Here is a 56015-nt window from a genome sequence, read left to right as displayed (position 1 = left end):
ATCCGTTCGTGCCCTTTGGCAATCGCGTCAGAGGCAACCGCTTCACCTTCAAGGGACAGGACTACAGCCTGCGCCCCAACAGGGAGTGGGATGCGCATTACCTGCATGGCGATGGCTGGCTGGCAGAATGGGACCTTCTTTCAAGGGATGGCAGCAACGCGCGCATCGCTTTTCGTCATCGAGCCGACGGTACGCCCTATAGTTATCAGGCAGAGCAGAGCTTCGCACTGACGCCAGACGGGCTGGAACTCACCATGCGGGTGGAAAATACCGGTGACGAAGCCTTGCCTTTCGGGCTTGGCTGGCATCCCTTCTTTCCGCTGAGCGAGCGCACGACGCTTCTGGCAAAGGCCGATCGCTTCTGGACCGATGCGGAGGGCTGGCTGCCGGGCGAGCCCGCCGAAATTCCCGCGGATCTCGATTTCTCGCGGGCAGCCGTGCTGCCGCAACGCTGGATCAACAATGGATTCGAGGGCTGGAACGGTACGGCACGCATCACCTGGCCCGAAACGAGCACAGTGCTCGACCTGACGGCCGACCCGATCTTCCGCCACGCCGTCCTCTTCCTGTCGGACGAGCGTTTCGACGCGGGATTTCGCAGGGACTATTTCTGCTTCGAGCCGATGTCACATCTTGCCAACGGGCACAATCTTCCTGGTCTCGGCGACCTCACCGTCCTGCGGCCAGGCGAAAGCCTCGCGGGCTCTATCCGCCTAAAGCCACAGGAAATCGGCTGATTATGACGCGCATAAGGAGGAAACAGACGATGCCAAACCGCCTTTCCGGAAAACGGGTTTTCATCACCGGCGCCGCCCAGGGGATCGGACAGGCGATCGCCGAGGCATTCGCGGCCGAGGATGCCCGCCTCTTCCTCGTCGATCGCGATGAAGAGCTGCTTAAAGAAACTGCCGCAGAACTGGCGGCAAGAGGCGCCGTGCTCGGCTATGAAGCTGCCGACATTGGCAATGCCGCCGCAATCAAGGCCGCCGTCGCCAAGGCAGACAAACAGATCGGCACCATCAATGCCCTCGTCAACAATGCCGGCGTCAATGTCTTTGCCGAACCATTGCAGACGACAGACGAAGAGTGGCAGCGATGCTTCGACATCAACCTCAAAGGCGCCTGGCACTGCTGCCGCTCAGTGCTGCCGCAGATGATCGCAGAAGGTGGTGGCGTGATCCTCAATATCGCCTCGACCCACGCCTTCACCATCATTCCGCACACCTTCCCCTACCCGCTCGCCAAACATGCGCTTCTCGGCATGACCAAGTCCCTCGGCATCGAATATGCGCCTCAAAACGTGCGTGTGAACGCGATCGCGCCCGGCTACGTCTCGACCCAGAAGGTCATCGATTACTGGAACGGCTTTGCCGATCCCGAAAAGGCAAAGGCTGAGACCATGAAACTGCATCCGGGCGGTCGCATCGCCACGCCGCAGGAGATTGCCATGGCGGCGATTTTCATGATCTCGGATGAGTGCACCTTCATGAACGCCACCTGCCTGACGATCGATGGCGGATTGAGCGTCATGCAGCACCAATAAGAGCGGCGCTTCTCCCTCTCTCCGTAGCCCAAGAGAGCAGGCGCTCACAGCCATTGTCTAGTTTTTGCGCAGCAGCATTACTTGACACAATTTTGGGCGATCCATAGAGTTTTATCCATCTGGTAAAAAGAGGGGAACTCATGAAAAATCAGATCATTATCTCTCGCCGCGCAGTGCTTGCCTCCGGCATGGCACTCGGTACAACCGCCTTTGCACCCAAGCTCTGGGCGCAGGAAAAACTGAAGGTTGCAGGCATTCACGCCTCGCCCGTGGAAAATGCCTGGAACTCCTGTCTGCACAAGGCCCTCCAGGACGCTGCTTCGGAAGGCGTGATTGAATACGTCTTTTCCGAAGGCGTTTCGGGCACCGACTATCCGCGTGCGATGCGCGAATATGCCGAACAGGGCTGCGCCCTCATCGTCGGCGAGGCCTATGCCGTCGAGCGCGAAGCCCGCCAGGTGGCCGCCGACTATCCGAAGACCGCCTTCATGCTGGGCTCCAGCGGCGAGCCGTCGGGCGGCAATTTCGGCGTCTTCGGCACCTGGAATCACGATGGCGCCTATCTCGCCGGAATGCTTGCCGGCAAGATGACGAAGTCGGGCATCGTCGGCTCGGTCGGTGCGCTTCCGATCCCGGAAGTCAACATGCTGATGAATGCCTTTGCTGCCGGCGTGAAGGAAGTTCGCCCGGATGCCAAGCACCTCGTCGCCTTCATCGGCACCTTCTTTGATCCGCCGAAGGCGCGCGAGGCCGGCCTTGCCCAGATCGATGCAGGCGCCGACATCCTCTTCGGCGAGCGTATCGGCACGGCCGACGCTGCCAAGGAGCGCGGCATCAAATCGGTCGGTTCGCTGATCGACTATACGCCGCGTTATCCCGACACCGTCTTTGCCAATGCCATCTGGGGTTTCCGGCCGATCCTGAACGCGGCGATCGCCGATGTGAAGGCCGGCAAGCCGACCGGCAACAACTACACCCGCTTCGGCCTCATGAAGGAAGGCGGCAGCGACATCGTCTACGTCAAGGGCGTTGCACCGGCAGAAGCCGAAGCGGCGATGGAAGCTAAGCGCGCCGCCATCAAGTCCGGTGCCTTCGAGGTTCCGATCATGCCCGAGGAGCCGAAGTAAACCGACATCTGCATGAACGGGATTGAGAAAAGCAAGAGTTCGATACCGGGCGGCGACGCGATCGCGCTCGCCGCCCGGATCGGGAGCGGTGCATTTGATTGCACCGAAGCGATGAAGGCTGCGATTTCCGCCGCAAGAGCAAACGATGCGCTGGGCGCGATCTGTCAACTCGACGAAGACCTGGGCCTGGCTGATGCCGCCGCACTTGATCGCGAATATCGAGGCGATCCCGCCATATTCTCCGTCCGGCCGTTTGCCGGCGTGCCGACGCTTGCCAAGGATCTCGGCGGCCCGTTCAAGGGTCTTCCGGTTCGCGGTGGCTCACGGCTCTTCGACGGCATGCTGGATGCGTCTGCCGATTCCGATCTCGCAGATCGTTTTCGTCAGGCCGGTTTCAGCCTCTTCGGTCTCACCACCAGCCCGGAAGTCGGCCTCTCCCTTGCAAGCGAACCCATGCGCGGGCCTGTCTGCCGCAATCCGCTCGATTTCGCCCGCACGGCGGGCGGTTCTTCCGGTGGTGCGGCCGCTGCCGTCGCGGCCGGCATCGTGGCGATTGCCCATGCAACGGATGCCGGAGGCTCCATTCGCGTGCCCGCCGCCTGTTGCGGCCTCGTTGGCCTGAAGCCCAGCCGCGGTGCCATTCCGGGCGGACCGGGCTTCGGCAATCATCTTGGCGGCATCGCCAGCGAACTGGCCGTCTGCCGCTCGGTCCGCGATGCCGGCGCAATATTCGACGCGCTTCATGGAAACCCTGCCGGCCCTTATGCGGCACCGGCTCTCGACGCGAGCGAAAAAACCCGTCTGCGTATCGGCCTGCTGACGGATACAGGCAGCGACTTTCCGACCGAGGCTGCACGACAGCAAGCGGTGGAGGCCGCGGCCCGCAGCCTCGAGGCAGATGGACATGAGATCGTCATCGTGGAGTGGCAGCGACTTCAAGCGAGCGTCATCGCGAGTGCCGGCATTTTCGCCGATATCGTCGCAATCAATCTGGCATGGCTCGTCGATAGCTTCCGTCTCGACCTCGCGAAGGCCGAACCTCTGACGGCAGCCTTTGCCTTGCGCGGAGCCAGAATTGCGCCGACCGCACTCTGGCAGAGCCTCAGCACCATGCCGCATGTCAGCCATGACCTCTGGCACCTGTTCGACGATATCGACTGCCTGCTGACACCGATGCTGGCGATAGCCCCTCTGCCGATCGGCTCCTTCCCGACCGATCATCAGGATACTGATCTGCATTTGAACCGCATGGCGCGCTTTGCGCCACTTGCCTGTCTTGCCAATATTTCCGGCTTTCCGGCGCTGACACTGCCTTTTGGAAGCGATGGCGAGGGAATGCCGCTGCCTGTGCAATTGCTGGCTCCGATGGGTCGCGAACCACTGCTGCTTGCCCTTGCCTGGCGGCTGGAAGCGGAGCAACGTTGGCTCCACCCCCATGCCATTGCCGGACTTACCTCATGACATCAGCTCCCGTGCTCCAGCTCGACGGTATCAACAAGCGTTTCGGCGTGATCCAGGCCAATGACGATATTTCGCTGAACCTCGCCAAGGGTGAAGTGCTGGCCCTGCTCGGCGAAAACGGCGCCGGCAAGACGACGCTGATGAGCATCCTCTTCGGCCATTATGTGCCGGATGCAGGCACGATCCATATCGAAGGCAGCGAATTGCCGGCCGGCCGGCCGCGCGCGGCGATCCGTGCCGGCATCGGCATGGTGCACCAGCATTTCTCCCTGGCGCCCAACCTCACCGTGCTCGAAAACGTCATGACGGGGACGGAAAAGCTCTGGTCCTTCAAATCGGAGAGAGCGGCCGGTCGCGCCAGGCTTCTTTCCATTGCCTCCCGCTTCGGCCTCAGCGTCAACCCCGATGCCCGGCTTGGCGACCTCTCGGTCGGCGAGCAGCAGCGTGTCGAAATCCTCAAGGCGCTTTATAACGATGCCCGAATTCTCATCCTCGACGAACCGACGGCGGTATTGACCAATATCGAGGCGGAGCGCCTTTTCCAGACGCTTCGGGAAATGGCCCGGCAGGGACTGTCGCTGATCTTCATTTCTCACAAGCTCGACGAGGTGATCGGTGCCGCCGACCGGGTCGTCGTGCTGCGCGGCGGAAAGGTGGTCGCCGAACGGCTGACCGGTCAGACCAGCAAGGCGGAGCTTGCCGAACTCATGGTTGGCCGCCGAGTGACGCGCCCGGTGCGCGAAACGTCTAAGCCCGGCGCGGTGGTTTTCGAGGCTGTCGGTGTCACCGTCTCTGACGGCGGCCAGAAGCGGCTGAGAGATATCAGTTTTCGGCTCCATGCTGGCGAGACACTCGGCATTATCGGCGTCTCCGGTAATGGCCAGACGACACTCAGCCATCTCGTCAGCGGACTGGCGGGCTGGAGCCGCGGCGATATCATGCTCTTCGGGCAGCCGGTCACCGACCTCAGTGTCGAAAGTCTGATCGACGCCGGCATCGGCCGCATTCCGGAGGATCGCAACAAGGAAGGGGCGATCGGCGAACTCGCGGTCTGGGAAAATGCCGTGCTGGAGCGCATCGCCTCGCCGCGTTTCTCTCGCCGTGGGCTGGTCGACCGCAAGGCCGGCATGGCCTTCGCCCAGGAGATCATCGCTGAGTTCGATATTCGCGGCGGCGGACCGGCGACGCGCACGCGGCTTCTGTCTGGCGGCAACATGCAAAAGCTGATCCTCGGCCGCAACCTGCATGGCAGGCCGAAGATCCTGATTGCTGCGCAGCCGACGCGCGGGCTAGACGAGGGTGCGGTTGCCGCCGTCCATGCCCGGATATTGCAGGCACGCAAGGAGGGCACGGCCGTACTTTTGATATCGGAGGATCTGGACGAGGTGATCGGCCTTGCCGATCGCATACAGGCGATCGTCAAGGGTCGCCTGTCGCCCCCAATTGACGCCCAAAGTGCCGATCCCCGGAAACTCGGCCTGATGATGTCAGGCGAATGGACGTATGAGGCCCAGCATGCGTCTTGAACGTCGCGATCACCGGCCGCTCTACCTGGTCGTGGCAGCGCCTGTCGGCGCCGTCATCGCCGCACTCGCTATTGCCGGCATACTGATTGCGCTTGCCGGCGCCCCTGTCTTCGAAGCCTATTGGCGCATTCTAACCGGCGCCTTTGGCACGCGGCTTTCGGTGACGGAGACGCTGACGCGGGCGACGCCGCTGATGCTGACCGGCCTTGCCGCAGCTGTCGCCTTCCGCGCCCGGCTCTGGAATATCGGCGCCGAGGGCCAGTTCTATATCGGCGCCATCACGGTTGCGGCACTCGGCTCCAATCTCCTTGCAGGCCTTCCGGCGACACTTCTCATTCCGGCTTTGCTGATTGCGGGGGCTGTCGCCGGCATGGTGCTGATTCTCGTGCCGCTCTGGCTGCGGCTGCGCTTTTCGGTTGATGAAGTGGTCACGAGCCTGCTGTTGAATTTCGTCGCCCTTCTCTTCGTCTCAATGCTGATCGATGGCGTCCTGAAGGATCCGCTCGCCTTCGGCTGGCCGCAGTCCATGCCGGTCAGCGATCACGCGCTGCTGCCGAAACTGGTGGCGCGTTCGCGGCTGCATGTCGGCTTCATCATCGCCATCGTCATTGCATTTGCCGTATATTTTCTCCAGTCGCGCACTGTCTTCGGTCTGCGTTCGCGCGCCGCCGGTCTCAATCCTTTCGGCGCCGTCTTTGCCGGCGTGCCGCTTGGCATCACGCTGGTGAAAGTTGCCTGCCTTTCCGGCGGTCTTGCTGGTCTGGCGGGTGCGATCGAGGTGATGGGCGTCAAGGGCTATGTGACGACCGATCTGTCGCCCGGTTTCGGTTATTCCGGCATCATCGTCGCGATGCTTGCTAACCTGCACCCAATCGGCGTGATTGCCGCAGCCCTCTTCACCGCCACGATGTTCGTCGGCGCCGACGGCATGAGCCGGGCGCTCGGCATACCGACCTATATTGCCGACGTGACGGTCGCCGTCTCACTGCTCACCATGCTGATCGCGCTGTTCTTCACCCAATACAGGATCCGCAGATGATGGCTCTGATCGACATTGTCTCCTCTGCAGGCCTCTGGGCCGCCGTGCTGCGCATCGCCACACCGCTGATCTTCGGCACGCTCGGCGCGCTGCTCTGTGAGCGCGCGGGGGTACTCAATCTCGGCATCGAAGGCATCATGACCTTCGGGGCGATGATCGGCTGGCTTGCGGTCTTTCACGGCGCCGATCTCTGGACCGGCCTCCTGGTCGCAGCCTTTGCCGGCGCGGTCTTCGGCCTGCTGCACGCCCTTTTGACCGTCACCCTTGGCCTGTCGCAGCACGTCACAGGTCTCGGCATCACGCTCTTTGCCTCCAGCCTCAGCTATTTCATCTTCCGCCTGGTCGTGCCGCTCGCCGGCACCCCGCCGACGATCGTGCCTTTCCAGCCGATCGATATTCCCGTCCTCTCCGGCCTGCCCTTCCTTGGCCCGGCCCTTTTTGCACAGACGGCGCCGACCTATCTGGCGCTCTTTCTGGCGCTGGCGATGGGCTATCTGATCTTCCGGACGCCACTGGGTCTGACGATCCGCATGACCGGCGAAAACCCGCATGCCGCCGAGGCGCAGGGTATAGACCCGATCCGGATCCGTTATGGTGCGATCATTGCGGGAAGCGCCTTGATGGCCGTCGGCGGCGCCTTCCTGACGCTGTCGGCCTTCAACAGCTTCTTTCCGACCATGGTCCAGGGGCGCGGCTGGATCTCCATTGCGCTCGTCGTCTTCGCCTCGTGGCGGCCCGGCCGGGCGCTGCTTGGCGCGCTGCTCTTCGCCTTCTTCGATGCCTTCCAGCTGAGGCTGCAGACGGTGCTCGGCGGTGTCGTGCCCTATCAGCTTTTCCTGATGACGCCCTATCTCCTGTCGATCGCAGCTCTTGCCGTTATGGCCCGACGCGCCCGCGTACCGCAGGCGCTGATGCAGCCCTATCGCCGCGGCGAGCGGTGATCCTATCCTTCAGAAACACAACAGACCGGTGCCGCCATGTTTGACCTGATCATCAGAAATGCAAATCTTCCCGACGGCCGCAACGGCATCGACATCGCCATAGAGAAGGGCAAAATCGTCGAGGTGGCGGCGAGAATCGAGGCCAGTGCCGGCGAGGAAATCGATGCGACCGGCCGGCTCGTCAGCCCACCCTTCGTCGATCCGCATTTCCACATGGACGCAACGCTCTCGCTCGGCCTGCCGCGCATGAACCGCTCCGGCACGCTTCTCGAAGGCATCGCGCTCTGGGGGGAACTGCGGCCGATCCTCACCCGCGAAGCGCTGGTGGAGCGGGCGCTTCGCTATTGCGATCTTGCCGTCTCGCAGGGGCTTCTTGCCATCCGCAGCCATGTCGATACCAGCGATCCGCGGCTGGTGACCGCCGAGGCGCTGATCGAGGTGCGTGAGAAGGTTGCCCCGTATATCGACCTGCAGCTCGTCGCCTTCCCGCAGGATGGTTACTATCGTTCGCCCGGCGGCGTCGACGCCCTGAACCGCGCGCTCGACATGGGTCTCGATATTGTCGGCGGCATTCCGCATTTCGAGCGCACCATGGCCGATGGCGCAGCCTCGGTCGCAGCACTCTGCCGCATCGCCGCCGATCGCGGCTTGCCGGTCGACATGCACTGCGACGAGACTGACGATCCAATGTCACGCCATATCGAGACGCTGGCGGCAGAGACGGTCCGCTTCGGGCTGCAGGGCCGGGTCGCCGGTTCGCACCTCACCTCCATGCATTCGATGGACAATTACTACGTCTCCAAGCTCATTGCGCTGATGGCTGAGGCTCGCATCAACGTCATACCCAATCCGCTCATCAACATCATGCTGCAGGGCCGGCACGACACCTATCCGAAGCGGCGCGGCATGACCCGGGTGCGCGAATTGATGGAGGCCGGCCTCAACGTTTCCTTCGGCCATGACTGCGTCATGGACCCCTGGTACTCGATGGGCTCCGGCGACATGTTGGAAGTCGGCCATATGGCGATCCACGTGGCGCAGATGGCCGGCGTCGAGGACAAGAAGAAGATCTTCAACGCGCTGACCGTCAACTCGGCAAAGACGATGGGCCTTGAAGGTTACGGCTTGGAAAAGGGCAAGAATGCCGACCTCGTCATCCTGCAGGCGCGCGATCCGCTAGAAGCGCTCAGGCTGAAGGCGAATCGGCTGACCGTCATTCGCCGCGGCAAGGTCATCGCGCGCAGCTCGCCTCGCCTGAGCGAACTCGAGATCGCGGGTAGACCGGCACGGTTGGACGCATCGGATTTCTATCCTCGCGCAGCGAGCTGACAACGGGTTTCTGCAGGAACGAAACGCTGCTGCCGATCGGCCATACTCCGATCCCCGAGCGCCTGCCCCCGTCCTGAAGACCGTCAACAGCGCCTCCCCTCGAGGCGCTGGCCCTGCCTTTGTCGGGGGCATCGCCTTCGGCCTGGGGACAGATGCGCGCTTCTTATTTGGCGCAAAAATTGCTTCTTATGAGCGATGGAGAACACCATATGCTCGACATTGACCCACAAATATTCTCGATAAGCCGGCCATCGCTTCAGCAATATAAAGCGTTCGTTCAGCGCGACCTCATCATAGAAACCTACCACAGCTCTGCTGGCGAAATGATCTCACAGGGCTCCCTTCACAGGATCTCGATCAACCGCACTGCGCACCGGAAATATGCACACCGATATGGTTCGGCAAATTTCAGATCTGTCGATAGACCGTCCTTCACCCTGGGCTTCCAGCCGGCTTCGATCAATTTCGAAGTCGAAGGCGACGCCGCAGATTACATATCGATTTTCCAGGCTCCGAAGCTCTACGAGAATCTGGGCTTGAGCGAGTTCGACCCTGACCGCCTCAACGACGATGCATTCAGTGCAGCATCGGACCCGACCACCTTGCAGGTGGCCCTTTCGCTCGCTGCAGCCGTCGAGCAAAGCGAATACGCTGAGCCTCTGTTGATGGAGCATCTTGGCATGGCCCTCGCCTGTTCGGTCGTCAGGCTCCTGGGAACAAGACCAGCCGTCGCCATACGGTCGATAACATCGGAAAAGCTGAGGCGGGTGACCGAGTATGTCGAGGATTATCTTGGTCGTGCCGACCTCAATGTCGATGAACTGGCCAGCGTCGCCCACATGAGCCACTTTCATTTCAGCCGCGCGTTCAAGAAGGCCGTCGGGAAGCCGCCGCACCAGTTCATACTCGATCGAAGAATTGAACGGGCTCGAATTTACCTGGCCGATGGCAGAAAAACACTTTCGCAGATTGCCTATGCCACCGGCTTCTCCAGCCAGGCACATTTCTCGAGCGTATTTCGCCGGATCGTCGGCGTCACTCCCACTGACTATCGCCGATCACTGCAATGATCGGCGCCGACGCGCGGAAAAGCAGATTTGCGAAAAAATAGCGCACGATTTTGAAATCGCACTTTGCGTTTGCGAGACACACTCTCGACAAAAGGGAGTATCGAATGGCTGCCTTCGCGCAAGTTAATCCAATCACCGATATTTGCTTTCTGGTCGAAGACATTGACCGGGCGGCAGCCTTCTACGTCGATAGCCTCGGCTTCAGGCCACGCCGGCGCGCTCCAGGCTTTGCCGATTTCAAGGGTGCGGGCGTTACGCTTGCCCTTTGGGAGATCGACCATATTGCCCAAAACACCGGCGTATCCGGCCTGAAGGCCCCGCCCGGAGTTCACAAGGCCTGCGCTGCGATCGAGCTTTCTTCTCCCGCCGCCGTTGACGCGGCCTACGCCGAGCTTGCAGCTGCCGGCGTCGCCTTCCAGGGGCCTCCCCAGGATTACAGCTGGAATGCGCGCTGCTGCTACTTCGCAGATCCTGATGACAATCTCTGGGAACTCTATGCCTGGGCCGAAGGTGGGCCTGTGGGCGATATCGACTAGTAAAGGTCTCTGCCGCCAATGCCCGAAAGGGCGTTAACAAAAAGGGGAATGGCAATGACGATGAACCGACGCAGATTTCTGGCCAACGGTGCGCTTATACTTTCTGCTCTATCCGGCGGGCTAAGTATCGTCGCGCCCAACAGGGCAAACGCCCAAAGCGCAAAAGTGGTCATCAAGTACGATTGGCTGATGAGCAACGGTCAGATCGGAGACATCGTCGCCGCCAAGAAGGGATTTTTCCAGGCTGAGGGGCTGGAGGTGGAGTTTTCTCCCGGAGGCCCCAATTCCGCAACCGTGCCTCCGGTCGTTACCGGGCAGGCCGGGCTCGGCCAATTCTCGGATTCGGCGCAGCTGCTGCTCGCACGCGCCTCAGGGGTGCCGATCAAGATCATCGCTTGCGGGTTTCGTATGGCACCGTTCGCGTTCTACTCGCTGCCGAAGGCACCAATCCGCACAGTCAAGGACATGGTCGGCAAACGCATCGGGATTCAGCCAACCGCCCGTTACGTTCTGGATGCAATCCTTCTCAAGAATGAGATCGATCCGTCGAGCCTTACCATAACAAATATCGGTTTCGACATGACGCCATTAACGACGGGCCAGGTCGATGCGGTGACAGGCTGGATTACCAACACCCAGGCTCTCTCCGTTATCGGGCCTGACCGGATCGATTTGATGATGAAGGATACGGGACTGCCGTCTTATGCCAATGTCTATTTCGCAACCGACGATGCGATCGGCAAACACGCCGACACGCTTGCCAAGGCAATGCGTGCCATAGCCAAGGGCTGGTCATGGACGCACGAGCATCCAGAAGATGCGGTGAAGCTCACGGTCGAAGCTTATCCCCAGCTCGATCTGGCGGTCGAGTTGAAAACGATACCGCAGATCATGTCACTGAGCTTCGATGAAACGACGGCAAAAGATGGATGGGGTACCTTCGATCCTCATGGCATCGCCGAGCAAATCTCGGTCTATGAGAAGGTCGGCCAGTTCAAGTCCGGCCCGCCAAAGCTCGATGACTGCTTTTCGATGGCGATCTTGGAGCTGACGGCAGGAGACCGTCCGAAGATCGGATGAACCCTGTGACAGACAAGATCGCAATCGAGGCGGCAAGCCTTGGGCTCGGTTATCCGGGGTCGACGCAGCCGGTTCTGGAGGGGGTCGATCTCAGCGTCGCCAAAGGTGAGTTTCTGACGATCCTCGGCCCGTCCGGATGCGGGAAGTCCACGCTCCTTCGCGCAATCGCCGATCTGCTGCCGCCGCTCAGCGGCCGGCTTTCCGTGCTTGGGAAGCCGGCAGCGGAGGCGAGAAGGCAGCGCGAGGTCGGATTTGTATTCCAGGAGGCGACCCTGCTTCCCTGGCGCACCGTGCGGGAAAATGTCTGCCTGCCATTGCAAGTTGGAAAGAGCCGCGTCGCCAAATCGGTTCAGTCAAGGGCCGACCATTGGCTGGAGCTGGTTGGCCTTGCCGATCTGTCGGATCGCTACCCAAACCAGCTTTCGGGCGGACAGCGCCAGCGCGTTTCGATTGCACGCGCCCTGCAATGCGAGCCGGACATCCTCCTGATGGACGAGCCCTTCGGCGCGCTCGACGAAATCACCCGCGACCGGCTCAATGATGAGCTTCTCGCCATTTGGCGCAGGACACATACAACGATCCTGTTCGTAACACACAGCATTACCGAGGCCATTTATCTCGGAGGGCGCGTACTGGTGCTTGCCGCAAATCCTGGCAGATGCCAAGCCCTCCTCGATCTTACGTCACTGAAGGACGCAAACGGCATCTGTCGCAGGGAAAGCGCGCAGGCACAGGAGACAGCAGCGCAACTGCGCCAGCTGCTGCGCGATGGTGGAGCGTAATCCTTTGAAGAGGGACCGACTTTCGCTATTGGAAGCAACTATTCTTCCAGTTGCCGGCGCGTCCTCATTGCTGATCGTCTGGCAATGGGTGCTACCGGCGCTCGGCGTCCCGGCTTATATCGTCCCCACGCCGCTTTCGGTCCTGCGGACATTCGCCAGTGAATGGCGCGACCTCGTTCAGAACGCGCTGCCTACCTGGTACGAGGCTCTTCTTGGCTTTTTTCTCGGCAATCTGACTGCGGTGATCCTTGCCATCGTTTTCGTCTACAGCCCACGTGTCCGGGCGGCATATTTTCCCGTCGTATTACTCTTCAATACCATTCCGGTTTTGGCGCTGGCGCCGATCATCATTCTCGTCTTCGGTCTTGGCGTTTTTCCCAAGGTGGTAATTGCTGCTCTGCTCTGTTTCTTCCCGACGCTCGTCAACATGGTGCGCGGTTTGACGTCGGCCACAAGCAATGAGCTGGAGCTCATGCATGTTCTGTCGGCAAGCGGATGGGAAACCTTTTGGCGTCTTCGAGCTCCGCGGTCGGTTCCGCTTCTGTTCGCCTCGTTGCGGATATCGGCAACGACCTCGGTGATCGGCGCGATCGTCGGGGAATGGATCGGATCAGACCGCGGACTTGGCGCCGTCATCATCCAGTCGACGTTCAACTATCGGGCAGAAAGGCTATTTGCGGCGGTGCTGCTTGCGTCGCTGTCTGGCATCATCTTCTTTGCGATCGTCGGCCGGATAGAGCGGATCTTCCACCGGCTGGCATCGCCTTGAATTGGGCAGTCCTGCGACACGCGTGAGAGCTCAACGCTCGCTCTTGACCTGGATCAGGTAGGGCGGCGTCAGGCCCGCGGGCATGGCCGGCAGGCGCTCGAGGATCTTCAGGTTAGGATCGAGCGCCCGCCGCAGGTGATTGGCAAGCACCACGCAAGCGCCCTCGATATCGTCGGCAAGCAGGGCGTCATAGACGCGCGAATGTTCCGATATCATCGCTGAAATTTCCTCTTCCGTACGGAAATTCGCGAAGGTTGAATGGGTGGCGATCAGCACCCGCTGGCTTCGGCGCACAGCCGCAAGAAGCACCGTATTGGGGCAGCCCGAGAGGGAATCAAGATGCAGGTCGGTTTCGACCCGCTCGAGCCTTTCCGGCGCTTGCGGATAGGGGCCGAGGGCAACAAGCCGTTGCCTGCGCTCCTCGAGGCTCTCTTTCTCGAGGAAGGGGTAGGCCTGGCGCAGGGCTTCCGGTTCCAGCAAGCGGCGCATGTCGTAGTGATGGCGAAAGACCTTGGCGCTGAGCGGCCCGGCATACCACCTGTTATTGCTGTCCTGCTCGATGACGCCGCTGCGCTCGAGCTGCGTCAGCACTTCATGGGCGATGGTGCGGCTGACATCGTAATGCTGGGCAAGGGCCGTCTCGTTCAAGAGGAAGCGGCCGTAGGCCAGACAGACGGCAACGGCATGTTCGACCTCCGGGTAGATCTGCTCCCTTCGGTTGACGACCGGCACGGTCAGTGAATGCGGAAGGTCGAGGCCGGCGGCAAAAAGATCGCCGCGCAGCGGCTCGCCGCCCGGCACGATGTAACCGCGTCCCTCGAAAGTGTGGATGAGGCCGTCCCCCAAGAGGCGCCCCAACGCGATGCCAGCCGGAATGCGGCTGACATTGAAAGCGCGTGCGATATTCGCCTGGCCGAGAACGAGGCCCGGTGCCAGCGCACCCCGCTCCAGATGATCTCGAAGAACCTGATATATCGTCAGATAAATTGGCTCGGACCGCACAGCCGTGGCGGCAGCTTCAATCTCCGCCCCGTTCGCCATCGTCATATCTGTTCCAAAGGCTCTCTGCCCATTCCCCGATGCGCCCGATCAACTTGCGGGCAGTCTTGCCTGCGCGATCCATGATGAAGAAACCGTGGATGGTTCCCTGCCACTCCTCGTAACAGACGTCATTTCCGGCGGCAATTAAACGCTGTGCATAAGCACGGCCTTCGTCCCGCAGCGGATCATGGTCGGCGGTAATCAGCAGGGTCGGCGCCAAGTTCGAGAGGTCGGCGGCGAGCAGCGGCGAAACACGCGGGTCGGAAGGCTGCGTGCGTCCTGATAGGTAGTTTTCCGCAAACCAGATCATCGTCGACTGCTGCAGCGAAAAACCGCTCGAAAATTCGGCCCGGCTCGCCGTCGTGCCTGCGAGGTCGGTTGCCGGATAGACCAGAACCTGGCCGGCAAGCGGGATTTTGAGATCGCACGCCCGGATCGCCAGCGATGCGCAGATGCTGGCGCCGGCGCTGTCCCCTGCAAGGATCAGGCTCTCTGAATCAAGCCCGAGTGCCTCGCCTTTTGCTCGAAGCCACAGGAGTGCCACTTCGGCATCCTCCAATGCCCCCGGAAACGGCGCCTCCGGCGCCTTGCGATATTCGACCGAAAGCACGTTGGCCCGCGCCGCATTGCAAAGCGTGCGCACCGGCCCGTCATGGGTTTCGATACTGCCGACCATCCAGCCGCCGCCATGGAAGAAGAGGATGGTTCGCCTGGCGTCAACCCCGCGGTAAAGCCGTGCCTTCAGCTCTATTCCACCGTTTGGGATTTCGAGATTGTCGATACCCGCAACCTCGTCCTTTGCCCCCCAAAGAAGAGCCAGCCGAATCTCGGAATCGGCACGCGCTTCCTGGGGCGAAAGCGTTTCCAGAGCCGGCCCGCCCAATGCATCGACTTCCTCCAGCAGGGTTCGATATTCCGGCAGAAGCCTCGATCGATCGACCGTGGCCTGGTTTTCTTGCGGCTTCATCAACTCCTCCCGCCGATTGCCTGCCGAGATGGAACCGGAAGATGACAAAAAAGTCAAGAATCGAATATTGCATGCGATATTCGATCGTGTTAGCGATTGGGTATGGCAAGGCTGGAAGAGGACTGGCTTGCCCAAACGGGAGGATGTCATGACAATTCGCAGTTTCATTGCTGCAGGCCTTGCATGCTCTGTGGCACTCGCGCCGCTCAGCGCTTTCGCCTCGGACAACAAGATCGCCCTGGTTCCGGGCGGTCCCCACCCTTATTTTGCGCCCTGGGAACAGGCCGCCGCCGACGCCGCCAAGGATTTCGGCATGGCCGCGGTCGAATACAAAGTGCCGAGCGAATGGAAGCTGGAGGCCCAGACCGAGCTTCTGGAGAGCCTCGCAGCGCAAGGCACAAACGGCTTCGGCGTCTTTCCGGGGGACGCAGTCGGCGTCAACGCCATATTGTCAGAAATGAAGAGCAACAGCATTCCCTCGGTCGCGCTCGGCGGCTGCGCGCAGGATCCGACCGATGTCGGCCTTTGCCTGGCAACCGACGTGTCGCAATCGGCCTACCTTGGGACCAAGGCACTAATCGAGGCGATGGGCGGCAAGGGCACGATCGTCCATCTTGCCGGCCTGCTCGTCGATCCGAACACGACGCTGCGCGTCAAGGCGGTCGAAAAAGCCGTCGGCGAAACGAACGGCGCCGTCACCCTCTTGCAGACCGTCGGCGATACCGACAGCCAGGAACAGGGCGACCAGAAGATCAATGCCCTGCTTGCCGCGCAGAAAGACAAGATCAACGGCCTGATCGCGACCGGCTATATTTCCTCGGTCGTGGCTGCGACCGCGCTCAAGAACCTCGGCGACAAGAAGATCAAGCTCGTCGGCATAGATGACGACAAGATCATCCTCGATGGAATCCGCGACGGCTTCGTCGCCGGCACAATGGCGCAGAACCCCTATGGTCAGGCCTATATCGGCGCCTATGCGCTCGACCAGATGGCCGGCGGCTGCAGCGTCAAGGCCGATGCCCCGTGGATCGCCACGCCGCAGACGGCGCATTTCGTCGATTCCGGGACGCTGTTGATCTCTGCCAAGAACGTCGACAGCTACAAGGACGATCTGAAGGCGCTGACGAAAAAGCTGCAGACAAGCTTCAAGGACACTTACCTTTCCTGCAAGTAACAGGAGCGGCGCGGGGTTCGTTCCACCCGCGCCCAACCATTCCGATTCCACGAGACCGGTCGTCCGAGCGCATGGCACCCATCGACAATGATAGTCCCGTCCCCGATGCAGGCAGACACAGCCTGCTGGGACTGCTGACCAGAGGGCCGGCGCAGCTGGGTCTGCTGATCATCCTTCTGATCCTGTGGGTCGTTTTCACCAGCCTGGCGCCTGGCTTCCTGTCGCGCTTCAACCTGAATTCCATGGGCCGCTCGGTCGCGATCGACGTCGTCGTCGGCTTCGCCCAGATGGTGGTGCTGGCGACCGGCGGCATGAACCTTTCAGTCGGTGCGATCGGCGTCTGCTGCGTCATGATTGCCGGCCATCTCATGCAGGCGGCCGGCCTGCCTATCCCTGTCGCGATCCTGCTCACGCTCGCCTTCGGCGGTTTGCTCGGCGCGCTCAACGGGTTGGCGATCGTCAAGACCGGCGTCAACAGCTTCATCGTGACGCTTGCGAGCGCCAGCCTGTTTTCCGGCGGCATGCTGATCTTCACCAAGGGCGTGCCACTAAACGGCCTGCCGGCAACCTTCGGCGCCTTCGGGCGCAGCGGCCTCGGCCCCGTGCCGACGCTCGCAATCGTTGCCCTCCTGATCGGCACCCTGCTCTACATTCTCTTCAAGCATACGGTTGTCGGCCGGCAGATCCTCGCCGTCGGCGCCAATGCGCGCACGGCGGAAATGTCCGGTATTCCGGTGGGGCGGATCACCATCTTCGTGCATGTGCTCTCGGGCGTGCTTGCCGGTGCTGCCGCATTGATGCTGACATCAAGGCTTTCGGCCGCCATGCCCGCCGTTGCCGGTGACGACTGGCTGCTGCCCTCTTTCCTCGCCCCCGTCATCGGCGGCACCGCACTTGCCGGGGGGATGGTATCAGTGATCGGCACGATCATCGGAGCGCTGCTGGTTGCGACCATCCGCAGCGGCCTGCTTGTGTTGCAGGTCGGTAATTTCTGGCTGCAGCTCTTCCTTGGCGTCTTCCTGCTCTCGGCGATCCTCTTCGAGCGCTACCGCGCCAAACTCGCCATCCGCGAACAGACGAGGCGCGCATGAAAACGTTGCTTTCCTTCGCAGCGCGCGCGCAATGGTCCGGCATCCTTGCCGGTGTCATTGCCGGCGGTATTGCACTTTCCTTCGCCTCGCCTGCCTTCATGACCGAATTCAACTGGTTCGTCATGCTGCGCAGCATCTGCGTTTCGCTGCTCGTCGCCTTCAGCCAGATGGTCATGCTGGGCGTCGGCCAGATGAACCTTTCGGTCGGTGCGCTCGGCGGGCTCGTCGCCGTCGTTACCGGCGGGCTGATGGATGTCTGGGGCCTGCCGGCCATCGTCGCCATCATCATCGGCATCGTCTTCGGCGGTCTTGCCGGCTTTATCAATGGCTGGCTGACGGTGCGGACCGGCATTAACGGCTTCATCGTCACACTTGCGACGGGATCGGCCTTTGCCGGCATCAATCTCGGGATCACCAGGGCCATCCCCTTCTACAATCTGTCGCCTGCCTTCGTCGCCTTCGGCAATGGCCGTTTCGGACCCTTTCCGCTCCTGCTCATCGTGCCGCTGCTGGTGACCGTGCTGCTCGTCATCTTCTTTGCCCGTACGGTCGAGGGCCGCTACATGCTGGCGGTCGGCGGCAATGCCCATGCGGCGGAACTTTCGGGCATTTCCGTTGCCCGCGCCACCATCATGGCCCATGTCGTGTCAGGCCTGCTGGCCGCGACCGCCGGTGTGCTGGCCGTCGCCCAGCTCGGCTCTGCCCAGCCGACGATCGGAGCGGACTGGGTGGTGATTTCCTTTGCGGCACCGATCATCGGCGGCGCCAGTCTCGCCGGCGGCTCCATCTCCATCCCCGGCACATTCATTGCCGTGCTCCTGGTCGGGCTCATCCAGAATGCCATGGTGTTGCTGGCCGTCGATCCCTACTGGGTGACCTTCCTGCTCGGCGCGCTGATCCTTGCCGCGGTCTGGATCAATCGCTACCGGGCGATTCGGGTCGGGGAGGATTGAGATGGCGCTCATTCTCGACCGGATCGGCAAATCCTTCCCCGGCGTGCGTGCGCTCAACAATGCCGCGCTAACACTTGATGGCGGCGAGATACACGCGCTGATGGGCGAAAACGGCGCCGGCAAATCGACGCTGATCAAGATCATCACCGGCGTCCACCGGCCAGATAGCGGGACGGTCACGTTCGATGACACACAGCTGTCGCTTGCCTCGCCGCGCGACGCGATCTCGCTCGGCATTTCGGCCGTGCATCAGGAACGCAACCTCATTCCTCGCTTCTCGGTGGCGGAAAACATTCTTCTGGAGAGCTTGCCGGTTAGCAACGGCCTCGTCGATTTCCGCCGCGCCAATGAAGAGGCGCGCACGCATCTGCGCAAGGTCGGCCTCGATGTCGATCCGGCAACGGAGGTGCGACGCCTCAGCGTCGCCCAGATGCAGATGGTGGAGATCGCCAAGGCGCTCAGCCATCAGGCGAAGGTGCTTCTGCTCGACGAGCCGACCGCATCGATCACCGATGCCGAGACTGAAATTCTCTTTCGCCTCGTGCGGCAGCTGCGCGATCAGGGAACCGCAATCCTCTTCGTCAGCCACAAGCTGGAGGAAGTCTTGAGCCTTTGCGATCGGGTCACGGTTCTGCGCGACGGCGAAACCACGCTACGTGGTGCGCCGATGACCGGCATGACGCGGCAGACGCTGATCGAGGCGATGATCGGCCGCGCTGAGCGCCCGCTCATCGCGCGCTCGCAAAAGCCGCAGGAAGGGATGCCGAAGCTCGAGCTGCGCGATGTCGCCACCGCTGCCGGCCATGACAACGTCTCCTTCTCGCTTCGTCGCGGCGAAATCCTCGGCCTCTACGGCCTTGTCGGCGCGGGCCGGACCGAGCTTGTCCGTGCTGTCATCGGTAAGGACAAGCTGACATCGGGAACCGTGGTGATCGATGGCAAACCCGTCCGTATCCGCTCGGTTGAGGAGGCAATCAAGCGTTTCCGCATGGGCTATGTCAGCGAGGATAGGAAGCATGAGGGCGTCATTCTCGCCCATCCGATCCGTTCGAATATCGCCATGACCGTCTGGGGCAGGATTGCCTCGACCTTTGGGCTGATCGGCGCGGGCAAGGAGCGCAAGACTGCCGCGCCGCTCGCCAGGCAGCTGGAAATCCGCACACCCAATCTGGAACAGCTCGTCGGCAACCTCTCGGGCGGCAACCAGCAGAAGGTCTCGCTCGCCAAATGGCTTGCCGCTGATGTCGATATCCTCTTCATCGACGAGCCCACCGTCGGCATCGACATCAAGGCCAAGACCTATATTCACGAACTGATCAATGGCCTTGCCGACAAGGGCATGGCGATCCTGCTGATCTCCAGCGACATGCCGGAAATGGTGGCGCTCGCCGACCGCATTCTCGTCATGCACGATTTCAAGATCGTCCACGAACATGAAAACGACCACAAGTATGAAACGGCCAGCCGCGCCATCATGTCGGCGATCCACGCGGCCGAACCCGCTCTGGCCCGCACGGCAAGCTAGGAGGAACCATGGCCCGCATTGAAAAGATCGAATTGCGCATGGTGGACCTGCCGCCGAAGGTGAAGCGCACCGATGCGATCCAGAGCTTCGTCAGCCAGGAAACGCCAATCGTCACCATCACCGATTCCGACGGGGCTTCCGGCACCGGTTATTCCTATACGATCGGGACAGGCGGTTCCTCCGTCATGCGGCTTCTCTCGGACCATCTGGCCCCGCTCCTGATCGGCGGGGATGCCGATTGCATCGAGGCGATCTGGCACAGGCTGGAATTTGCCACACATGCCACGACGATCGGTGCGATCACGGCGCTGGCACTTGCCGCCGTCGATACCGCGCTCTGGGATCTCAGGGCAAAGAAGCAGGGCCTGCCGCTCTGGAAACTTGCCGGCGGCGCCAAGGAAAGCTGCCCGCTCTATACGACCGAAGGCGGCTGGCTGCATATCGAGAAGGAAGCGCTCGTCGAAGACGCCCTGCAGGCAAAGGCCAAGGGCTTTTCCGGGTCGAAGGTGAAGATCGGCAAGCCGCACGGCGCCGAGGACTACGCCCGGGTATCAGCGATGCGTGCGGCGCTCGGCGATGGCTTCGAGATCATGACCGACTGCAACCAAGGCTTTAGCGTCGATGAAGTGATCCGCCGCGCAGAACGGCTGAGAGAGCTCGATCTCGCCTGGATCGAAGAGCCGTTGCCGGCCGACGATCTCGACGGCCATATCCGGCTGTCACGCTCGACCCCGACACCGATCGCCGTCGGTGAATCCCTTTATTCGATCCGGCATTTCCGCGAATATATGCAGAAGGGCGCCTGCTCGATCGTGCAGGTGGACGTCGCCCGCATCGGTGGCATCACGCCCTGGCTGAAGGTGGCACATGCGGCCGAAGCCTTCGATATCCCCGTCTGCCCGCATTTCCTGATGGAGTTGCATGTCAGCCTGGTCTGCGCCATCCAGAACGGCAAATATGTCGAATATATCCCGCAGCTGGAAGACCTGACGACCAAGGGCATGGAGATCCGAAACGGTCACGCTAGTGCCCCTTCCGAACCCGGCATCGGTATCGAATGGGATTGGGATGCCGTGAATGCCCGCAGCATCGCCGAGTTCACGACGGAAATTGCGCAAGGGCGGTAGAACATGCAGCGCATGGGCATGGTGATCGGCCTGGAGCCGGACAAGGTCGCAGACTACAAGGCGCTGCATGCCGCCGTCTGGCCGGAGATCCTGGCGCTGCTCTCGGCTTGCAACATCACCAACTATTCAATCTACCTGAAGGAGCCGGAAAACCTGCTGTTCGGCTACTGGGAATATGTCGGCGACGATTTCGAGGCCGATATGGCGAAGATGGCCGCCGATCCGAAAAACCAGGAATGGTGGGCCATCTGCATGCCCTGCCAGAAGCCGCTTGCAACGCGCAAGGAAGGCGAGTGGTGGGCAATGATGCCGGAGGTGTTTCATTTTGATTGAACTGACGTTGCCCGCGCGCTCGAAACAGTATGCTTCGCGAATGCGTTGAATTGTAATTCGGCCATCATTGCATTATATGCAATCAATGATATCAGGAGGCTTTTATGGCCAGCATGACCATCCGCAATATCGATGACGCGCTGAAACGGCGGCTGCGAATCCGGGCTGCGAGCCACGGTCGGTCCATGGAAGACGAAGCGCGCGACATTCTTCGATCGGCACTGGCCACCGGCGAGACGCCACGCAACCTTGTTCAATCCATTAGGGCGCGCGTTGCACCGACCGGTGGCGTTGACCTTGATATTCCAGCACGTGAGCCTATTCGTGACATGCCGGACTTCGAAAAGTGATCATCCTCGATACGAATGTTCTTTCCGAGCTGCTGGTGTCATCCCCGAGCCCAGCCGTCATCGACTGGTTGGCCGAGCAGGGCCGAGCTTCCGTATTCACGACGTCTATCACCGAGGCAGAAATCCTGTACGGCTTGCGGTTACTATCCGAAGGTCGTCGCCGTCGGGAGCTAGAGGCCGCAATACTACCGATCTTCATTGAGGATCTTGCAGGGCGTGTTCTACCTTTCGATCGCGAAGCAGCTGACGTCTATGCCACGATAGCGACCAGGCGGCGCGCTGCCGGTCGCCCAATCAGCCAATTTGATGCACAAATCGCAGCCATAACCTTATCTCGCGGCGCGTCGCTTGCGACGCGAAACGAAGCCGATTTCGAGAATATCGGCCTGGCGATCGTGAACCCATGGAAGGCAAGCTGATTTAAATAGGTGATCTCATCAGGGCCGGTGTCGGTCGGTAGCAAATTCTGCGACTAGGTCCGCCCTATTCTTGCTGATCATTCTCGTCGGTGTGGTGGTGCTGCTGGCGTCCGGCAGGCAAGATAATTGCCGGGCCGCATCGCGATTGCGACAGTTGTGTTTATTGAACCCGTTCAATTCGCTCTGTCGAAACCAAGCTCGAACCAATCCATCACATCCGGCGAAACAAGGTCTTTTTTCGATAGGCCATTCAGCATCCACTTGCGATAGCTATCGCCTTTGGATGGCCGTCCAATCTTCAAGCGCTCGGCAATCTGCAGAACAATGATGGTTTGATACCTCGAACTCAGGAGCAAAGGCAATCGGCTCGCGAGGCTCGTGCTGCTTCTCCTCTTTCCGTCGAGCACCCCGGCCACGCAACCGCTGAAATAGCCAGCTCTCTTCGCCCTTGGAAACCAGGTGCTGCCGTCGTCATAGGCGGGTGCACTCAGCATCTCGCGGATGGATTCATCCGGGTTGCCCCAATGGAGCACGGCGTCAAGCTGATCAACCACCGCAGCCGTTCTGTCGCTAGCGAACATGACGCGCATATATTGGCAAAGCGCCGGCGCGCCCCTGCTTCTTTCGATCTCGATACTCACGCCCTCCGGATCGGCCATGATCGCCGCACCGAGGTCATTGAGGATTTTTTCCCGTTTGTGCTCATTGAGAGCGGCGAGATCGCGCCTGTCCCGAATGAAGTCGTTACACGGAGACGGGCGGGCTCTGGGCCATTGTGGTGACCACCGATGACAGCAGCACGGCAGCGACAAGGACTGCGTGCCTGCGAGCGGATATTATCATTCTGCGAAGCCCCGGTGATTTCACCTTCGATCTGTTCAGCCTGCACTATTGTCCAGATTCGATGGCTAGGCGAGAGCATGGCGGCTTACGATTAGCTCTTATCCACCTCGACAGTCGCAGTCAGGCCGGCAATCAGCCTGACATCGTCCGGGACGCTGTCGATGCTGATGCGTACCGGCACGCGCTGGGCAAGACGCACCCAGCTGAAGGTCGGGTTGATATTGGCAAGCAGGCCGGCGCCGGCCGTGCGTTCGCGATCCTCGATGCCGGTCGCAATGCTTTCGACATGGCCGTCAAGGCTCTGCGAATGCCCCATCAGGTGGATGGAAACCTTATCGCCGGGGTGAATGCGCGGCAGCTTGGTTTCCTCGAAATAGCCCTCGACGCGCAGCGAATCCGTATCGATCAGCGCGATCTTGGCAGTGCCGGCGCTGACATAGTCTCCCGGTCGCAGGCTAAGATTGGAAACCGTGCCGTTGACCGTTGCCTTGATCTCGGAACGGTCGAGATTGAGCGCAGCGAGATCACGGTTGGCTTTCGCCTGTCGGAAGGCGGCCTCCGCCTGTTCTTCCGCCGTCTGCGCCTGTTCCTTCTGCTGCAGAGAGGCGGCGTCGCCGAGGCGGCCCTGACGCTCGCGCTCGCGATGCGCCTGGTCGAGGGCTGCCTTGCTGCTTTCAAGCGCTGCCTCAGACTGGGTGAGAGCGATCGCGAACCGTTCGCGATCAATGCGGAAAAGGACATCGCCTTTCCTGACCATCTGGTTGTCGGTAACGAGCACGTCGCTGACAAGGCCGGAAACATCAGGCGCGATCCCGACAACATCGGCGCGCAGGCGCGCATCGCGCGTCCAGGGTTCGTCCATGTAGTGGCCCCAGAGACCGCGGCCAACGAAGACGGCGGCGATGACAACGGCAAGGGTGACGATCAGGCGGCCAGTGAATTTCAGGGCGTTCATGCAAAGTACCAGCGTGTGATGGAGGAGACGGCTCCGAGGACGAGCACGTAAAGGGCAAGGTCGAAGAGACCGCGATGCCAGACGAGGGAATAGGCACCGAGCCAGGCAAGCATCCGTCTGACGACGATGATCAAGAGAAGGCTCAGCACCATGAGAACAAGGAGGCGTGGCACATAAACGCCGTAAACATCAAATTCTGCGGGCATGACAATTACTCAGCGGCAAGCGGTAGAAGTTGCGGCGCAGCCTCGGCCGCCTGCCAGCTTGCTGGCGGAGCTGCGTCAGGGAAAAGTGCGCGCCTGACACCGACAAGCGCGTCGATACTCTCGGCGTCGCGCATGTCGTCTTCAAGCGCGATGATCTTCAGGCTGTCGTCGATCGACTGGCGCAGGTCATCCTGCGGATCGATCGCCCGGCCGGCCTCGATACGGCCGTGGTAGAAATCGGCAATGCCGGAGAGAACAGCGCCGAGCGAAGCCGCACTCGCGCCACGCAGTTTCTTGCGCTCGTTCTGCAGCACTAGCACGTTGAAGCCGATGCGCACTTCGGCAAAGCCATCCACTTTCTTCAGTTCGCGATCCTCGACGACGGCAAGGCGCGGAACGAGCTGGCCGAGGCGATCGAGAATGCGGCCGGAGAGTTTTTCGTGATCGGCGCGGCGCTCGCCGGAAGCCGTATCGGAAAGATCGCTCCAGCCCGCCCGCACCAGGCGCCAGGCAGCAAGCTCTGCTCCGAAGGGGCGGGCAATCAGCGTCCAGACCAGGGCAAAGCCGATGCCGGCGAGGGCCGCGATCGCCTCATTGGTGAAGGTGGTGAAATCCGAGGCATAGCGATCCTGCAGCGCAATGAAGGAGGCGCTGTTCACGGTGAGCAGCATGGCGAGCATATTGAATTGCGGCTTCGGGATCATCAGGCCGAGCAGCAGGAAAGGCGGAGCAAAGACCAGAACCAGCAGCTCATAGCTGTTGACCATCGGCAGGATGCCGAAAATGTAGACGAAGGCGATGACGAGGCTGACGCCGCACCAGATGAACATCGAGGTGATGAAGGGGGCCGGCCGATCGAGCGCGGCGAAGAAGGAGCAGGCAACGGCCGCCATGGTGACGAAACCAGCGCCATTCTGCCAGCCGCTGTAGATCCAGAATAGGCAGGCGACGAGAATGCCGGCAACGACGGCGCCCGCCTGGAAGGCGAGCAGCGCATAATCGAAATGCCTGATACGGCCGACGATCTGGCGATGACGGAAGGCCAGCCGCCAGGGACCGGAATGTCTGCCGCTGACGATTTCGTCGCGCAGCGTCAGGCAATCCTGCCAGAGATCGACGATCTCCTTCAGACGCGCCAGCGCGCTCGACAAAAGCAGGTCGCTCCAGCGGCGGTCCGGATCGGTCTCGCGCAGGCTTTCGATCTGCCGCACCAGTTTTTCGGCCGTATCGTCAGCCTGCGATTTCGCGCCGCGGCCCAACCAGTCGGCAACCTCGTTCAAAAGGCAGACCAGGTCTTTTGGGAGCGTCTCGCCTTCGGCCCGCAGGGCATGAAGCCGGTCGGCAAGCGAGGAGAAGAGCGGCAGAAGCATCAGGAGACGACCACGCAATTCGCGCGAATGGCGTACGATATCGCGGCTGCCGGCATCATAGCCGAGCTGGCTGATGATGAGATCGAGGCCGGTGACGTCAGCTGCCAGTTTCTGCCGCTTCAGGGGTGTCGCCGGTGTGGCGCCCTCGCCGCGCAGAATATCGTTTGCCCAGCTCCCGGCATCGTCGAGCCAAGTGGAGATGCGCTGGCCGAGCACGCTGCGCACGCTGGTCGGGAAGACGACTACGCTGACGAGGCTGGCGCAGACGATGCCGATGATGATCTCTTCCGAGCGGGCGAGCGCCGTATCGAAGATGGCTTCGGGCGAACCGACCGACGGCAGAGCGATCAGCGGCAGGGAATAGCCTGCCAGCATGAAGACATAGCTGCGCGAGGATCGGTCCAGCATCGAAATGAAGAGCAGCGTGCCGGTCCAGAGCGCGATGACAATGCTCAAGAGCTCCGGCGCGTTGACGAAGAGCGGCACGAAGAAGACGGCAGCACTTGCCCCAAGCAGGGTGCCGAGCGCGCGATAAAGCCCCTTGGAGCTGGTCGCACCTGCAAGCGGATTGGCAACGACATAGACGGCCGCCATCGCCCAATAAGGCCGTGGCAGATCGAGGGACAACGCAATGAGAAGGGCAAGGATGGAAGCGAGAAAGGCCTTGGCCGAGAAGAGCCAGTCCCGCCAGGAGGGAAGGGTCACGGCGTCTCCTCGAGCTGCTGGCTTACCCCCGCAATCTGCGACGGGCTGATCTCTTCGAAGGCAGCGAGGACGCGCACCGCCGCTTCGAGATCGCCTTCACTGACATCAGCGAGGATCCTGCCGCGCAGGTCGTCGAGAACGGCTTCCATGCGGGTTGCGAGGCTCTGGCCCTCCTCCGTAAGCCAGAGACCTTTTGCCCGCCTGTCGATCGGGTCGTCCTTGCGCACCACGAGCTCAAGCGCTTCCAGCTGGTCGAGCAGCCTCACCAGCGACGGCCCTTCGATGCCGACATGATTGGCCAGCACGATCTGACGTACGCCGCCGCCGAGACGTCCGATCCACAATAGCGGCGCCGCGCAGGCTTCCGAAATGCCGTGGGAACGCAGCGCAAAATCCACCGCCCGGCGCCAGTTGCGGCCGGTCGACAAAAGGTTCGCGGTGAAAACGCGCTGCAGGGACGCGAGCGATTGCATGGGGGTTTTAATAGCATCAAAATAGTTAGGATTCAAACGATATTTTGCCGAATGCAAATGTCACTGGTATGGAGCTGTCCGCAGAGCGGCGTCACGAGGACTGTGGTGCGGCGTTCCCCTGTTGCGATGAGGATTGGAGGGCGGCGATGCTCGCTCGCAGGCGAGGTCCTGCGAAATCGAGGAAGTGACGCATCTTCAGCGGCATCTGCCCACGAGCGAGATGGATGAGGTGGATGGGCGCCGGTTCGAGTTCGAAATCCTCGAGCACCAGCCTCAGTGCTCCTGCCGAAACGTCTTGCGCCACCTGATAATAGAGCAGTCGGGTGACGCCGGCACCGCGGATTGCGGCCTCCGCAGCCGCTTCCGTCGTCGTGACGGAAAGCCGCGGCGTGACTGCCACTTCGATTGGTTTGCCGACGGCGGACTTCCGAAACTGCCAGCCTGAATACGGGCTCAGCACTTCAACGCCGATGCAGGGTAGATCCAGGAGATCGGCCGGCTCCTTCGGCACGCCGCGACTGGCAAACAGACCAGGACTGCCGCAAACCACCCGGCGAACCGAGCCGACGCGTGTTGCGACCATGGCGCTATCGGGCAGATTGCCGATCCGCACTGCCATGTCGACATGCTCCTCGACGAGATCGATATTCCTGTCCGTCAGCATCATCCGCACGTTGATAGCTGGAAAGGCATCCAGGAAGTCGGTCACGACAGGCAGCACATGAAGGCGGCCGAACTGCACGGGCGCGGTGATCACCAACTCGCCCTTCGGCATGGCGAATTCTCCGGATGCCTGACGCTCGGCCTCTTCGACTTGCTCGAGAATGCGCCTTGCAGCCTCGACATAGGTGGCGCCTGCATCCGTCAGGGCGATCTTCCGGGTGGTACGGGTCAGGAGCTTGGTTCCCAGCACTGCTTCCAGCTCCGTGATCTTGCGGCTCAACGTCGGCAGGGGGACCTTCAACGACCGGCCCGCCGCAGACAGGCTTCCCCTGTCCACCACCTCCAACAGCATCGACATGGCTTCAAAGCGATCCATACTCTTCCATTTTCCGGTAGAGTTACTTCCGTCTGGAGCGTATTCTCTTTGTCGGTGAAAATCGACACATTCTTCTCATCAAGCCAATCACAGCGACTTGTAACCGTGAGGAGATAGACGCCATGTCCTATGGATTTCTCGACATAGCCTCAACGCCCAGTGTGCGGGCTGCGCAGGCAGAAATGGGCGTTCAGGACTTCTGGACAGGTCTGCCGGCTGATCGCAGCTTCGATCGCTTCACTGAAAACGAGGGTGCCTTCATCGCCTCCCGCGACAGCTTCTACATCGCCTCCGTTTCCGAGACCGGTTGGCCCTATGTCCAGCACCGCGGCGGCCCACAGGGCTTTTTGAAGGTGATCGACGACCGCACGCTTGCCTTTGCGGACTATCGTGGCAACAGACAGTACATCAGCACCGGCAATCTCGCAGCCAATGACAAGGTATGTCTGTTCCTGATGGATTATCCTCACCGCGCGCGGCTGAAGATCTATGCGCATGCAGAAAAGCTTGCGCTCGACGCCGATCCGGCACTTACCGAGCTGCTGGTCACCCCGTCCTACCGTGCAAAGCCGGAGCGCCTCTTTCGCCTGCGCCTCCAAGCCTTCGACTGGAACTGCCCGCAGCACATCACACCGCGCTACAGTGAGGCGGAAATCGCGGTTGCCGTCCAGCCGCTTCGCCAGCGTCTGGCCGAAGTCGAAAAAGAAAATGCCGCCTTGCGGGCACAGGTTGCAAGTAATGAAGATAGGAACTAAATGTCAGCTATTGTGCGGTGGCCGCCGAATCGATGCTCATATCGAGCGGCTCGGCGGGCGCCCTCGCCGGCAGCGTTGGATCATGCCGCGCCCCGTGGGTCACTCGCTTTTCTTCGCGGTCAGCATTCCGTTTTCTCGTGCGCAGTTCCTTCAAGAACGCGCGCGATATCAACAAAAACCTCTTCCCGCTCCTCGATGCTAAGGTCTTTGATCGTCTTGATTTTCTCTTCCATTTCAGTCTCGCTCTAAACAGAGGTGTGATGCCGACCGAGCTCATCGAGCCTCGCGCGGAAAGACCTAGGAACAGAAAATCTCTGTTTCAAGACATCAGTGGAGCCTGAACTCGCCTTCGACGCGGTGCCATTGGTTGGGTCCGATCAGGCGCTGATGGGTATAGCGGACGGAATGGAGCGGGCCTTCGAGGGTAGTCTGCCAGAAGTCCAGGAACTTGTGCATCTCAGGAAAATCGGGAGCCAGGTCGTAATCCTGCCAGACATAGGTCTGCAGCACCGATTCGAAGTCGGGAATGCGGTAGAGGATGTGTGCTGTGGTCAGTCCATAGCCGTTCAGTTGCCGTTCCAGATCCGATGAAAATTGCATGCTTCATCTCCAATTCATGACACTGCGAAGGTGGCGTAAAATTGAGTCGCCATCAACGGACTATCAACGTCGCCGGCCAATTTATTGTTCCTTTCCAGGGTGTTAGCAGCAACATGTCATGAGTGCTAATTTTTTTGGGTCACCCTCTTGAAATAAAAAAACCGCGAAACCAGATCATTTCGCGCAAGACGCTCGAGAGAGGTCTTTGGCACCCGCCCGGACTGGTCATCCGGTTCGGTGAGGGGAACAACGTCATTATTGTTTGTCCATCGGAGGAAAACATGTCGTTCCGACCGCTTCATGATCGCATTCTCGTCCGCCGGCTCGATTCGGAAGAAAAGACCAAGGGCGGCATCATCATTCCCGACACCGCCAAGGAAAAACCGCAAGAGGGTGAAGTTGTCGCCGTCGGCCCCGGCGCGCGCAACGATGCTGGGCAAATCCAGGCGCTCGACGTCAAAGTTGGCGATCGCATTCTGTTCGGCAAATGGTCCGGCACCGAGATCAAGCTCAATGGCGAGGAGCTGCTGATCATGAAGGAAAGCGATGTCATGGGCATCATCGAGGCTGAGGCCGAGCAGAAAAAAGCCGCCTGAGCTCTCCACCACCAAACCATCAGTCAGATAGCTGCCTATTGAAGGAGTGAAAGAAATGGCTGCGAAAGACGTCAAATTCCATACCGACGCCCGTGATCGCATGCTGCGAGGGGTCGATGTCCTTGCCAACGCGGTAAAGGTAACCCTTGGCCCGAAGGGCCGCAACGTCGTTATCGACAAGTCCTTTGGCGCGCCGCGCATCACCAAGGACGGCGTTTCGGTCGCCAAGGAAATCGAACTCGAAGACAAGTTCGAAAACATGGGCGCCCAGATGTTGCGCGAAGTTGCTTCCAAGACCAACGATCTTGCCGGTGACGGCACAACGACGGCGACCGTGCTTGCCCAGGCAATCGTCAAGGAAGGGGCGAAAGCCGTTGCCTCGGGCATGAACCCGATGGACCTGAAACGTGGCATCGATCTTGCCGTCGATGCGGTCGTCAAGGAACTGAAGACCAACGCCCGCAAAATCACCAGCAATTCCGAGATAGCCCAGGTCGGTACGATCTCCGCCAACGGCGATGCCGAGATCGGCCGTTTTCTCGCTGAGGCCATGGAAAAGGTCGGCAACGAAGGCGTGATCACCGTCGAAGAAGCCAAGACCGCCGAAACCGAACTCGAGGTCGTCGAAGGCATGCAATTCGACCGCGGCTACCTCAGCCCCTACTTCGTCACCAATCAGGACAAGATGCGGGTCGAATTCGAGGATCCCTACATCCTCATTCACGAGAAGAAGCTGTCCAATCTGCAGTCCATGCTCCCGGTTCTCGAAGCCGTCGTCCAATCCGGCAAGCCGCTCCTCATCATTGCTGAAGATGTCGAAGGCGAGGCTCTTGCGACCCTCGTCGTCAACAAGCTGCGCGGCGGCCTGAAGATTGCTGCCGTCAAGGCTCCGGGCTTCGGCGACCGCCGCAAGGCCATGCTCGAAGACATCGCCATCCTCACGGGCGGCACTGTCATCTCCGAGGACCTCGGCATCAAGCTCGAAAACGTCACGCTCGACATGCTTGGCCGCGCCAAGAAGGTGGCGATCGAGAAGGAGAATACGACCATCATCGACGGCGTCGGATCGAAGGCCGACATCGACGGTCGCGTTGCCCAGATCAAGGCCCAGATCGAAGAAACCACTTCCGACTACGACCGCGAAAAGCTGCAGGAGCGTCTTGCCAAGCTTGCCGGCGGCGTTGCCGTCATCCGCGTCGGCGGCTCGACGGAAGTCGAAGTGAAGGAGAAGAAGGACCGTGTCGACGACGCTCTGCATGCAACCCGGGCAGCTGTCGAGGAGGGTATCCTGCCGGGCGGCGGCGTAGCTCTGCTGCGTGCCGTCAAGGCGCTCGACGGCCTGCCGACTGCCAACGACGATCAGCGCGTGGGCGTCGACATCGTCCGCCGCGCGATCGAATCGCCGGCCCGCCAGATCGCCGAAAACGCCGGCGCCGAAGGGTCGGTGGTCGTCGGCAAGCTGCGTGAGAAGGCCGATTTTTCATACGGCTGGAATGCCCAGACCGGCGAATATGGCGATCTCTACGCGCAAGGCGTCATCGACCCCGCCAAGGTCGTGCGCACCGCTCTGCAGGACGCTGCTTCGGTTGCCGGCCTGTTAGTGACGACGGAAGCCATGATTGCCGAAAAGCCGAAGAAAGAGGCTGCTCCGGCAATGCCTGCCGGCGCCGGCATGGACTTCTAAAGCGATTGTGGAGGTCCGCGCCGCCTGCCCGGGCGGACCTCCAACATCCATCATCGAAACCAACCAAGTTCCATCGGTCAGGATCAATGGAGCCGGGCTTTGAGAAAGGAAAACTTCAATAGTTCGACTGCGGATGAAGTCATAGCCGCAATCTCTGCCGCCCATCTTCCTCATCCCGCCATGCATGGCGAAACTCGTGACGAGGTGTTTGCCGCCCACGACCTCGGCAATGATGTCAAACGGGCCGTACCCGCTTCATGGGCATCCGACATATCTATGATCGAATCCCTAACGGCTCCTCGACTTGATCCGGGGGCTAAGGCGATTTCCTATGACGATGCGATCGAGACGCTGAAGACAGCGGACAAGAACGATCGGCGATCTCAATATTCATCCCATTCCTTCAATGTTCAAAGGCTCCGTGGGGGGAACCCGCCGCGAGTTCGCGGGTTAAGCCTGTGCAGCTATCGGAAAGGAGGATGTCGCCGACAATCATTCCAGATCTAGACATCCTATCTGACCGCGGCGTGCCTTTAAGGACGCAGAGGCGGTTCTTTCCCAAGGACTCTTTGCTCAATTGAGGAGGTTTTGTCGATGAAGATCGCTCAGATCGCACCGCTCGCCGAAAGCGTTCCGCCCAAGCTTTACGGGGGAACCGAGCGGATTGTCTCCTATCTCACCGAAGAACTTGTCGCCCAGGGCCATGACGTGACGCTTTTTGCCAGCGGCGATTCCGTCACCACCGCTAAGCTGGTGGCGTGCTCGGACGTTGCGCTCAGGCTCAACCCGGCGGTCAGGGACCATCTACCGCATCAGCTCGCGATGCTGGAGGAGATCCGCCGGCGCGCGCATGAGTTCGACGTCCTGCATTTCCATATCGATCTCCTGCATTTCCCGCTGATCGGGGACTTTGTCGACCGCACGGTCACCACGGTGCATGGGCGTCTCGACCTGCCCGATCTCAAGCCCTTCTACAAGACCTTTGCCGATATTCCGCTCGTGTCGATCTCCAACGATCAGCGTCGACCGATGCCGCCGGTCAATTGGTCCGGAACAGTGTATCATGGTCTGCCTTGCGACCTGCTGCCCTTCACGGAAAAGCCCAAAGGCAATTATCTGGCCTTCCTCGGTCGCATATCTCCTGAAAAGCGGCCCGACCGTGCCATCCAGATCGCCGCAAAGGTCGGCATGCCGCTGAAAATGGCAGCCAAGATCGACAACGCCGACAAGGCCTATTGGGAAACTGTCATCGAGCCGATGGTCAAGAGCCATCCGAATGTCGAATTCATCGGCGAGATCAACGAGCATCAGAAGGCTGCCTTCCTCGGCAATGCAGGCGCATTGCTCTTCCCGATTGACTGGCCGGAACCGTTCGGGCTTGTTATGATCGAATCCATGGCCTGCGGCACACCTGTTGTCGCGTTCCGCTGCGGTTCTGCTCCTGAAGTGGTCGACGAGGGCGTCTCCGGCGTACTGGTCGACAGTGTTCAGGAAGCCGCCGAAAATATCGAATGGCTGCTGCGGCTCGATCGTCGCAAGGTCCGGCGAGCTTTCGAGGAGCGTTTCACAGCGCAGCGCATGGCACGGGATTATCTCTGCATCTATCGCAATCTGCCGGGCGTTCGCACCAGAGCCGCGCCTGTTCGCAGGGTGAACACTCAGTCGCTTGACCTGAAAGTCGTCGCCTAACCACACCGAGGAGCCATGTCGATGGTTTCAACAGGCAGTCATCCGGCCACTGCATTGGCGAGCCCGGCAGCGCCGGTTGCACAGTACCTCATTCCTGCTGCCGCATCTCTACAAGAGAGGCGGCCCCGCACCTTAAAGCACGGCGACACCTTTGCCGTCTTCGATCACAATGGCGATGTGCTTTCCGGGCTGGGTAGCCCGGAAGGCCTGTTTCATCTCGATACGCGATATCTTTCCCACCTGTACTTGACGATCAACGGCAAGCGGCCGATGCTGCTGTCGTCCACATTGCGCGACGACAACGCCACCTTAAGGTGCGACCTGACCAATCCCGATCACTTCGACGACAAGGGCAAGCTCACTCTTGGCCACGACTTGATCCATCTGCGCAGGACCCGCTTCCTCTGGAACGCGTGCTGCTATGAGCGGTTGACAGTCAGGAACTACGACGAGCGACCGCAGCATGTCCGGATCGAGATGGGATTTGGGGCGGATTTCGCCGATCTCTTCGAGGTCCGGGGAACGGTGAGGGCCAGGAGGGGACGCCATCTTCCCGCCATTACCGAGCAGGATGCGATCCTGCTCTCCTATATTGGTTTGGACAACCGAAGACGGTCGACGCGGCTGTCCTTCGATCCGCAGCCGGATGAACTTGGCAGCGATCACGCCGTCTATGACCTCCACCTGGCACCCCACGAAACCCGGTCGCTCTTCATCGAGATCGGTTGCGACCAGACGGCAACCCGGCGCCGGGGCTATCGCTCTTTTTTCTTTGCCCTGCGGGATGCCCGCCGGGCGTTGCGGGCGTCGTCCTCGCGCGCCGCATCGATCGTCACGTCCAATGAGATCTTTAACGAGGTCGCGCGGCGCAGCGTCTCCGACCTTTACATGCTGGTGACCGATAAGCCGGAAGGCCCCTATCCCTATGCGGGCATCCCCTGGTTCAGTACGGTCTTCGGCCGCGACGCCATCATTACCGCCCTTGAGGTGCTTTGGCTCGATCCGAAGATCGCACGCGGCGTTCTTGGGCATCTGGCAATCAATCAGGCGACGGATGTCGATCCATCCTCGGACGCCGAGCCGGGGAAAATCCTGCATGAAGTACGCGCCGGAGAAATGGCCGAACTCCGAGAGGTTCCTTTCCGGCGCTACTACGGCAGCATCGATTCGACACCCTTGTTCGTGATGCTCGCCGGCGAATATCTCAATCGAACCGGCGATCTTGCGACGATCGAACGTCTTCTGCCGCATATCGAGGCGGCGCTTACCTGGATCGACGAGTATGGCGACCGGGACGGCGACGGCTTCGTCGAATATGGGCGCTTGACCGAAGAAGGCCTGGTCAATCAGGCCTGGAAGGACAGTCACGATTCCATCTTTCATGCCGACGGCGCATTGGCGAAGGGACCGATTGCCATTGCCGAGGTTCAGGCCTATGTCTATGGCGCCTGGCAGGCGGCAGCCGAAATCTTCCGGCTGCTCAACCGCCCGGAGCAGGCTGCAAGCTTCCTTGCCCGGGCAGAAGGGTTGCGCCGCGCTTTCGACGCGGCCTTTTTCGATGAGGAGCTCGGCACCTATGTGCTGGCGCTCGATGCAGACAAGCAGGCTTGCAGGGTCCGCTCCTCGAACGCCGGCCATGCCTTGTTTACCGGCATCGCCTATCCAGAGAGGGTCAAACAGGTGGCCCGCACGCTGATGAGCGCCTCCTCCTTCAGTGGCTGGGGCATCCGCACCATCCCCTCGACCGAGGCGCGCTACAATCCCATGAGCTATCACAACGGCTCAATCTGGCCGCATGACAATGCCATGATTGCGAGCGGGCTTGCCCGCTACGGTTATCGCGCTGAGGCCGCCCGGATCTTCGAGGGCCTTTTTGCGGCATCGACCTATATCGAGCTACGCCGGCTTCCCGAACTTTTCTGCGGGTTTGCGCGTCGGCGTGCACAAGGGCCGACCTTCTATCCTGTTGCCTGCTCTCCACAGGCCTGGGCAGCCGCAGCACCGCTCTTCCTGCTGCAATCCTGCCTCGGGCTCGATTTCGATCCGCGCGCCCTGCAGATCAGCTTCAACGAGCCGCTGTTGCCCTCTTTCCTCGATGAGGTGATTTTACGCAATCTCGATATAGGCAACGGTTCGGCCGACGTTGCCATCCGCCGCTCCGGCCGCCAAGTCATGGTCGATGTCGTCGAACGCAGGGGCAACGTTCGAGTGCTCACAACGGTATAGAGAACCTCGATTTTGGGACGGCTCAGTATCTGCGTTCCTATTGCGGCTCCTCTTCGTCCGAAGTCAAAAGGTCAACCAGGGCGGCGACCCTGCCGCTCGCCAGGCGCCGCCCCTCGCCTATCAAGGCCTCGTCATTGTTGACCCATGCAAATGCCTCTGCGAGCTCGGCCTGTGTTGCACCGGTCGCAATGACCTCGGCCACAAGTGTATGATCGACAGGCCCAAGGATGGCGATGACCTCGTGTGAAGTCATTGTCATGTCCATTCCTCCTCTCTCTACCTCCGCCTGAACCTAGTGAGGCTGCTGGAAAGTTCAATTTTTCGTCGGTAAGTTTCCGCCCCTTGAATCCACAAGTCGCTGAATTATATCAATATTGTCGGTTGCCCGATAGTCCTGACTGCGGTCAGGAGGCGCCGTTTTGCTGGCGTTCTTGTATCGATGCTGCTGGCGAGGCGGATATGGCCGTGAGGGCAACCCTCTCTTCCCGGTTCCGGTCAAGCGTCTTCCACCAGCGAGAAATGTCGAGGTGGTTGTGCCCCGGCAGGTGGAGGCTTTACCAATGGAACCAAAAGAAAGGAGAAAATCACAGAAAGGAGAAAACCATGAGTGTCCGTGATCTGATACCGTGGGGCCGTGATAACGGCAACCACGTTTCAAGTCTCTTGCGCGATGACGACCGTGATCCTTTCCTGTCGCTGCATCGCGAGGTGAACCGGCTGTTCGACGACGTCTTGCGCGGTTTTGGCTCTGGCCTGCCCTCCTTCGGCAGCCGCAGCGCTTTCAGCGCCGGGTGGCCGAGCGTCGAGATCTCCGACACCGACAAGGAGATCAAGGTGACTGCCGAAGTGCCCGGCCTTGAGGAGAAGGATATCGAGGTCCTGCTGAACGACGGCGTGCTGACACTGAAAGGCGAGAAGCGGTCCGAGGCCGCGGATAAGGAGCGTCAGTTCTCAGAGCGTTATTACGGCCGTTTTGAACGGCGCGTCCCGCTCGGCGTCGAGGTCAAGGAAGACCAGGTCGATGCCCGCTTCAAGAACGGAGTGCTGACGGTGACCTTGCCGAAGAGCGAGAAGGCGCAGTCGCAGGTCAAGCGCATCGCCATCAAGAGCTGATCAAAAACGAGGACGCTGCCGCCAATTGGCGGGCAGCGTCTTCGGCTATCCGCGAGCCTGCGTCCTTGTCTCAGTCGGAAACCGTTACATCGATCCAGCGTCCAGTCCCTTGGCTGCCATAGATGTCGACATCAATCCAGACATTGCCGCGGACGATCATTGCCGCAGCTTCTCGGGTCATGGTCCCGTTGCGCAGCATTGCTTCCATTGATTGACGGTTGGCGGGATCGGCAAAGAAGGAGTCCGACCCGCCTTCATTGTCACGAATACCGTACTGATGGAAATTCGCCCGATCCTGGCGGATGATCTGCCAAGGCTGGGTGAGCCTCGTACCTTTCGAATTGAAGAGATCGGCCTCGCCGATATAGGCGCGGTAGTGTTCGATGGGGCGGTTCGTATGCGTGGCCGTCACGCTCGACTGGGCAAGCGCAGGTGCGCCGACAATCAGGACGCTAACTGCGATCAAGATAAGTTTTTTCATGGCGATCCTCTCGCCGCATGGATATTGCCAGTTGACGATCTTTGCCAGAGGCAAGGCCCAGGATGGTTAACGCAGGCGAGGCAGCTTCTTGCCGCCATCGCAAGAACCACGCCAAGCTCTGGGGCTTCGGCCATGATTTCTCCCTTTTCATTGCAATGCTAAGGTGGATGGTCCCGGCACGAAACATCCGGGGGGCATTGGGGCTGACATATGGCAAGCAAGCGCAGGATCAGAGACTGCCTCTCGACGGCGATCTTTATTGCCGGCCTTGCGGGCGTTGCGGCGGCCAACCAACCGGATCCGTTTGGTCAATTCAGCCAACGTTGCCTCGGGCGGGGATCCGATTTTGAGCGCACCGTCGCCGCTGCGAAGGAGCGGGACTGGCCGGCTCTTGCAACCGACATGACCGCCAGCCTCACACCGGTGGAAAATCCGGTCGCGCTGGAAGGCTGGAACCTGACCGCGGAAGGAGATGGCTCATTCGAGGCCCTCGTCGTCGCGCGGGCGTCGGTCGGCGACAGCAAAGTGGAAAGCTGCACCATGGCCTTTGCGGAAATCGACGCCGCCGCCTTTGAGCATCGCCTCGTCGATGAGACGCACGCCAAGGCGTCCGGCACGAAGAATGGTCAGGGGCGCATCAGGAAATTCTTCGAGGCGTCGTCATCCGAGCGCAGGCAAGCGATCACCCTCGACCTGCCCCTCTATCCGAACGGAAGCGACGAAGTCGTCGTCAGCGTCGTCTCGGAGCAGCAGATCGAAAACTGATCAGATGATCGGTTTTGCCCTCGGGTCGCTGGTGGGACTGTCGGCTGCGCGACAGTTTGGCGATCCGCCCCCGGCTGTGGAAATTTCGGCAAGGCAGGATCGCGAGCGGGCAGATGCCTCAGAAATCCCGCCAACCTTGTTACTCCTGTGTATCGCCCGCCAAGGCTTAGACTCCTCGACGATCATCAGGGAACCCCTCCTGATGGCACGATCAGTTATAGGAGCATGTCTTGAACATCGAAAACAAAACGATCCTGATATCAGGCGCCAGTCGCGGCATCGGCCGGGCTCTTATGGAAGAAGCGCTGCGACGCGGTGCAAAACGGGTCTACGCAGGATCGCGCGCCGAGCAGCGTCATGACGATGCCCGCGTCACCTTCGTCAAACTCGATATTACCGACGAGTGGGATGTTCAGGAGGCGGCCGCGACCGTCGAGAACCTCGATGTCCTCATCAACAATGCCGGCATCTTCATGCCCGACGATCTCGCTGACAAAGACATCATTAATCGCCATCTGGCGGTCAATTTCTTCGGGCCGTTGCGGCTAACCCAAGCCTTCCTGCCGGCACTGATACGATCGAAGGGCGCCATCATCAACAACCTCTCCTTATCGGCCCTCGTGCCGGTAGCCTCAACGCCGGCCTATTCGATTTCGAAGGCGGCGGCGCACAATCTGATGCAGGCCTTCCGGGCACTGCTCGCAGCACGCGGTGTCGCCGTGCACAGCTGCTTCACCGGGCCTGTCGATACCGACATGACGCGGGGTTTCGAAGTGCCAAAATCGCCGCCTGACCTCGTGGCGGCGGGAATCTTCGACGGCTTCGAAAGAGGACAGGAAGATATCTTTCCCGATCCTTATTCCGAACGCATTGCCGATGGCTGGCGCACCGGCGTCGTCAAGGCGCTCGAACAGGAATTTGCCGCTTACGTCCCGAAGGCGGCCGAGGTAACACAAGATTGCTGTCGCCACTGACCTGTCTGCACGCGAACGGCTGCCCATGCCGTTCGCCCTTCAGCCGAAACCATGCCAGTCATCAATGAAACCGCCGAAACGCGATGCCGGCAGCAGCGCGGTAGAAAGACGCAAGCCTTATTGGATACTTTCGGATGGGATTTCTTCAAATACGCCACGCTTTTTGAAAGCGCTGACTAAGCCTGTGAGGGCGAGAACGGCCGCAAGCAGCAATACCAGCGCGATTGCACGGGTTTGCTCCTCTTCGGTAATCGAGCCGATTGAGACCCTGTAAAACTCGGTTGCCAACAGTGCGATAAAGGTTGACGACATCGTGGAATAATCCTTCGCCACGACCCGTTTCAGGTTGAACGCCATCCCCGTCGTCGATTCGTAAAAGGCGCTGCGCTTCAATGTCCATCGCGGGACATCTCGGCAGTAGGCCTCGTAGGGAGCGCCGAACTTATCATGGAGGAAAGCCTCTTCGGCGTAGACGATGCACTGGTAGAAAAAGGCAAAGAGAGTGCATCCGACCGCGATCACGGCCGGATTGCCGTGGAAGACGAACAGTCCGGCATAGATCAGCATGTTGCCGACGTAGAGCGGATTTCTGCAGACGCCGAACATGCCCTCGGTGACAAGCTCATCGGCGTAAACACGTTTGTTCAAGCCGCCCCGCCTGATGTAGGCATAGCCAATAACGGTTGCCCGCAAGATCAGCCCACTGACCACGATGAGCAGGGCCAGCGCGTCCTTGGCCTGTTCAAGCGCAGGATTTCCCCATGGCGCGGTCGACGGCGGCACGGCGATAAAGAGCGCTATGATGATCAGCGGGAAAACCTGATTGCGATACTTGAAGAGAAACGTGCCGCTCCTCAGCATGATGTCTTTCATGATGCTCACTTTATTGCGACGATCCCGCAGAAATTGTACCAGCGGAAGAAGACCTCCGTGCTCTTGAATCCAACCTCGCGAAGGAGCTGGATGTTTTCCTCCAGGCGGTAAGGAATAAGGACGTTTTCCAGCGCCTCCCGCTTCTTCGCGATCTCGGTCGTCGAGTAACCGTTCCTTCGCTTGAAATCGTAATAGTGATCAATAAACAGGCGGTTGAACGTCGTATCTTCGCTCGTCAGCTTTTCGACAAGGAGCAGGCATCCCTGCTCGTTGAGCCCGTCGTAAATCGTCCGCATGACCCGCTCGCGGTAGAGTGGACGAACAAACTGCAGCGTCAGCACCATCGTCACCACGCTTGCCTTCTCAATCGAGAAGCCGCGATGAAGGTCGACCGTGTAAAGATCGATGGAGCGGTTGGTTCCTGACTCCGCGATCTTTTCGGCAGCTTTCTTCAGCATTTCCGGAGCATTGTCGATCCCGACGAAATCGATGTGGCTGTCGACTTCCCGGTCCAACGCCAGAAGCGTCGTGGCCGTGGAGCAGCCAATGTCATAGAGTTTCGACTGAGGCTGTGCGAAATCCTTTGCGAGCTCGCAAACCATCCGTTGCATCTCGCCATAAAAAGGAACCGATCGGCTGACCATATCGTCAAAGACATTCGCGACGGTCGAGTTGAACGAAAAGTCGGCAACGGAATCTTGCTCTTCAGCAAAAACCTCGTCTCGGGCGTTGGTATGCAATATTAGACGGTTAGACTGTTCTGCCATATCCGCTCCAAGGTCGATCGATTGAGAGGCGTGCCATTCCACAATGTGTCACATAACTTTAACATTATATCCTGACAATAGGCAAAAGTCGCCGCGGCGCTAGCCCTGGCGACCGGTCCCCAACGTCCGGGAAAAGCGTGAACTGGGCTACTCGGCACGTTTCAGCCACGCGGCGCAGGCGACAGTCGACCGGGCTATTCAAAGAGAATAAGGCTTGCTGGCGTTGGCGGCATCGGTTTGACCCTGACGCCCGCAAGGCCAGCGAGCCTTGCCATCTCAGTCAACTCGCTTTCAGTATAGGCTTGACCTGCCGGCGTACCGGCAAGCATCTCCCAGGAGAATGCTGCGGGAAAGGGTGGTGATACGCCATCTTCGTTCGGCACGAAATCGACGGCGACGATCCGGCCATTCTCTGCAAGGCTCGCGATGATCTTTCCTAACAGTTGGGCACATGTCGGCAGATCGAAATGGTGCAGGAAATTCGGAAGCAAGACAAGATCATAACCCGTGTCCCAATCCACATCGAAGGCGCTGCCGGGGATCGTCCGGTACCGTTCAGCAACGCCGGCCTTTTGCGCATTCTGCCGTGACAACTCCAACACGGCAGCCCAGTCGACGGCAACGATCTCTGCCGATGGAAAGGCCTTTGCAATTTCGATCCCGAAAAGACCTGGACCTGCAGCAATGTCCAGAACCTTTTTAGGAGGCCTCGGCCAGCTGGAAATCTCGTCAGCCAGCAATTTGGCACTGAGCCCGGTAAAGGAGCCCATCCCGCGCGCAAATTTCAGCCAGACAGGGTTATCTGCAGATAGGTTCGCCAGTCCGGCCGAGCCGCCATTTCGCACGACCGCGGCCGGATCGCGCAAAAAGTTATCCAATATCTCGGGCGCGGCGGTGAACTCGACGGCAGAGCCCATATAGGCGGGCGAATTGCGGTCGAGGAACATTCTGGTCGAGGGCGTCATTCGGTACTGCTCGCTCTCCTTTGTCAGGAAACCATGCACCACGAGGTAGTTGCACAGGATGCGCACACCACGCTCGGAAGCACCCGTTGCCTGCGCCAGCGATGCTGCTGGTTTCCCCTCGCCAATATGAGTGAAGAGATCAAGCTCGATGGCCGCCCTGATCGCTGCCGTCTTTCGGCAGGCAAACAGGGCATCGACCACGAGTTCGGGCGATACTACGCCAGCATGCGCGTCCTCGACGATTGTTTCCATGACATCCCCCGGAACCCTCGATCGATCTATCTGGCAGCCCAGCTGCAAGATTATGCGTATATTTGCATATTCTACAATACCTACCAGATAGCCCTATCGGGCGGCCTCGCCCGTTGGGGAGCTGTCCTGCAGCGGCGACGTTATCCGCATTGCGCGTCGTCTGTCGCGAGAGTGCAGATCGAACCGCTTGATGAGGCTGAGGGTCATGGGGGTGATGTGAATACGCAATGATGGGCGCGGTTCCGTTGACCTCACCCCCTTCATGACAGTGTGTTTCATGATGTCCCCGCGGCGTAAAGCCGGATCGAACCCGCGATTTTCAAAACTCATGACACTCTGAACTTTGGCGGCGCTGAGCTGGTCAACCTTTTGCCTAGTTGCGACCGGTATTGACCCTGTGTGTTTCAAAGCCGGTGGCGAATGCCGCATGACGCTAAGCGACGTTTCTTTGACGCTGCTTTGACGGTGGGGTGCTACGGCCGATTTGCGAAGTTACGCAGAGGGATTTCAGCCGGTTATGCTTCAGCTCAATCAACGCCATAACATCGATTTACCTTCGGTAGTCCCGATTTCTCTTTCCGGTTGCTTGCCAGACGTTCCAGTTGTGGCAGACTGGTTTGCGGATGCCAGGTCTTCGGCCTGCCAAACACGCGCATCGGAGGCAACGAGGGCGGGGCCGGTGGATCGCATAAACGAGGAGCAAAATCCGTTTCGGATGTTCCTGCTCGGGCCTTTTGCCCTTGTGGACGCCGCAGGACGCTCGGTCACTCCGAAATCCAAAAAGGCACAGGCTCTTCTGGCGATGCTTGCATTATCCGCAAGGGGCTCGCGCACGAGAATCTGGCTTAGGGACAAGCTGTGGAGCGATCGCTCTGACGACCAGGCGGCAGCCAGTCTACGCCAGGCCCTTTTGGACATTCATAAGAGCTTGGGGCCAGCACGTGATCTCTTGATTGCGGATAAGAATACCGTTTGGCTGGATATGGACCGGCTCGTTCTCGATACCGACCTTGTGGCTCGCAGAGAACGGTCTGCAGATCAAGTCACCGACGAATTGCTCGAAGGTATCGACATCCGCGATCCCGAATTCGAGGACTGGTTAACGCTGGAGCGACAGAATTGGTACCGCAGGCTTGACGAAGGACGAGTCCACGATGTCTTCGAGCCTCGCCAGCAGCCGAGCCGCGAAATCGCCAAACATTCCGCCCTTTTGCCTTTGACGGGCGCCCCGGAGATGCCGAAACCAGGCAAGCCTGTGGAAGCTGCCGGTCGCGATCCCTCCTCCCGACCGCCGGGCGGTGACGGGCAATGGGTCATGCTCCTTCACTCGCCTATCCTGGTGGGTGCTGGTGAGGGCGGGCAGATTGCTGCGGCACGATTCCAGAACCTCATTGCAAAAGCCGTTACCGATGGGCTTAGCATCGGCGTCACCGATCTCTCCTTCACCCTGCCGGATATTGAGGCTTCCAAACAGCAGATCAGTCTTCCGATCTGCCTGCAGCTTCGCCTGACGTTCGACGGTACTATGGTGCTGATCGAACTGGTGATGAAGCACTTGATCAACAACCGCATTCATTGGCTGGGCAGTCAGGCGATCAACCGCGCGCAGTTTGAACGCGGCGAGTTCGGCACGGCCGCGGCGCTGATCAGCCAGGCAGTCGATCAGCTTGCCTACTTCCAGGAAACGCAGGCCAACGACAGTCGGCTGTCGCAAGACGGCCTGCTGATTGACGCTGTCAATGCGATCTTCCGGCTGTCGCGCGACGATCTGGACAAGGCGGAGCGGCGCCTGGAAGAACAGATCCAATATCAGCCGCGATCATCGACTTTTGCTTGGCTTTCGTTCATCCGGACTTTCCAGGTTGGCCAACGCTTCAATGCTCTGGACGCACATCTGATCGAGGAAGCCGAGGCTTATGCCCGCAAGGCACTGGAACTCGATCCGCAGAATTCCGTATCGCTCGCGCTCGTTGGCCACGTCCATTCCTTTCTCTTCTGCGAATATGACTATGCGGCAAACCTGTTTGAAAAATCGATCCGCCTGAATCCGGCCCTGCCCCTCAGCTGGGACCTCTATGCTATGCTCCATTGCTATGCCGGCCAGCCTGACAAGGCGGTCGCCATGGCCCGCTGGGTGCAGGAACTCGGTGTTTACAGCCCGCACAAATATTATTTCGACACGACGAAATGCATCGCGGCCGCACTTGCGGGTAATCATGCCCAATCCATCGCGGCGGGTGAGGAGGCCCTGCGGGCCCGGCCGAACTTCAACAGTCTGCTGCGCTATCTTGCCTCCAGTCACGCCCATTCCGGGGATATTGGCGGCGCCCGCCATTACCTGCAGCGTCTGGACGCGGTCGAGGGCGGCTTCTCCATCAACGCCTTTCGCGGCAGTGGCTATCCGCTGCTCAATACAGGCGGCGGCCAGATCCTGATCGACGGTCTGCTTAAGGCCGGCGCCAGACTGCGTTAAACCGGACAATTTTCTGAACTTTGCGCAAGGAGGCGGCAAATGGAAGCGGATACTACTCCAGATCTACAATCAAAGATTGTTTCATTTCTGAACACATATAGATTCAAGATTGAGCCGGACACGGTTCTTCCATGTGAACCCCGGGATGAAACTGGTTTTGGCGGCCTCGCCGGTGCACCACTGGTCCCGCCTGACGCAGCCTCCGAACCGTTGCTTTTCCTTGGCACGGATGACGATGGATCGCCCCTGCCCGGGCCAATGATGGCAACGATGGCCGTAGCGGCGGTCCTCAACAAAAGCGTGGCGAACAAGACGGTGCTCAACAAGGCGTCGTTGAACAAAAACAAGAACAAAAATAAGAATAAGAACAAGAACAAGTCGACGCTGGACGGCGCCAGCCTCGGTACGTCGCAGCTTATCCCCGCCTTCGAGCTGCGCAGGCTGCACCAGCAGCCGTCTCGCAACGCCTATACCGCAGCGCGCCGCTTCACCTGGGAAATGCTCGATATACTTCCGCCTCCGGGCCCCGACTATACCCGCCTCGAGACGACGGTGCTGCTGTCCATGCAGCGTCGCGACCGCGAACGCGTGCGGCGCCTGCCGGACATCGAGATCGAGTCGACGATCTCGGTGGCGGAATTCACCCGCGCATTGCATATCGAGGACCTCGGCGGTTTCGAGCAGACGGAAGGCTTGTTTCAGGCAATCCTGACGGCCTGTGAATATGTTGGGCTGATCTACAAGAGCCAGTTCAACCGGTTGCGGCCAAATCAATTCGAGCCGATGCTGCGGCCATTGCTGGCAGTGCCTGTCCATGAGTCCTATCCCAGCAACCACGCGTTCCAGTGCTTTTCGATCGCCTTCGCGTTTTCGACGATCCTGCCGGAACATCCGGCCACGGACGAGCTTGCGCGCATTGCCCAGAATGTCGCCGAAAACCGCGAATGGGCGGGCCTGCATTATCCGAGCGACACGCAGGCAGGACGAGATCTCGCCCGACGCTTCGCTCCCTACCTCCATGATGCGTTCGGCTCTCTGTTCCAGGCCGTACACGACGAATGGGTCTGAATTCGCCAGCTGCTGCTCAACAGGATCAAAACCATGACGGATCAAACACAAATGCCCGAGCCCGCACCGATCGACTACTACTATCTCTGGCACCTGACGGCCCTTGGCGTGATCGACGCAGAATACGGACCGGCTCCGCCCGTTACGCCCGCGCTCGATGCGAGCGCCGCACGCGCGCTGACTGATCCCCTCATCACCGGAACGGTCTGGGATACCATCGCTGCGGCCGGCCCGTTGCGACCCGCGCGGGTCGCGCTGATCGATGTCGGCGTCTCTCCGGATCATCCCAACCTTAGGACTCGGCTTGACCGGGAGGCGTCGATCGATTTGACGACCCACCGTTATGGAGCACGCGTGCTCGAAGTTCTCGATACGACCACGTCGTTTGACCGCGAGGAAAGGCATGCCTTCTTCGCCGGGCTCGACATTGCTGGCCTTGGCAATATCGGCCTCTCGAATGACGACCGCGACTATCTCGGCGACCTGGTTGCCGAATATGCCGCATCGGAGGGAGTTCTGCGGCGGCTATACAATCCGGAATCGCTTTTTGCATCGCATGGTACCTGCTGCGCAGGACTGATCGTCGGCGAACCCGCTGTTGTTATGGAAGGCGGCACAGAGAGCCTCCCGCCGGAAGGAGCATTCTACGGCAATGGCAACGAGCTTCGCACGAGCGGCAATCGCAATGTCATCCCCTATTTCGGCGTCGATCCGTTCTCAAGGCTCATCTCGATCAGGACCTCATTCGAGGATGATGTCAGGCAGTTCATCGCGGCCTTTCTTTACGCCTATCATCAGAAAGCTGACGTAATCGTGATGCCGCGCGGCCTACCGGACCCCAAACGCAGTATCGTCGATCCGAAGAACGAGCTGAAGGCGGACCTGGAATTGTGGAAAAACCAGGATACGGCCAATCTCTTCACGCGCATCGCCTTCGCCGACCAGGGTGGACCTGAACTGGAGCCGAAAGCGGCGCAGAAAGGCTCCAATCCCGATCGCCCGTGGCATATCCTCAAACAGCTTATCCTTGCCATCAGCCGGCATATCCCGATCGTCTGCGCTGCAGGAAACAGTGGCGAGAGCCAGCTGATCTATCCGGCAAATCTTGCCGCCGACAACAACGGCATCATCGCCGTTGGCGCCGTCAGCGTCGAAGGATTCCGTTCCGGCTACAGCAATTACGGCGAGGGTTTGACGGTTGTCTCCCCCTCCGACGATGGTGAAGTCTTCAACCGGCATCAGTTGCGCCTCGACAGGCTTTCGCCATTTTCCGCGCAGCACGATTACAGCGCTTTTCGAACGCGAGAATACTATTATTCGCACTTCTCGCTGCTGACGACGGACCTGTCTGGGAATTTCGGCTACAATCACGGCTCCGATCCGTGGTCGGCCATCGTGCCGTTCGGAACCAACCCCGGTATTGGCGGAGGATATTATACCCCCTTCGGGGGCACCTCCGGCGCATCCGCGCAAGTGGGTGGATTATGCGCCCTGATACAACGGGCTCACAAGAGCCGCCACAACCCCTCTGCCCGCCTGTCCGGACCTCATGTGAAATCGATTTTGAAGGCCGCATCCCGCCTGGATGCCATTGTCGCGCCCGGAACGAGGAAGCTGACGGTTGATTGTATGAATGCCGAGAGCGAAGACGCCCTCGGGATGGGCTATTTCTTTGGGTCTGGCCTGCCGAACGCTAAGGCAGCAGTCCAGGCAGCGCTAGCTATCTGACCTGCAGGAACGCGTTTCAAAATCCAAGCCTCCTCTGCCGAGGGGGCTTTTTTATTGCTTAGGCTCTTTTTTACGGATTTTTAACGCGGTGTTTGCGGGCGAATGACGCCCTTCGGAAATAGTGCCTGTCAACAGATAGCGCATGACGTTCCGATGGCGGACGAAGCTGCCCCGAACCCAGGGCTTCTTCGCCCGAAACGCAAACCTTTACTCGCTCAAAGACAAATTCAAGGAGGCGCTCGATGTCCGCGTCCCATATTCGACAATTTGCAGACGATGCGCGCCTCCTGCTCAAGGGCAATCCGCTGATGGCAAGTGCCATCTCTCTGCAGCGCGTCGCAACACGCAACCTTTTGAAGCGGCGTTTGCAATACGGCCGGGTGCTTGCGGCTGCTTCCAAGCTCGTCGGTTGCTCAGCCGAGGTAGAGACGCTGTCAGGCTATTTCCCAGGTCTTGCAGATGGCGGATATGATCGCTTGCTGGAACTTTCGCCGGAGGTCGCTGGACCAATCAGCGCCGATCCTTACCGTTCGGCCGTGCTTGCGGCCTGGTTGGGCGGGCTTGAGCGCAGTCTGGAATTTCAGGCGGGCAGTCCCGACGCACGGATCGTCAGCCGCCATCTGCAGACGGATCTGATCGCACAAGACCTTGAACTCGAACGCCAGCCGGCATGCCGGCTTTCCTGCGGCATCGGCCTCGTCGGCATCGAAAACCCGGCGTGGAGCCCCGTCATGCAAGCCCTCCTGCGCCACTGCATGCCTGATCATCCTGGTTTTAAAGCCCCCACCACAGGCGACATCGACTTGGACCGCATCGCCGATCATCTGGAGAAGGCCTTTGCCCTGATCGCAGAAATGGACGTGCACGGCTATCAGCGTTTGACCGCCGGTCTGCATACCCTTCACGTCGGCGTGCGGCGCGAGCCGTCCTGTTCCTTTTCAAATTCGAAGGAATTGCCGGGCAGTGCGATGATCGCGCTTTCGAGCGAAAGATTGCGCGAGGGCGATCATGGCGCGACCGCAGCCCAATTGCTTCACGAGGCGGGGCATGTCCTGCTGGGTTTTTATACGGCCTCGGCGGCGGCATCTCTGCCCGCCGAGTTACGATATGTTTCCCCTTACAAGAACGACTTACAGACGCTCGAGAGCATCCTGCACACGGCCTACGCCATTCCCTGGGAGTGCGCCTTCCGCATGGCATGCCTGTCCACCGAGCTGGATCCTGAGCACCGCGCCCGGAAGACGGCATCCATAATCGCCTATGCTTTGCGGCAAATCCCGCTCATCGATATGGCTCGGAAAGGAATCGAACGTCTCGGCGGCGATGTCCTCCTCGACCTCCCAGACATCGCCGCCATTCCTTCCTGGAGTGGCCGTATCCTGTTCCTCGTCAGCCAGTTGCTTGCCGCAGAGCCCGTTGCGCACCGCCAGGCTCACCTTGCCGAGCGCCAACGAATTCTTGACCGCCAAGCCTGGGAGATTGGACAGATGCTTCTGCGCGGCACGGAGCCGATCGATCCCCGGATGGGTCAGCGAGAGATCGACGATAGCGGCGACAATGTCTGCCTCTGGTACGACGGCAAATTCCACGTGATCGCCAAGACTGCCGACCACGTGACGGGCAGGAATTATGGTCGCAGCGCGCAACTGAGCCGCGTAACTGCGCCCAACGAGTTGGAGGCGATGTAATGGTCAGTTCCCGGTCCTCACGATTGTCAGCGCCCGCCAGCGTGCCTCTCGATTTTCCAAGCCTCCTCGCCCGCAGCCTCGGGCAGGGCGGCAGAGGGGCTCTGTTCACCGGCAATAGTGCTGATGCTGTCGAAGAACAGAGCCCCGATGCTATCAAGCGCGCATTCGGCGTTTCGTTGAGGACGTCCGGTCTGCCGGTGACGGACTTCTCCGCCGCAATCGATGGCGGCGATCCCTGGCTGACGCCCCTTTGCCATCGGCACCACGACATTGCAAGATTTGGCGACATCGACTTCGTCGTCATCGGATGCGACGGCACCGGTTCGCAGATTGCCATCCAGCTTGCGACCCTCGGCGCGCGCCATTTTTTTCTCGCGGATGCGGATCGTATCGGCGAGGACGACTTGAGCGACTTGCCGTGGGCCGGAAAAGCCGATGTCGGCCGGCTGAAGACAGACAGGCTGGCGACATATCTGGCTGCACGTTTTTCTGCCAATGTCTTTGCACTGCCGGAAACTGCCGAAGGGGCTGAGGCACTGCTTCTGATCGCAGACTATGCCCACAATCCGTTCGTCGTCCTCGCTGGCGAGGATACTCCTTCAGTGTTCGTGGCGGCCGCCCAGGCTTCGGCAGCCCGCATGCCGCCCCATTTGCGCGTGAGCCGCTCCGGACGCGATCGCACCACCAATTGCGCTATCGTCGTGCATGCCATGTCGCAGATCGCTCAACAATGCCTCTCAAAACATCCCTTCTTGCCGGGACGCCAATGGATAGCCGAGCGAAAGGCCGATCGGGGTGAGCTTCATTCTGCTTCCAAAGACCCTGCAAGTGCGAGCCCTTTTTTTTCTTCGAGAGACGTCATGAAAGAACCTGTCGAAATCGCTGATGCGATCAACCCGGCGGCACACCATTCACGGATATGGCCGTCAGCGCCGTGTCCGCTTCTCGACGCTGCCGGCGAAACTTGCGGAACGAGCGTCGAGCTGACGATATCCGAAGCTCTTCGCGATCCGCTGATCGCCATGGTGATGCGAGCCGACGGCGTTACCTGCGAAGACCTGAAGATGCTGCTGGAGACGGCGGCGCGCCGGGCCGAAACGAACCTGTCTGACGACCGTCAGGAACAATGGGATTCGAGAGAATGACAAGTTTCCCAACCATAATCTTTGCTTTCCGGGGAGGGAAGGATCGCAGAGTGATCCGCACCGCTTGCGAGGCGGCGCGCCTGCTGCTGAATGAATGGCCGACCGACGATGGCGAGGAATTCTTCACGGCGGTGAGAACCTGTCTGCAGGTTCTCACCGGAGAGGCCGAACCCGAGAAATTGCACGAGGCAATTGTGAGCGCAGCTTGCGAAGCGGGTGTGGCAGCGATCACGACGGATCTTCGCCTCGGTATCCTGAGAATCTCTCCAGTCAGCAAGGCCTTGCGCGCTCTCGCTCGCGATCCGGATCCCGTAGAACCGCTTCGGCTGGCGCCATATCGGCGCCGACATCGGCAGCGCAAATGGTTGGCCCGCTCGTGAAAGCCGTCGATTGAGAATGCGTCGGAACGATTCAAATGAAGGCGGGAGCAGGCAGATCGGGGTCCACGCAGCAAAATTTGCGGCCTCGTCAGCGCATCTTCTTCCTCACTTATTTATGGTCGCAAATCGAAAGGCGAAGAGATGGCGATGTCAAATAGACAAGCAGATCGAGAACTATACGACCGGATCTGGTCGCTGGGCGCCCAGGCAGTGAGAGACAATCGCATTTCCGAGCTGACCTATGTGACACTCACTACGCCAAGCCTGGAAGAGTATCAAAATAGCCGTGGCGCGCGCATGTCGGACTTGATCAGAGTCGTCCAGCTTGGGATCTTGCAACTTCGCGGAAGCGGCGAACTCAACGGTTCTTGAACGACGGCGTAACCGTCGGGGTGGCTTGAGAATAGCGAGACCGGACGAGCGCGATTTAATCGGCAGTTCCACATTCAAAGTTCGTACCATATGCGCGGGTCTTCGCGCGACTGGATCATCAGCCAGCGGAGGCCGACATCCTTCCAGTCCTTGATTTCACTCGTACGGTTGTCGAGTACCAGGTCCCCACGATCCGTCCTGACGACCAGAACCGCGTGGCCCTTGCCGCTGGGCGTCTTGGTGATGGCAATACGCAAGGCTTTCGACGACCAGCCCATCGCAATCAGGTGGTCACGCTTGGTCAGCGCAAAATCCTCGCAGTCACCGGACTTGACGTTCACCTGCCAGACGTCGCCCTGATCGGGCCGCTCGTCGACGGGGCGGATCGAGCGGTTGACCGAGGCGTTGACGGCGTGAAGCTGCTTGTCTGCAAAACGGCTTAAGACGATTTCCGAAGCGGCGCCGCGAACAGCGCACTCATCCGGATGCTGCGCGCAAAACATCACGTGGGCAAAAGGTGCGGAAGTCCGGCGTCCCTCGGAGATATAAAGGAGTGCCGGCGCTGACTTCAAGCCCCGCGCAACGCCTGCCGGGCCGTCCGCTTCTGCCGTCTGAGTAGCAAGCAGCGATGCTAGCGTCAGAACGATAACCCGTTTATGGCCGAACATTTGCGACCTCTAAGCATTGTCAGTTGAGCGACCTCGGATCAACTGGCGTTCTGTGGCGGAGCCTTTAGATCGTCGTCGAAAGTCCGCCTTGGCGGAGACGATGCCCTAAATTGCAACCAAGCGATTCCATGATGGAATTTGACAATTTAAACTATAGTAGTTCGATCGCCATTTCAATGGTACCAAAGCGACTATCGCAGCCAGAGCGTGCGGATGTCTCCGAATGCTCGGCGTCTCTGGCGTTCGGGGAATCTCTTGTCAACTTTCGGCTGCCGGCGCCGGGCTCAAAACAAGCCGTCCTAGATCCCGGCAAGCACCAGCGCTTCCTCCTTCTATGATACGCTGCTATTTCTGTGGCCTGCACCGGGCAATCCTTTGGCGACTACAGCCCGACACCCCGATGCGCTATTGCGATAGGAACATTGACTAAATCATGCTGTCCGGGGGCGTTCGAGCCAATTCCACCAACTTCATGCGCGAGAAGATGTGACAGACATGACAATCGAACCCTGGCGATCGCGGAGTAGGAGATGACGATCAAAGATATCGGCTTTGTCGGAACGGGCGCGATCAGCGAAGCCATGGTGCGGGGCATGCTCGCCGAACCTGCCTATGCCAAAAAGGTCTACCTTTCCCCGCGGAACGCCGCAACGGCTAGTCGGCTGAAGGCAGAATTCGACGATGTGGAGGTCGCAACCGGCAATCAGGCCGTTGTTGACCGCTGCGATATCGTTGTGCTGGCGATACGTCCGCAAATCGCCCGTGAGGTTGTCAGCGCGCTCGTCTTCAGAAACGGCCAGTCGGTGATCAGCCTTGTTGCGGCCACCGAGAGACAGGCACTGCTCGACTGGATCGACGCGGATGTGCATCTGGTCCAGGCGATACCGCTACCTTTCGTTTCCGAGAGGCGCGGCATCACGACGATCTACCCTCCCGATCGAGGTGTTGCCGCACTTTTCGACACCCTTGGCGGGACGGTGCAATGCGCGTCGAAGAAGGAATACGATCTTCTGGCGGCAGCAAGCTCGCTGATGTCGACCTATTTTGGTGTGATGGAAATTACGACAGCTTGGCTCGAAGAAAATGGACTGGAGAGATCGAAGGCTCAGGCCTTTCTCGCACCACTCTTCGAAAGCCTTGCCAGACGGGCGAACAACGGCCTCGGGATCGAGTTTGCCGACCTGTGCGGCGAGTTCGCCACCAAAGGCGGGCTCAACGAACAGGTCTTAAACGACTTCCGAACGAAGGGCGGGCAAACCTCACTTCAGGATGCCCTCGACCGAGTGCTCGCACGCATCGAGGGGCGTGCCTAGCAAATATCGCACTGGCGCCGTGGAGCAAGCCCAGAAATATGACAATAATACTCTTGTTTTCCTGATGGAAGGGGTTATACGGCCTTGAAATCGCTGAGGCCACCGCCCATTCAATCGAGGATACCACGTGACCGCTCTCAAGATGCTTTTTTCTGTCGCAGGCATTGCTTCGACGCTCCTGCTTACCGCGGCGTCCGTGCTTGCGGCCCCGACGAAGTATCCGCTTACCCTTGATAATTGCGGCGCGCGAGTGACCTTCACCAAGGCGCCGGAACGAGCGATCGGGCTTGGTCAAAACAGTGCCGAGATCATGCTTCTTCTCGGCCTCCAGGACAAAATGGTCGCAACAGCATTCTGGCCAAGCAAAGTGTTGCCGCAGCTTGCCGACGCGAATGCCAAGGTAAAGCTTTTGACGGTCGAGTTTCCGACCTTCGAATCGCTTCTTGCGGAAAATCCGGACTTCGTCGCCGCTGCGCTTCCGAGCCTGATCGGACCGACGAGCAAGGTCGCCAAGCGCGAGGACTTCGAGACGATCGGCATACCTTCCTATCTCTCGCCGAGCACGTGCCTCAGCACCGACAAGGTCAAGAACGAATATGGCAGCCGCGAGCAAATGTGGAACATGGATCTGCTCTACAGGGAGATCGACGAACTTTCGCAGATCTTCGACGTCGCAGATCGAGGGCAGAACCTTATCGCCGACTTAAAAGCACGCGAAGCCAGGCTGCGTGCCAGCGTCTCGGCGGATGGTCGCGATCTCTCCTACCTCTTCTGGTTCTCCAGCCAGTCTCCCTCGGCCGACGCCTATCTCGGCGGCAAGAACGCTGCCTCCGGCTTCATCGCAAGCCTGCTTGGCGGTCATAACGCGATCACCGCCGAAGCGGAGTGGCCGACGCTCGGCTGGGAGGGCATCATTGCCGCCAATCCTGACGTCATCGTCGTCGCCAACCTGGATCGCAACCGCTGGGAGCTGGACAAGCCGCAAGCCAAGATAAACTTCCTGAAGACGGACCCGGCCGTCAGTCAGATGCCAGCAGTCAAGAACAAGGCTATCGTTGTCATGGACGGCCAGGCGATGAACCCGACGGTGCGAACCATCTATGGGGCCGAACAGATTGCCGAGCAACTTAAGATCCTTGGTCTTCTGAAGTGACAGACATACGCCGGACGATGCATCAGGCCATTGCATTCAGTGGCCTGATCGTGTTCTCGATCTTTGCCATCGCAGTTGTGATCGGCGTCAGCGTCGGCATCGGAGATCTGCCCATTTCGCTAATGACGGTCTTCCATGCTCTCACCAACCGCCTCGGGTGGACGGCGATCGAGATCAACAGGATCCATGAAACTGTCATCTGGGATTACCGTCTGAGCCGGGCCTTGGTCGCAGCATTCTGCGGTGCCGGACTGGCGCTGTCGGGCGCAATCATGCAGTCGCTGCTTCGCAATCCTCTGGCCGAACCCTACGTGCTGGGGGTTTCGGCCGGAGCCTCGACAGGTGCGGTCGCGATCGTCATCCTCGGCCTCGGGGCAGGCGCGATTTCACTATCGGCCGGCGCATTTGCGGGTGCCTTCGCAGCCTTTGTCTTCGTCGCGCTCCTCTCCAACGGCACCCGGGGCGGTGCCGATCGGACAATTCTTGCCGGCGTGGCGGCATCCCAACTTTTTAATGCTGCGACATCTTACGTCGTCACGACATCAGGCAATGCCCAGCAGGCACGAGACGTCATGTTTTGGCTGCTTGGCAGCTTCGGCGCCGTGCGCTGGCCCGAATTCATGCTGGTTGCGATCGTCATCGGCGCTGGCCTGATCGCCTGTCTGGCCTATTCCGGCGTTCTCGACGCGTTTGCCTTCGGTGACGAAGCCGCGGCAGCGCTCGGCGTCAATGTCGCCCGCACGCGCGTCGTCCTGTTTGCGCTAACGGCTGTGATGACGGCAACCATCGTGAGCATGGTCGGCTCGATCGGTTTCGTCGGTCTTGTCGTACCCCACGTCGCCCGCTTCGTCGTTGGCCCGCCTCACATTCGGCTTCTGCCCGCTTGTGCGCTTGCCGGTGCAATTTTCATGGTGCTTGCAGACATCGCCTCACGCGTGCTGATACCCCAACAAGTGCTTCCGATCGGCGTTGTGACAGCGCTTGTCGGCGTGCCGTTTTTTTCGATCATCCTCTATCGGTTCCAGCGAATGTCATGAGTTTCAAAGTCGAAAATCTGACCTGGAAAATCGGCAGGAAGACAATCCTCAGGGACGTTTCCTTCGAGACGGAGCCGGGCAAAATGCTTGGACTGCTTGGACCCAACGGCTCGGGCAAGACCTCGCTCCTCAGACTTCTCGCCGGCCTGAGGCAGCCAGACGCGGGTCGTATCCTTCTGGATGGAAGGGATCTCGCCTCTCTCAGGCGGCGGTCCATCGCCCGGCGCATCGCATTTGTCGAACAGCATGCGGCGACAAACGCAAACCTGCAGGTAGTCGATGTCGTCAAGCTCGGACGCTTCCCGCATCGATCGATGTTTTCGGGGTGGAGTAGAGAAGACGACCGCATCGTCGAAGACGCCCTTCATCGCTCCGGTATGGAGCAAAAGCGAGGTGAGCGCTGGCAAAGCCTCTCGGGTGGCGAAAAGCAGCGGGCGCATATTGCAAGGGCATTGGCTCAGGCACCGCAGGAACTGATCCTGGACGAGCCGACCAATCATCTCGACGTGCAGCATCAGATCGGGTTGTTGCGCCTGGTATCGGATCTGCCAATGACCAGCGTGATTGCCGTTCACGATCTCAATCATGCGGCCATGTTCTGCGATCAGCTGATTGTCATGCAACAAGGCTCGATCATCGCACAAGGCGCGCCCGAAAGCGTCCTGAAGGAAGAACTCCTGAGAACGGTGTTTGGTGTCGAGGCCCGCGTGGAGCCATCTGCTCACCACGGCCGACCGCATATCCATTTTCTGCGGTAGAGATCGAAGCCTATTTTTCATGCGATAAGTCCGGCGCATTGAGCGGTCGTCTCATTTCGGCGACGGTGGACATATTGTTCGTCGCGTCGCCTGAACAGCATCGATTTTTCTAAAGACTTGAACGGACGCCGGCTCATGCTACACCTGCCGCTCATAGGAGGAACATGAGTCCGGAACCAGTCGGATAATCATCGGCCACCTCATTCAGCGGGGCACGGAGAGCCTGATCGCGAGACATCTGAGATCGCTGCCCTTCGACGAGAATTGTGATATTTTGTGGTTAGACTGTTTTCATGGGAGGCAATTGATGGTCGCGCGAAGGGACATGACGAGCGACGAGTGGAAATGGCTCGTGCGGCTCTGTCAGCACGAAGCCGATAGCGTTCCGAAGGTCATCGAAGAGAGGTTGATCGAGCTCGGCCTCTCTGGGCCGAATGGTCTTTCCAACGAAGCCAGAGACCTCGTTCAACGTGAATTGTTGAGTGAGCGTCGGAACCGGTTGCAGGGCCTTCATTGAGTTCGAGCACGATTGTGGATGCAGGCCCCTCTTCGAGGCAAGATCGTCTGGCCACAGCTTTCCTCAGAGCCTCCGAGGCTCGTTCCAGCCGCTTCGTAACGGGCCAATTTTGACGACCGTCTTGCTATAGCGCGTTCTTGCCACCGATCGCAGATGGCTGCGGAGTTTTCGGAAAACCGCTCGCTTTTGTCGTGAAAGGGG

At 59.9% G+C, this 56015-nt stretch carries 56 protein-coding genes and 1 pseudogene (1 of these 57 only partly in view); 42 read left to right on the top strand and 15 right to left on the bottom strand.

Features of this window, described 5'->3' with window-relative positions; genetic code table 11:
* From FHX15_RS24940 to FHX15_RS24880, 13 genes are all read left to right on the top strand, one after another.
* Positions 1–737: the 3' portion of an aldose 1-epimerase gene (locus FHX15_RS24940; RefSeq protein ID WP_184401045.1), read on the top strand. It extends 154 nt beyond the left edge of the window; only the last 737 of its 891 coding nucleotides appear in the window; its start codon lies off the left edge, out of view; it ends in the stop codon at positions 735–737.
* A 29-nt stretch (positions 738–766) separates the two neighbouring features.
* Positions 767–1543 (top strand): SDR family oxidoreductase, encoded by a 777-nt coding sequence (locus tag FHX15_RS24935; RefSeq protein ID WP_184401044.1) that lies wholly within the window; start codon positions 767–769, stop codon positions 1541–1543.
* A gap of 140 nt (positions 1544–1683) precedes the next feature.
* On the top strand, positions 1684–2670 hold the full coding sequence (locus FHX15_RS24930) for a BMP family protein (protein ID WP_184401043.1): 987 nt from the start codon (positions 1684–1686) through the stop codon (positions 2668–2670).
* A gap of 12 nt (positions 2671–2682) precedes the next feature.
* Positions 2683–4131, top strand: a complete 1449-nt coding sequence (locus FHX15_RS24925; protein ID WP_184401042.1) for an amidase — start codon at positions 2683–2685, stop codon at positions 4129–4131.
* Positions 4128–5657, top strand: coding sequence for an ABC transporter ATP-binding protein (locus tag FHX15_RS24920; RefSeq protein WP_184401041.1), 1530 nt, complete (start codon positions 4128–4130; stop codon positions 5655–5657). Before FHX15_RS24925 ends, FHX15_RS24920 begins: the two co-directional genes overlap by 4 nt.
* Complete coding sequence (locus FHX15_RS24915; RefSeq protein WP_184401040.1) at positions 5647–6696, top strand: ABC transporter permease; 1050 nt, start codon at positions 5647–5649, stop codon at positions 6694–6696. Before FHX15_RS24920 ends, FHX15_RS24915 begins: the two co-directional genes overlap by 11 nt.
* A complete protein-coding gene (locus FHX15_RS24910) occupies positions 6693–7637 on the top strand; it encodes an ABC transporter permease (RefSeq protein WP_184401039.1) in 945 nt (314 codons plus the stop codon). The genes FHX15_RS24915 and FHX15_RS24910 overlap by 4 nt, the downstream gene beginning before the upstream one ends.
* A gap of 36 nt (positions 7638–7673) precedes the next feature.
* Positions 7674–8966, top strand: coding sequence for an amidohydrolase family protein (locus FHX15_RS24905; RefSeq protein WP_184401038.1), 1293 nt, complete (start codon positions 7674–7676; stop codon positions 8964–8966).
* Between the two features lie 209 nt (positions 8967–9175).
* A complete protein-coding gene (locus FHX15_RS24900; RefSeq protein WP_184401076.1) occupies positions 9176–10036 on the top strand; it encodes a helix-turn-helix domain-containing protein in 861 nt (286 codons plus the stop codon).
* A 104-nt stretch (positions 10037–10140) separates the two neighbouring features.
* Positions 10141–10572 carry a VOC family protein gene (locus tag FHX15_RS24895; RefSeq protein ID WP_184401037.1) on the top strand — a complete coding sequence of 144 codons (432 nt, stop codon included), beginning with the start codon at positions 10141–10143 and terminating at the stop codon, positions 10570–10572.
* Between the two features lie 54 nt (positions 10573–10626).
* Positions 10627–11652 carry an ABC transporter substrate-binding protein gene (locus FHX15_RS24890; protein WP_184401036.1) on the top strand — a complete coding sequence of 342 codons (1026 nt, stop codon included), beginning with the start codon at positions 10627–10629 and terminating at the stop codon, positions 11650–11652.
* On the top strand, positions 11649–12434 hold the full coding sequence (locus FHX15_RS24885; protein ID WP_210290836.1) for an ABC transporter ATP-binding protein: 786 nt from the start codon (positions 11649–11651) through the stop codon (positions 12432–12434). The genes FHX15_RS24890 and FHX15_RS24885 overlap by 4 nt, the downstream gene beginning before the upstream one ends.
* A gap of 4 nt (positions 12435–12438) precedes the next feature.
* Positions 12439–13203, top strand: coding sequence for an ABC transporter permease (locus tag FHX15_RS24880; RefSeq protein WP_184401035.1), 765 nt, complete (start codon positions 12439–12441; stop codon positions 13201–13203).
* 30 nt (positions 13204–13233) lie between these two features.
* On the opposite strand, the gene FHX15_RS24875 is transcribed toward FHX15_RS24880, so the two are convergent.
* Together FHX15_RS24875 and FHX15_RS24870 are read right to left on the bottom strand one after the other, a co-directional pair.
* Positions 13234–14250, bottom strand: coding sequence for a GntR family transcriptional regulator (locus FHX15_RS24875; protein WP_184401034.1), 1017 nt, complete (start codon positions 14248–14250; stop codon positions 13234–13236).
* Positions 14222–15211, bottom strand: coding sequence for an alpha/beta hydrolase (locus FHX15_RS24870; protein ID WP_184401033.1), 990 nt, complete (start codon positions 15209–15211; stop codon positions 14222–14224). The genes FHX15_RS24875 and FHX15_RS24870 overlap by 29 nt, the downstream gene beginning before the upstream one ends.
* Positions 15212–15359: 148 nt before the next feature.
* Here FHX15_RS24870 and FHX15_RS24865 point away from each other — a divergent pair, with 148 nt between their 5' ends.
* The 8 genes from FHX15_RS24865 to FHX15_RS24830 all read left to right on the top strand — a co-directional run bounded on the left by FHX15_RS24865 (position 15360) and on the right by FHX15_RS24830 (position 22183).
* Positions 15360–16385, top strand: coding sequence for a sugar ABC transporter substrate-binding protein (locus tag FHX15_RS24865; protein WP_184401032.1), 1026 nt, complete (start codon positions 15360–15362; stop codon positions 16383–16385).
* Positions 16386–16456: 71 nt separating this feature from the next.
* A complete protein-coding gene (locus FHX15_RS24860) occupies positions 16457–17476 on the top strand; it encodes an ABC transporter permease (RefSeq protein ID WP_184401031.1) in 1020 nt (339 codons plus the stop codon).
* Positions 17473–18429 carry an ABC transporter permease gene (locus FHX15_RS24855; protein WP_184401030.1) on the top strand — a complete coding sequence of 319 codons (957 nt, stop codon included), beginning with the start codon at positions 17473–17475 and terminating at the stop codon, positions 18427–18429. The genes FHX15_RS24860 and FHX15_RS24855 overlap by 4 nt, the downstream gene beginning before the upstream one ends.
* 1 nt (position 18430) lies before the next feature.
* Positions 18431–19954: a sugar ABC transporter ATP-binding protein gene (locus FHX15_RS24850; protein WP_184401029.1), complete on the top strand. Its 1524-nt coding sequence runs from the start codon at positions 18431–18433 to the stop codon at positions 19952–19954.
* Positions 19955–19962: 8 nt separating this feature from the next.
* Positions 19963–21081 (top strand): mandelate racemase/muconate lactonizing enzyme family protein, encoded by a 1119-nt coding sequence (locus tag FHX15_RS24845; RefSeq protein WP_184401028.1) that lies wholly within the window; start codon positions 19963–19965, stop codon positions 21079–21081.
* Between the two features lie 3 nt (positions 21082–21084).
* On the top strand, positions 21085–21414 hold the full coding sequence (locus tag FHX15_RS24840) for an L-rhamnose mutarotase (RefSeq protein ID WP_184401027.1): 330 nt from the start codon (positions 21085–21087) through the stop codon (positions 21412–21414).
* Between the two features lie 104 nt (positions 21415–21518).
* On the top strand, positions 21519–21764 hold the full coding sequence (locus FHX15_RS24835; RefSeq protein ID WP_184401026.1) for a FitA-like ribbon-helix-helix domain-containing protein: 246 nt from the start codon (positions 21519–21521) through the stop codon (positions 21762–21764).
* A complete protein-coding gene (locus FHX15_RS24830) occupies positions 21761–22183 on the top strand; it encodes a type II toxin-antitoxin system VapC family toxin (RefSeq protein ID WP_184401025.1) in 423 nt (140 codons plus the stop codon). Before FHX15_RS24835 ends, FHX15_RS24830 begins: the two co-directional genes overlap by 4 nt.
* 173 nt (positions 22184–22356) lie before the next feature.
* On the opposite strand, the gene FHX15_RS24825 is transcribed toward FHX15_RS24830, so the two are convergent.
* The 6 genes from FHX15_RS24825 to FHX15_RS24800 form a co-directional block, all read right to left on the bottom strand.
* A complete protein-coding gene (locus tag FHX15_RS24825) occupies positions 22357–22842 on the bottom strand; it encodes a hypothetical protein (protein WP_246779066.1) in 486 nt (161 codons plus the stop codon).
* 275 nt (positions 22843–23117) lie between these two features.
* Positions 23118–23981: an HlyD family secretion protein gene (locus FHX15_RS24820; RefSeq protein ID WP_184401024.1), complete on the bottom strand. Its 864-nt coding sequence runs from the start codon at positions 23979–23981 to the stop codon at positions 23118–23120.
* On the bottom strand, positions 23978–24187 hold the full coding sequence (locus FHX15_RS24815) for a DUF1656 domain-containing protein (RefSeq protein WP_112542040.1): 210 nt from the start codon (positions 24185–24187) through the stop codon (positions 23978–23980). Before FHX15_RS24815 ends, FHX15_RS24820 begins: the two co-directional genes overlap by 4 nt.
* Before the next feature lie 5 nt (positions 24188–24192).
* Positions 24193–26262, bottom strand: a complete 2070-nt coding sequence (locus tag FHX15_RS24810; RefSeq protein WP_184401023.1) for an FUSC family protein — start codon at positions 26260–26262, stop codon at positions 24193–24195.
* Positions 26259–26735 carry a MarR family winged helix-turn-helix transcriptional regulator gene (locus FHX15_RS24805; protein ID WP_184401022.1) on the bottom strand — a complete coding sequence of 159 codons (477 nt, stop codon included), beginning with the start codon at positions 26733–26735 and terminating at the stop codon, positions 26259–26261. Before FHX15_RS24805 ends, FHX15_RS24810 begins: the two co-directional genes overlap by 4 nt.
* Positions 26736–26826: 91 nt before the next feature.
* Complete coding sequence (locus FHX15_RS24800) at positions 26827–27774, bottom strand: LysR substrate-binding domain-containing protein (RefSeq protein WP_184401021.1); 948 nt, start codon at positions 27772–27774, stop codon at positions 26827–26829.
* A 122-nt stretch (positions 27775–27896) separates the two neighbouring features.
* Between FHX15_RS24800 and FHX15_RS24795 the strand changes: the two genes are divergently transcribed.
* Complete coding sequence (locus FHX15_RS24795; RefSeq protein WP_184401020.1) at positions 27897–28529, top strand: pyridoxamine 5'-phosphate oxidase family protein; 633 nt, start codon at positions 27897–27899, stop codon at positions 28527–28529.
* A gap of 327 nt (positions 28530–28856) precedes the next feature.
* On the opposite strand, the gene FHX15_RS24790 is transcribed toward FHX15_RS24795, so the two are convergent.
* A complete protein-coding gene (locus FHX15_RS24790) occupies positions 28857–29129 on the bottom strand; it encodes an usg protein (RefSeq protein WP_184401019.1) in 273 nt (90 codons plus the stop codon).
* A 281-nt stretch (positions 29130–29410) separates the two neighbouring features.
* Here FHX15_RS24790 and groES point away from each other — a divergent pair, with 281 nt between their 5' ends.
* From groES to FHX15_RS24770, 4 genes are all read left to right on the top strand, one after another.
* Positions 29411–29725 (top strand): co-chaperone GroES, encoded by a 315-nt coding sequence (groES, locus tag FHX15_RS24785; protein ID WP_184401018.1) that lies wholly within the window; start codon positions 29411–29413, stop codon positions 29723–29725.
* A 55-nt stretch (positions 29726–29780) separates the two neighbouring features.
* Positions 29781–31409: a chaperonin GroEL gene (groL, locus tag FHX15_RS24780; protein WP_184401017.1), complete on the top strand. Its 1629-nt coding sequence runs from the start codon at positions 29781–29783 to the stop codon at positions 31407–31409.
* Between the two features lie 594 nt (positions 31410–32003).
* Complete coding sequence (locus tag FHX15_RS24775; RefSeq protein WP_184401016.1) at positions 32004–33098, top strand: glycosyltransferase family 4 protein; 1095 nt, start codon at positions 32004–32006, stop codon at positions 33096–33098.
* 15 nt (positions 33099–33113) lie between these two features.
* Positions 33114–35324: an amylo-alpha-1,6-glucosidase gene (locus FHX15_RS24770; protein WP_184401015.1), complete on the top strand. Its 2211-nt coding sequence runs from the start codon at positions 33114–33116 to the stop codon at positions 35322–35324.
* Between the two features lie 37 nt (positions 35325–35361).
* Here the strand turns inward: FHX15_RS24770 and FHX15_RS24765 are convergent, their stop codons facing one another.
* Positions 35362–35583 (bottom strand): hypothetical protein, encoded by a 222-nt coding sequence (locus FHX15_RS24765; RefSeq protein ID WP_184401014.1) that lies wholly within the window; start codon positions 35581–35583, stop codon positions 35362–35364.
* Positions 35584–35927: 344 nt separating this feature from the next.
* Between FHX15_RS24765 and FHX15_RS24760 the strand changes: the two genes are divergently transcribed.
* Positions 35928–36437, top strand: a complete 510-nt coding sequence (locus FHX15_RS24760) for an Hsp20/alpha crystallin family protein (RefSeq protein WP_184401013.1) — start codon at positions 35928–35930, stop codon at positions 36435–36437.
* Positions 36438–36507: 70 nt separating this feature from the next.
* Here FHX15_RS24760 and FHX15_RS24755 read toward each other — a convergent pair whose 3' ends face one another.
* Positions 36508–36918 (bottom strand): hypothetical protein, encoded by a 411-nt coding sequence (locus FHX15_RS24755; protein WP_184401012.1) that lies wholly within the window; start codon positions 36916–36918, stop codon positions 36508–36510.
* A 210-nt stretch (positions 36919–37128) separates the two neighbouring features.
* Here FHX15_RS24755 and FHX15_RS24750 point away from each other — a divergent pair, with 210 nt between their 5' ends.
* On the top strand, positions 37129–37683 hold the full coding sequence (locus FHX15_RS24750; protein WP_184401011.1) for a hypothetical protein: 555 nt from the start codon (positions 37129–37131) through the stop codon (positions 37681–37683).
* Positions 37684–37913: 230 nt separating this feature from the next.
* Positions 37914–38657: an SDR family NAD(P)-dependent oxidoreductase gene (locus tag FHX15_RS24745; protein WP_184401010.1), complete on the top strand. Its 744-nt coding sequence runs from the start codon at positions 37914–37916 to the stop codon at positions 38655–38657.
* A 117-nt stretch (positions 38658–38774) separates the two neighbouring features.
* Here FHX15_RS24745 and FHX15_RS24740 read toward each other — a convergent pair whose 3' ends face one another.
* The 3 genes from FHX15_RS24740 to FHX15_RS24730 all read right to left on the bottom strand — a co-directional run bounded on the left by FHX15_RS24740 (position 38775) and on the right by FHX15_RS24730 (position 41514).
* Positions 38775–39530: an isoprenylcysteine carboxylmethyltransferase family protein gene (locus FHX15_RS24740; protein ID WP_184401009.1), complete on the bottom strand. Its 756-nt coding sequence runs from the start codon at positions 39528–39530 to the stop codon at positions 38775–38777.
* Between the two features lie 5 nt (positions 39531–39535).
* Entirely contained in the window at positions 39536–40297 is a 762-nt protein-coding gene (cmoA, locus tag FHX15_RS24735) for a carboxy-S-adenosyl-L-methionine synthase CmoA (protein WP_184401008.1), read from the bottom strand.
* A gap of 194 nt (positions 40298–40491) precedes the next feature.
* Entirely contained in the window at positions 40492–41514 is a 1023-nt protein-coding gene (locus tag FHX15_RS24730; protein WP_184401007.1) for a bifunctional 2-polyprenyl-6-hydroxyphenol methylase/3-demethylubiquinol 3-O-methyltransferase UbiG, read from the bottom strand.
* A gap of 517 nt (positions 41515–42031) precedes the next feature.
* Between FHX15_RS24730 and FHX15_RS24725 the strand changes: the two genes are divergently transcribed.
* The 8 genes and pseudogenes from FHX15_RS24725 to FHX15_RS24690 all read left to right on the top strand — a co-directional run bounded on the left by FHX15_RS24725 (position 42032) and on the right by FHX15_RS24690 (position 50368).
* Entirely contained in the window at positions 42032–43987 is a 1956-nt protein-coding gene (locus FHX15_RS24725) for an SARP family transcriptional regulator (protein ID WP_184401006.1), read from the top strand.
* Positions 43988–44026: 39 nt separating this feature from the next.
* Positions 44027–45055: a phosphatase PAP2 family protein gene (locus FHX15_RS24720; protein ID WP_184401005.1), complete on the top strand. Its 1029-nt coding sequence runs from the start codon at positions 44027–44029 to the stop codon at positions 45053–45055.
* A gap of 33 nt (positions 45056–45088) precedes the next feature.
* Positions 45089–46783, top strand: coding sequence for a S8 family serine peptidase (locus tag FHX15_RS24715; protein WP_184401004.1), 1695 nt, complete (start codon positions 45089–45091; stop codon positions 46781–46783).
* A gap of 242 nt (positions 46784–47025) precedes the next feature.
* Entirely contained in the window at positions 47026–48471 is a 1446-nt protein-coding gene (locus FHX15_RS24710; RefSeq protein ID WP_184401003.1) for an aKG-HExxH-type peptide beta-hydroxylase, read from the top strand.
* Positions 48471–49067: pseudogene (locus FHX15_RS31590) on the top strand (ThiF family adenylyltransferase); the annotation flags it as partial. The gene FHX15_RS24710 and the pseudogene FHX15_RS31590, both read left to right, overlap by 1 nt.
* A gap of 321 nt (positions 49068–49388) precedes the next feature.
* Positions 49389–49616 carry a hypothetical protein gene (locus FHX15_RS31815; RefSeq protein WP_184401074.1) on the top strand — a complete coding sequence of 76 codons (228 nt, stop codon included), beginning with the start codon at positions 49389–49391 and terminating at the stop codon, positions 49614–49616.
* A complete protein-coding gene (locus tag FHX15_RS24695; RefSeq protein WP_184401002.1) occupies positions 49598–49996 on the top strand; it encodes a DUF982 domain-containing protein in 399 nt (132 codons plus the stop codon). The genes FHX15_RS31815 and FHX15_RS24695 overlap by 19 nt, the downstream gene beginning before the upstream one ends.
* Positions 49997–50137: 141 nt before the next feature.
* Entirely contained in the window at positions 50138–50368 is a 231-nt protein-coding gene (locus FHX15_RS24690) for a hypothetical protein (protein ID WP_184401001.1), read from the top strand.
* Positions 50369–50442: 74 nt separating this feature from the next.
* Here FHX15_RS24690 and FHX15_RS24685 read toward each other — a convergent pair whose 3' ends face one another.
* Entirely contained in the window at positions 50443–51036 is a 594-nt protein-coding gene (locus FHX15_RS24685; protein WP_184401000.1) for a transglutaminase-like cysteine peptidase, read from the bottom strand.
* Between the two features lie 530 nt (positions 51037–51566).
* Here FHX15_RS24685 and FHX15_RS24680 point away from each other — a divergent pair.
* The 5 genes from FHX15_RS24680 (at position 51567) to FHX15_RS24660 (ending at position 55814) form a co-directional block, all read left to right on the top strand.
* Positions 51567–52349, top strand: a complete 783-nt coding sequence (locus FHX15_RS24680; RefSeq protein WP_184400999.1) for a pyrroline-5-carboxylate reductase — start codon at positions 51567–51569, stop codon at positions 52347–52349.
* Positions 52350–52476: 127 nt separating this feature from the next.
* The gene (locus FHX15_RS24675; RefSeq protein WP_184400998.1) at positions 52477–53502 is read left to right on the top strand and encodes an ABC transporter substrate-binding protein; all 1026 of its coding nucleotides are present in this window, start codon (positions 52477–52479) and stop codon (positions 53500–53502) included.
* 17 nt (positions 53503–53519) lie between these two features.
* A complete protein-coding gene (locus FHX15_RS24670) occupies positions 53520–54539 on the top strand; it encodes a FecCD family ABC transporter permease (RefSeq protein WP_184401073.1) in 1020 nt (339 codons plus the stop codon).
* A complete protein-coding gene (locus FHX15_RS24665; RefSeq protein ID WP_184400997.1) occupies positions 54536–55297 on the top strand; it encodes an ABC transporter ATP-binding protein in 762 nt (253 codons plus the stop codon). Before FHX15_RS24670 ends, FHX15_RS24665 begins: the two co-directional genes overlap by 4 nt.
* A 307-nt stretch (positions 55298–55604) precedes the next feature.
* Positions 55605–55814 (top strand): hypothetical protein, encoded by a 210-nt coding sequence (locus FHX15_RS24660; RefSeq protein ID WP_184400996.1) that lies wholly within the window; start codon positions 55605–55607, stop codon positions 55812–55814.
* The last annotated feature ends 201 nt before the right edge of the window (positions 55815–56015 follow it).

The organism is Rhizobium sp. BK650, assembly GCF_014195325.1.
GTDB lineage: Bacteria > Pseudomonadota > Alphaproteobacteria > Rhizobiales > Rhizobiaceae > Rhizobium.
Note: the sequence above shows the minus strand (reverse complement) of the source record. Positions and strands in the feature narration are given on the sequence as shown.

Bases quoted from the DNA above. Each gene is read 5' to 3' on its own strand.
- FHX15_RS24935 (WP_184401044.1), top strand. From the start codon at position 767: ATGCCAAACCGCCTTTCCGGAAAACGGGTTTTCATCACCGGCGCCGCC.
- FHX15_RS24930 (WP_184401043.1), top strand. From the start codon at position 1,684: ATGAAAAATCAGATCATTATCTCTCGCCGCGCAGTGCTTGCCTCCGGC.
- FHX15_RS24925 (WP_184401042.1), top strand. From the start codon at position 2,683: ATGAACGGGATTGAGAAAAGCAAGAGTTCGATACCGGGCGGCGACGCG.
- FHX15_RS24920 (WP_184401041.1), top strand. From the start codon at position 4,128: ATGACATCAGCTCCCGTGCTCCAGCTCGACGGTATCAACAAGCGTTTC.
- FHX15_RS24915 (WP_184401040.1), top strand. From the start codon at position 5,647: ATGCGTCTTGAACGTCGCGATCACCGGCCGCTCTACCTGGTCGTGGCA.
- FHX15_RS24910 (WP_184401039.1), top strand. From the start codon at position 6,693: ATGATGGCTCTGATCGACATTGTCTCCTCTGCAGGCCTCTGGGCCGCC.
- FHX15_RS24905 (WP_184401038.1), top strand. From the start codon at position 7,674: ATGTTTGACCTGATCATCAGAAATGCAAATCTTCCCGACGGCCGCAAC.
- FHX15_RS24900 (WP_184401076.1), top strand. From the start codon at position 9,176: ATGCTCGACATTGACCCACAAATATTCTCGATAAGCCGGCCATCGCTT.
- FHX15_RS24895 (WP_184401037.1), top strand. From the start codon at position 10,141: ATGGCTGCCTTCGCGCAAGTTAATCCAATCACCGATATTTGCTTTCTG.
- FHX15_RS24890 (WP_184401036.1), top strand. From the start codon at position 10,627: ATGACGATGAACCGACGCAGATTTCTGGCCAACGGTGCGCTTATACTT.
- FHX15_RS24885 (WP_210290836.1), top strand. From the start codon at position 11,649: ATGAACCCTGTGACAGACAAGATCGCAATCGAGGCGGCAAGCCTTGGG.
- FHX15_RS24875 (WP_184401034.1), bottom strand. From the start codon at position 14,250: ATGACGATGGCGAACGGGGCGGAGATTGAAGCTGCCGCCACGGCTGTG.
- FHX15_RS24870 (WP_184401033.1), bottom strand. From the start codon at position 15,211: ATGAAGCCGCAAGAAAACCAGGCCACGGTCGATCGATCGAGGCTTCTG.
- FHX15_RS24865 (WP_184401032.1), top strand. From the start codon at position 15,360: ATGACAATTCGCAGTTTCATTGCTGCAGGCCTTGCATGCTCTGTGGCA.
- FHX15_RS24860 (WP_184401031.1), top strand. From the start codon at position 16,457: ATGGCACCCATCGACAATGATAGTCCCGTCCCCGATGCAGGCAGACAC.
- FHX15_RS24855 (WP_184401030.1), top strand. From the start codon at position 17,473: ATGAAAACGTTGCTTTCCTTCGCAGCGCGCGCGCAATGGTCCGGCATC.
- FHX15_RS24850 (WP_184401029.1), top strand. From the start codon at position 18,431: ATGGCGCTCATTCTCGACCGGATCGGCAAATCCTTCCCCGGCGTGCGT.
- FHX15_RS24845 (WP_184401028.1), top strand. From the start codon at position 19,963: ATGGCCCGCATTGAAAAGATCGAATTGCGCATGGTGGACCTGCCGCCG.
- FHX15_RS24840 (WP_184401027.1), top strand. From the start codon at position 21,085: ATGCAGCGCATGGGCATGGTGATCGGCCTGGAGCCGGACAAGGTCGCA.
- FHX15_RS24835 (WP_184401026.1), top strand. From the start codon at position 21,519: ATGGCCAGCATGACCATCCGCAATATCGATGACGCGCTGAAACGGCGG.
- FHX15_RS24825 (WP_246779066.1), bottom strand. From the start codon at position 22,842: ATGGCCGATCCGGAGGGCGTGAGTATCGAGATCGAAAGAAGCAGGGGC.
- FHX15_RS24820 (WP_184401024.1), bottom strand. From the start codon at position 23,981: ATGAACGCCCTGAAATTCACTGGCCGCCTGATCGTCACCCTTGCCGTT.
- FHX15_RS24815 (WP_112542040.1), bottom strand. From the start codon at position 24,187: ATGCCCGCAGAATTTGATGTTTACGGCGTTTATGTGCCACGCCTCCTT.
- FHX15_RS24805 (WP_184401022.1), bottom strand. From the start codon at position 26,735: ATGCAATCGCTCGCGTCCCTGCAGCGCGTTTTCACCGCGAACCTTTTG.
- FHX15_RS24800 (WP_184401021.1), bottom strand. From the start codon at position 27,774: ATGGATCGCTTTGAAGCCATGTCGATGCTGTTGGAGGTGGTGGACAGG.
- FHX15_RS24795 (WP_184401020.1), top strand. From the start codon at position 27,897: ATGTCCTATGGATTTCTCGACATAGCCTCAACGCCCAGTGTGCGGGCT.
- FHX15_RS24790 (WP_184401019.1), bottom strand. From the start codon at position 29,129: ATGCAATTTTCATCGGATCTGGAACGGCAACTGAACGGCTATGGACTG.
- groES (WP_184401018.1), top strand. From the start codon at position 29,411: ATGTCGTTCCGACCGCTTCATGATCGCATTCTCGTCCGCCGGCTCGAT.
- groL (WP_184401017.1), top strand. From the start codon at position 29,781: ATGGCTGCGAAAGACGTCAAATTCCATACCGACGCCCGTGATCGCATG.
- FHX15_RS24775 (WP_184401016.1), top strand. From the start codon at position 32,004: ATGAAGATCGCTCAGATCGCACCGCTCGCCGAAAGCGTTCCGCCCAAG.
- FHX15_RS24770 (WP_184401015.1), top strand. From the start codon at position 33,114: ATGTCGATGGTTTCAACAGGCAGTCATCCGGCCACTGCATTGGCGAGC.
- FHX15_RS24765 (WP_184401014.1), bottom strand. From the start codon at position 35,583: ATGACAATGACTTCACACGAGGTCATCGCCATCCTTGGGCCTGTCGAT.
- FHX15_RS24760 (WP_184401013.1), top strand. From the start codon at position 35,928: ATGAGTGTCCGTGATCTGATACCGTGGGGCCGTGATAACGGCAACCAC.
- FHX15_RS24755 (WP_184401012.1), bottom strand. From the start codon at position 36,918: ATGAAAAAACTTATCTTGATCGCAGTTAGCGTCCTGATTGTCGGCGCA.
- FHX15_RS24750 (WP_184401011.1), top strand. From the start codon at position 37,129: ATGGCAAGCAAGCGCAGGATCAGAGACTGCCTCTCGACGGCGATCTTT.
- FHX15_RS24740 (WP_184401009.1), bottom strand. From the start codon at position 39,530: ATGAAAGACATCATGCTGAGGAGCGGCACGTTTCTCTTCAAGTATCGC.
- cmoA (WP_184401008.1), bottom strand. From the start codon at position 40,297: ATGGCAGAACAGTCTAACCGTCTAATATTGCATACCAACGCCCGAGAC.
- FHX15_RS24730 (WP_184401007.1), bottom strand. From the start codon at position 41,514: ATGGAAACAATCGTCGAGGACGCGCATGCTGGCGTAGTATCGCCCGAA.
- FHX15_RS24725 (WP_184401006.1), top strand. From the start codon at position 42,032: ATGCTTCAGCTCAATCAACGCCATAACATCGATTTACCTTCGGTAGTC.
- FHX15_RS24720 (WP_184401005.1), top strand. From the start codon at position 44,027: ATGGAAGCGGATACTACTCCAGATCTACAATCAAAGATTGTTTCATTT.
- FHX15_RS24715 (WP_184401004.1), top strand. From the start codon at position 45,089: ATGACGGATCAAACACAAATGCCCGAGCCCGCACCGATCGACTACTAC.
- FHX15_RS24710 (WP_184401003.1), top strand. From the start codon at position 47,026: ATGTCCGCGTCCCATATTCGACAATTTGCAGACGATGCGCGCCTCCTG.
- FHX15_RS24695 (WP_184401002.1), top strand. From the start codon at position 49,598: ATGGGATTCGAGAGAATGACAAGTTTCCCAACCATAATCTTTGCTTTC.
- FHX15_RS24690 (WP_184401001.1), top strand. From the start codon at position 50,138: ATGGCGATGTCAAATAGACAAGCAGATCGAGAACTATACGACCGGATC.
- FHX15_RS24685 (WP_184401000.1), bottom strand. From the start codon at position 51,036: ATGTTCGGCCATAAACGGGTTATCGTTCTGACGCTAGCATCGCTGCTT.
- FHX15_RS24680 (WP_184400999.1), top strand. From the start codon at position 51,567: ATGACGATCAAAGATATCGGCTTTGTCGGAACGGGCGCGATCAGCGAA.
- FHX15_RS24670 (WP_184401073.1), top strand. From the start codon at position 53,520: ATGCATCAGGCCATTGCATTCAGTGGCCTGATCGTGTTCTCGATCTTT.
- FHX15_RS24665 (WP_184400997.1), top strand. From the start codon at position 54,536: ATGAGTTTCAAAGTCGAAAATCTGACCTGGAAAATCGGCAGGAAGACA.
- FHX15_RS24660 (WP_184400996.1), top strand. From the start codon at position 55,605: ATGGTCGCGCGAAGGGACATGACGAGCGACGAGTGGAAATGGCTCGTG.